56 protein-coding genes and 1 pseudogene (2 of these 57 only partly in view) are annotated in these 57,671 nt (G+C 41.6%); 12 read left to right on the top strand and 45 right to left on the bottom strand.

What is annotated here, in order from left to right; translation table 11 throughout:
- From HHO41_RS01325 to hprK, 18 genes are all read right to left on the bottom strand, one after another.
- On the bottom strand, positions 1 to 327 hold the beginning of the coding sequence (locus tag HHO41_RS01325) for a gluconeogenesis factor YvcK family protein (RefSeq protein WP_282434252.1). The gene continues 642 nt to the left of window position 1, outside the view; only the first 327 of its 969 coding nucleotides appear in the window; its start codon is at positions 325 to 327; its stop codon lies beyond the left edge, outside the window.
- A complete protein-coding gene (gene rapZ, locus HHO41_RS01320; RefSeq protein ID WP_169095009.1) occupies positions 324 to 1,217 on the bottom strand; it encodes an RNase adapter RapZ in 894 nt (297 codons plus the stop codon). The genes HHO41_RS01325 and rapZ overlap by 4 nt, the downstream gene beginning before the upstream one ends.
- A gap of 21 nt (positions 1,218 to 1,238) precedes the next feature.
- The gene (locus HHO41_RS01315; RefSeq protein ID WP_169095008.1) at positions 1,239 to 1,697 is read right to left on the bottom strand and encodes an 8-oxo-dGTP diphosphatase; all 459 of its coding nucleotides are present in this window, start codon (positions 1,695 to 1,697) and stop codon (positions 1,239 to 1,241) included.
- Positions 1,698 to 2,281: 584 nt separating this feature from the next.
- Entirely contained in the window at positions 2,282 to 3,232 is a 951-nt protein-coding gene (gene trxB, locus HHO41_RS01310; RefSeq protein ID WP_169095007.1) for a thioredoxin-disulfide reductase, read from the bottom strand.
- A 103-nt stretch (positions 3,233 to 3,335) separates the two neighbouring features.
- Positions 3,336 to 4,838: a tetratricopeptide repeat protein gene (locus HHO41_RS01305; RefSeq protein WP_169095006.1), complete on the bottom strand. Its 1,503-nt coding sequence runs from the start codon at positions 4,836 to 4,838 to the stop codon at positions 3,336 to 3,338.
- A 158-nt stretch (positions 4,839 to 4,996) separates the two neighbouring features.
- Complete coding sequence (gene hisIE / locus HHO41_RS01300) at positions 4,997 to 5,626, bottom strand: bifunctional phosphoribosyl-AMP cyclohydrolase/phosphoribosyl-ATP diphosphatase HisIE (protein ID WP_169095005.1); 630 nt, start codon at positions 5,624 to 5,626, stop codon at positions 4,997 to 4,999.
- Complete coding sequence (gene hisF, locus HHO41_RS01295) at positions 5,623 to 6,381, bottom strand: imidazole glycerol phosphate synthase subunit HisF (RefSeq protein WP_169095004.1); 759 nt, start codon at positions 6,379 to 6,381, stop codon at positions 5,623 to 5,625. Before hisF ends, hisIE begins: the two co-directional genes overlap by 4 nt.
- Positions 6,381 to 7,112 carry a 1-(5-phosphoribosyl)-5-[(5-phosphoribosylamino)methylideneamino]imidazole-4-carboxamide isomerase gene (gene hisA / locus HHO41_RS01290; protein WP_169095003.1) on the bottom strand — a complete coding sequence of 244 codons (732 nt, stop codon included), beginning with the start codon at positions 7,110 to 7,112 and terminating at the stop codon, positions 6,381 to 6,383. The genes hisF and hisA overlap by 1 nt, the downstream gene beginning before the upstream one ends.
- Positions 7,112 to 7,747: an imidazole glycerol phosphate synthase subunit HisH gene (hisH, locus tag HHO41_RS01285; RefSeq protein ID WP_169095002.1), complete on the bottom strand. Its 636-nt coding sequence runs from the start codon at positions 7,745 to 7,747 to the stop codon at positions 7,112 to 7,114. The genes hisA and hisH overlap by 1 nt, the downstream gene beginning before the upstream one ends.
- Entirely contained in the window at positions 7,748 to 8,338 is a 591-nt protein-coding gene (gene hisB, locus HHO41_RS01280) for an imidazoleglycerol-phosphate dehydratase HisB (RefSeq protein WP_169095001.1), read from the bottom strand.
- 188 nt (positions 8,339 to 8,526) lie between these two features.
- Positions 8,527 to 9,795 (bottom strand): histidinol dehydrogenase, encoded by a 1,269-nt coding sequence (gene hisD / locus HHO41_RS01275; RefSeq protein ID WP_169095000.1) that lies wholly within the window; start codon positions 9,793 to 9,795, stop codon positions 8,527 to 8,529.
- A gap of 26 nt (positions 9,796 to 9,821) precedes the next feature.
- The gene (gene hisG / locus HHO41_RS01270; RefSeq protein ID WP_169095247.1) at positions 9,822 to 10,439 is read right to left on the bottom strand and encodes an ATP phosphoribosyltransferase; all 618 of its coding nucleotides are present in this window, start codon (positions 10,437 to 10,439) and stop codon (positions 9,822 to 9,824) included.
- Positions 10,440 to 10,447: 8 nt separating this feature from the next.
- Positions 10,448 to 11,626, bottom strand: coding sequence for an ATP phosphoribosyltransferase regulatory subunit (locus HHO41_RS01265; RefSeq protein ID WP_248278315.1), 1,179 nt, complete (start codon positions 11,624 to 11,626; stop codon positions 10,448 to 10,450).
- A gap of 428 nt (positions 11,627 to 12,054) precedes the next feature.
- Positions 12,055 to 12,531 (bottom strand): acyltransferase, encoded by a 477-nt coding sequence (locus HHO41_RS01260; RefSeq protein WP_169094999.1) that lies wholly within the window; start codon positions 12,529 to 12,531, stop codon positions 12,055 to 12,057.
- Between the two features lie 3 nt (positions 12,532 to 12,534).
- The gene (ppaX, locus tag HHO41_RS01255; protein ID WP_169094998.1) at positions 12,535 to 13,179 is read right to left on the bottom strand and encodes a pyrophosphatase PpaX; all 645 of its coding nucleotides are present in this window, start codon (positions 13,177 to 13,179) and stop codon (positions 12,535 to 12,537) included.
- On the bottom strand, positions 13,169 to 14,119 hold the full coding sequence (locus tag HHO41_RS01250) for a nucleoside recognition domain-containing protein (RefSeq protein WP_169094997.1): 951 nt from the start codon (positions 14,117 to 14,119) through the stop codon (positions 13,169 to 13,171). Before HHO41_RS01250 ends, ppaX begins: the two co-directional genes overlap by 11 nt.
- 18 nt (positions 14,120 to 14,137) lie before the next feature.
- Positions 14,138 to 14,956: a prolipoprotein diacylglyceryl transferase gene (lgt, locus tag HHO41_RS01245; protein ID WP_169094996.1), complete on the bottom strand. Its 819-nt coding sequence runs from the start codon at positions 14,954 to 14,956 to the stop codon at positions 14,138 to 14,140.
- Positions 14,957 to 14,992: 36 nt separating this feature from the next.
- Positions 14,993 to 15,928, bottom strand: a complete 936-nt coding sequence (hprK, locus tag HHO41_RS01240) for an HPr(Ser) kinase/phosphatase (protein ID WP_169094995.1) — start codon at positions 15,926 to 15,928, stop codon at positions 14,993 to 14,995.
- A 214-nt stretch (positions 15,929 to 16,142) separates the two neighbouring features.
- Between hprK and HHO41_RS01235 the strand changes: the two genes are divergently transcribed.
- A complete protein-coding gene (locus HHO41_RS01235; protein WP_169094994.1) occupies positions 16,143 to 16,979 on the top strand; it encodes an N-acetylmuramoyl-L-alanine amidase in 837 nt (278 codons plus the stop codon).
- A gap of 104 nt (positions 16,980 to 17,083) precedes the next feature.
- Here the strand turns inward: HHO41_RS01235 and HHO41_RS01230 are convergent, their stop codons facing one another.
- From HHO41_RS01230 to HHO41_RS01215, 4 genes are all read right to left on the bottom strand, one after another.
- Positions 17,084 to 18,214, bottom strand: coding sequence for a DUF4097 family beta strand repeat-containing protein (locus HHO41_RS01230; protein ID WP_169094993.1), 1,131 nt, complete (start codon positions 18,212 to 18,214; stop codon positions 17,084 to 17,086).
- A 199-nt stretch (positions 18,215 to 18,413) separates the two neighbouring features.
- The gene (gene uvrA / locus HHO41_RS01225; protein WP_169094992.1) at positions 18,414 to 21,293 is read right to left on the bottom strand and encodes an excinuclease ABC subunit UvrA; all 2,880 of its coding nucleotides are present in this window, start codon (positions 21,291 to 21,293) and stop codon (positions 18,414 to 18,416) included.
- Positions 21,294 to 21,302: 9 nt separating this feature from the next.
- Positions 21,303 to 23,282 carry an excinuclease ABC subunit UvrB gene (gene uvrB, locus HHO41_RS01220; RefSeq protein ID WP_169094991.1) on the bottom strand — a complete coding sequence of 660 codons (1,980 nt, stop codon included), beginning with the start codon at positions 23,280 to 23,282 and terminating at the stop codon, positions 21,303 to 21,305.
- 181 nt (positions 23,283 to 23,463) lie between these two features.
- A complete protein-coding gene (locus HHO41_RS01215) occupies positions 23,464 to 23,697 on the bottom strand; it encodes a CsbA family protein (protein ID WP_169095245.1) in 234 nt (77 codons plus the stop codon).
- 225 nt (positions 23,698 to 23,922) lie between these two features.
- Between HHO41_RS01215 and HHO41_RS01210 the strand changes: the two genes are divergently transcribed.
- Both HHO41_RS01210 and HHO41_RS01205 read left to right on the top strand, forming a co-directional pair.
- The gene (locus tag HHO41_RS01210) at positions 23,923 to 24,675 is read left to right on the top strand and encodes an alpha/beta hydrolase (RefSeq protein ID WP_169094990.1); all 753 of its coding nucleotides are present in this window, start codon (positions 23,923 to 23,925) and stop codon (positions 24,673 to 24,675) included.
- A gap of 69 nt (positions 24,676 to 24,744) precedes the next feature.
- Positions 24,745 to 24,897 (top strand): hypothetical protein, encoded by a 153-nt coding sequence (locus HHO41_RS01205; protein ID WP_169094989.1) that lies wholly within the window; start codon positions 24,745 to 24,747, stop codon positions 24,895 to 24,897.
- A gap of 61 nt (positions 24,898 to 24,958) precedes the next feature.
- Here HHO41_RS01205 and HHO41_RS01200 read toward each other — a convergent pair whose 3' ends face one another.
- From HHO41_RS01200 to HHO41_RS01180, 5 genes are all read right to left on the bottom strand, one after another.
- Positions 24,959 to 25,456, bottom strand: coding sequence for a QcrA and Rieske domain-containing protein (locus tag HHO41_RS01200; protein ID WP_169094988.1), 498 nt, complete (start codon positions 25,454 to 25,456; stop codon positions 24,959 to 24,961).
- Positions 25,457 to 25,604: 148 nt separating this feature from the next.
- A complete protein-coding gene (locus tag HHO41_RS01195) occupies positions 25,605 to 27,836 on the bottom strand; it encodes a heavy metal translocating P-type ATPase (RefSeq protein WP_169094987.1) in 2,232 nt (743 codons plus the stop codon).
- 81 nt (positions 27,837 to 27,917) lie between these two features.
- A complete protein-coding gene (gene copZ, locus HHO41_RS01190; protein WP_169094986.1) occupies positions 27,918 to 28,124 on the bottom strand; it encodes a copper chaperone CopZ in 207 nt (68 codons plus the stop codon).
- Between the two features lie 16 nt (positions 28,125 to 28,140).
- On the bottom strand, positions 28,141 to 28,458 hold the full coding sequence (locus tag HHO41_RS01185) for a metal-sensitive transcriptional regulator (RefSeq protein ID WP_169095244.1): 318 nt from the start codon (positions 28,456 to 28,458) through the stop codon (positions 28,141 to 28,143).
- Between the two features lie 238 nt (positions 28,459 to 28,696).
- A complete protein-coding gene (locus tag HHO41_RS01180) occupies positions 28,697 to 30,016 on the bottom strand; it encodes an MFS transporter (protein ID WP_169094985.1) in 1,320 nt (439 codons plus the stop codon).
- Between the two features lie 348 nt (positions 30,017 to 30,364).
- On the opposite strand from HHO41_RS01180, the gene HHO41_RS22270 reads away from it, so the two are divergent.
- The 6 genes from HHO41_RS22270 to HHO41_RS01145 all read left to right on the top strand — a co-directional run bounded on the left by HHO41_RS22270 (position 30,365) and on the right by HHO41_RS01145 (position 37,410).
- The gene (locus HHO41_RS22270) at positions 30,365 to 30,766 is read left to right on the top strand and encodes a PCYCGC motif-containing (lipo)protein (protein ID WP_282434254.1); all 402 of its coding nucleotides are present in this window, start codon (positions 30,365 to 30,367) and stop codon (positions 30,764 to 30,766) included.
- Positions 30,767 to 31,017: 251 nt separating this feature from the next.
- Positions 31,018 to 31,749 carry an urease accessory protein UreH domain-containing protein gene (locus tag HHO41_RS01165; RefSeq protein ID WP_169094982.1) on the top strand — a complete coding sequence of 244 codons (732 nt, stop codon included), beginning with the start codon at positions 31,018 to 31,020 and terminating at the stop codon, positions 31,747 to 31,749.
- A 102-nt stretch (positions 31,750 to 31,851) separates the two neighbouring features.
- On the top strand, positions 31,852 to 32,538 hold the full coding sequence (locus HHO41_RS01160; RefSeq protein ID WP_169094981.1) for a response regulator transcription factor: 687 nt from the start codon (positions 31,852 to 31,854) through the stop codon (positions 32,536 to 32,538).
- Positions 32,538 to 33,902: a sensor histidine kinase gene (locus tag HHO41_RS01155; RefSeq protein ID WP_169094980.1), complete on the top strand. Its 1,365-nt coding sequence runs from the start codon at positions 32,538 to 32,540 to the stop codon at positions 33,900 to 33,902. The genes HHO41_RS01160 and HHO41_RS01155 overlap by 1 nt, the downstream gene beginning before the upstream one ends.
- A 135-nt stretch (positions 33,903 to 34,037) precedes the next feature.
- A complete protein-coding gene (locus tag HHO41_RS01150) occupies positions 34,038 to 34,751 on the top strand; it encodes a hypothetical protein (RefSeq protein WP_169094979.1) in 714 nt (237 codons plus the stop codon).
- Between the two features lie 193 nt (positions 34,752 to 34,944).
- Positions 34,945 to 37,410 (top strand): heavy metal translocating P-type ATPase, encoded by a 2,466-nt coding sequence (locus HHO41_RS01145; RefSeq protein ID WP_169094978.1) that lies wholly within the window; start codon positions 34,945 to 34,947, stop codon positions 37,408 to 37,410.
- Positions 37,411 to 37,973: 563 nt separating this feature from the next.
- On the opposite strand, the gene HHO41_RS01140 is transcribed toward HHO41_RS01145, so the two are convergent.
- The 4 genes and pseudogenes from HHO41_RS01140 to HHO41_RS01125 form a co-directional block, all read right to left on the bottom strand.
- Complete coding sequence (locus HHO41_RS01140) at positions 37,974 to 39,776, bottom strand: urease accessory protein UreH domain-containing protein (protein WP_169094977.1); 1,803 nt, start codon at positions 39,774 to 39,776, stop codon at positions 37,974 to 37,976.
- A gap of 154 nt (positions 39,777 to 39,930) precedes the next feature.
- Complete coding sequence (locus HHO41_RS01135; RefSeq protein WP_169094976.1) at positions 39,931 to 40,860, bottom strand: cation diffusion facilitator family transporter; 930 nt, start codon at positions 40,858 to 40,860, stop codon at positions 39,931 to 39,933.
- Positions 40,861 to 41,046: 186 nt separating this feature from the next.
- Positions 41,047 to 41,361, bottom strand: a pseudogene (locus HHO41_RS01130) (redoxin domain-containing protein); the annotation flags it as partial.
- A 15-nt stretch (positions 41,362 to 41,376) separates the two neighbouring features.
- Positions 41,377 to 41,541, bottom strand: coding sequence for a hypothetical protein (locus HHO41_RS01125; RefSeq protein ID WP_169094975.1), 165 nt, complete (start codon positions 41,539 to 41,541; stop codon positions 41,377 to 41,379).
- A 174-nt stretch (positions 41,542 to 41,715) separates the two neighbouring features.
- Here HHO41_RS01125 and HHO41_RS01120 point away from each other — a divergent pair, with 174 nt between their 5' ends.
- The 3 genes from HHO41_RS01120 to HHO41_RS01110 all read left to right on the top strand — a co-directional run bounded on the left by HHO41_RS01120 (position 41,716) and on the right by HHO41_RS01110 (position 43,699).
- Positions 41,716 to 41,985, top strand: coding sequence for a hypothetical protein (locus HHO41_RS01120; RefSeq protein ID WP_169094974.1), 270 nt, complete (start codon positions 41,716 to 41,718; stop codon positions 41,983 to 41,985).
- A 156-nt stretch (positions 41,986 to 42,141) separates the two neighbouring features.
- Complete coding sequence (locus tag HHO41_RS01115; protein ID WP_169095242.1) at positions 42,142 to 43,077, top strand: cation diffusion facilitator family transporter; 936 nt, start codon at positions 42,142 to 42,144, stop codon at positions 43,075 to 43,077.
- A 112-nt stretch (positions 43,078 to 43,189) separates the two neighbouring features.
- Positions 43,190 to 43,699: a DoxX family membrane protein gene (locus tag HHO41_RS01110; RefSeq protein ID WP_169094973.1), complete on the top strand. Its 510-nt coding sequence runs from the start codon at positions 43,190 to 43,192 to the stop codon at positions 43,697 to 43,699.
- A gap of 225 nt (positions 43,700 to 43,924) precedes the next feature.
- On the opposite strand, the gene HHO41_RS01105 is transcribed toward HHO41_RS01110, so the two are convergent.
- The 14 genes from HHO41_RS01105 to HHO41_RS01040 all read right to left on the bottom strand — a co-directional run.
- A complete protein-coding gene (locus tag HHO41_RS01105; RefSeq protein WP_169094972.1) occupies positions 43,925 to 45,121 on the bottom strand; it encodes a PDZ domain-containing protein in 1,197 nt (398 codons plus the stop codon).
- Positions 45,122 to 45,359: 238 nt separating this feature from the next.
- Positions 45,360 to 46,112, bottom strand: a complete 753-nt coding sequence (locus HHO41_RS01100) for an SDR family NAD(P)-dependent oxidoreductase (protein ID WP_169094971.1) — start codon at positions 46,110 to 46,112, stop codon at positions 45,360 to 45,362.
- A 5-nt stretch (positions 46,113 to 46,117) separates the two neighbouring features.
- Positions 46,118 to 46,897 carry an enoyl-CoA hydratase/isomerase family protein gene (locus HHO41_RS01095; protein WP_169094970.1) on the bottom strand — a complete coding sequence of 260 codons (780 nt, stop codon included), beginning with the start codon at positions 46,895 to 46,897 and terminating at the stop codon, positions 46,118 to 46,120.
- 15 nt (positions 46,898 to 46,912) lie between these two features.
- Positions 46,913 to 48,061, bottom strand: a complete 1,149-nt coding sequence (locus HHO41_RS01090; protein WP_169094969.1) for an acyl-CoA dehydrogenase family protein — start codon at positions 48,059 to 48,061, stop codon at positions 46,913 to 46,915.
- A 51-nt stretch (positions 48,062 to 48,112) separates the two neighbouring features.
- A complete protein-coding gene (locus HHO41_RS01085; protein ID WP_169095241.1) occupies positions 48,113 to 48,982 on the bottom strand; it encodes a 3-hydroxyacyl-CoA dehydrogenase in 870 nt (289 codons plus the stop codon).
- Positions 48,983 to 49,003: 21 nt separating this feature from the next.
- A complete protein-coding gene (locus HHO41_RS01080; RefSeq protein ID WP_169094968.1) occupies positions 49,004 to 50,197 on the bottom strand; it encodes a thiolase family protein in 1,194 nt (397 codons plus the stop codon).
- 93 nt (positions 50,198 to 50,290) lie between these two features.
- Positions 50,291 to 51,037 carry an SDR family NAD(P)-dependent oxidoreductase gene (locus HHO41_RS01075; protein ID WP_169094967.1) on the bottom strand — a complete coding sequence of 249 codons (747 nt, stop codon included), beginning with the start codon at positions 51,035 to 51,037 and terminating at the stop codon, positions 50,291 to 50,293.
- A gap of 21 nt (positions 51,038 to 51,058) precedes the next feature.
- Positions 51,059 to 52,696: an AMP-binding protein gene (locus HHO41_RS01070; RefSeq protein ID WP_169094966.1), complete on the bottom strand. Its 1,638-nt coding sequence runs from the start codon at positions 52,694 to 52,696 to the stop codon at positions 51,059 to 51,061.
- A 20-nt stretch (positions 52,697 to 52,716) separates the two neighbouring features.
- Positions 52,717 to 53,538: a 1,4-dihydroxy-2-naphthoyl-CoA synthase gene (gene menB / locus HHO41_RS01065; RefSeq protein ID WP_169094965.1), complete on the bottom strand. Its 822-nt coding sequence runs from the start codon at positions 53,536 to 53,538 to the stop codon at positions 52,717 to 52,719.
- A 42-nt stretch (positions 53,539 to 53,580) separates the two neighbouring features.
- Positions 53,581 to 54,735 (bottom strand): acyl-CoA dehydrogenase family protein, encoded by a 1,155-nt coding sequence (locus tag HHO41_RS01060; RefSeq protein WP_169094964.1) that lies wholly within the window; start codon positions 54,733 to 54,735, stop codon positions 53,581 to 53,583.
- Between the two features lie 450 nt (positions 54,736 to 55,185).
- Positions 55,186 to 56,499 (bottom strand): sigma 54-interacting transcriptional regulator, encoded by a 1,314-nt coding sequence (locus tag HHO41_RS01055; RefSeq protein ID WP_169094963.1) that lies wholly within the window; start codon positions 56,497 to 56,499, stop codon positions 55,186 to 55,188.
- Between the two features lie 5 nt (positions 56,500 to 56,504).
- On the bottom strand, positions 56,505 to 56,924 hold the full coding sequence (locus HHO41_RS01050; protein WP_169094962.1) for a hotdog family protein: 420 nt from the start codon (positions 56,922 to 56,924) through the stop codon (positions 56,505 to 56,507).
- Positions 56,925 to 56,950: 26 nt separating this feature from the next.
- A complete protein-coding gene (locus HHO41_RS01045; protein WP_169095240.1) occupies positions 56,951 to 57,262 on the bottom strand; it encodes a DUF3870 domain-containing protein in 312 nt (103 codons plus the stop codon).
- Positions 57,263 to 57,332: 70 nt separating this feature from the next.
- Positions 57,333 to 57,671: the end of an acyl-CoA dehydrogenase family protein gene (locus HHO41_RS01040; protein WP_169095239.1), read on the bottom strand. 870 nt of this gene lie beyond the right edge of the window; 339 of the gene's 1,209 nt are visible here — the last part of the coding sequence; its start codon lies beyond the right edge, outside the window; it ends in the stop codon at positions 57,333 to 57,335.

The raw sequence follows: 57,671 nt of genomic DNA, 5'->3' as shown, positions 1-57,671 counted from the left end.
AACGAAATTGCCAGTAATCGAGGTCATCGCTGCTAAGATTAAATTCCCAAGTGAATGACCCGACAGCTCATTTTTCGTTTTGAAACGATGCTGAAACATTTCTTCAACCAAGGGCTCAACTTCAGACAATGCAGCTAATACATTGCGAACATCACCAGGTGGTGGTATTTGCAAATCGTCACGCAATCTTCCTGAGCTACCCCCATCATCAGCAACAGTCACAATGGCCGTTATATCAACAGGATATTTTTTCAAACCCCTTAATAGAACAGACAAACCTGTTCCTCCGCCAATGATGACAATTCTAGGTTGGCGATTCATGGTCATGTCAATTTTTCCTTCCTTTTATCAATGTCACGGTGACTGATCCTGGTCTGATAATCCTTTTCAAAGAAATGGCCAATGTATTCCGCTAATGTAACAGAACGATGTTGTCCGCCAGTACATCCAATCGCAATAACTAACTGAGCCTTACCTTCCCTTTTATAATGTGGCAACATAAATGCGAGAAGCTCGGTCACCTTTTCTAAAAACTTGTGCGTTTCATTCCATTTTAATACGTAACCCGATACGTCTTCATCAAGTCCTGTTTTAGGACGCATCGATTCAATATAGTGCGGATTAGGTAAAAAACGAACATCAAATACTAAATCAGCATCAATCGGAATTCCATGTTTAAATCCAAATGACATCACGTTCACTGTGAATATCGTCTGTTTGTTAACGGAGAATTCTGTTGAGATTTTTTCACGCAAGTCCTTAGGCTTCATTTGTGAGGTATTATAAACAATTTGAGCTCTGCCTTTTAATTCCTCAAGCAATTCCCTTTCAAGCTTTATACCTTCCAATGGCAGACCTGACTGAGCCAGAGGATGAAAACGCCTTGTTTCCTTGTAACGTCGTACTAAGGTTGCATCATCTGCATCTAGGTATAGGATTTGTGGAGTCATCCAATCTGTTTCACTAAGGTCATCCAATGCTTTAAAAAGCGAGTCAAAGAATTCTCTTCCTCTTAAGTCCATAACAAGTGCGACTTTATTCATTTTATTTCCTGATTCCTTCATCAGTTCGAGGAATTTAGGTAATAATGTAGGCGGTAAATTATCAACACAGAAAAAGCCAAGGTCTTCAAAGCTCTGGATAGCAACCGTCTTTCCTGCACCTGACATACCAGTAATGATGACCATCTGGGTTTCGTTAGTCGAACCAGTACTCATCTTCATCCCTCCATAACTGATTTAGCTCGGATCTAGCCGATAGGCCAATAAGTTAAAATCCGGCGTATATGTAAATGTTCCATATATGATTCCTTTTCCGTGAATCATATATTCGATGATATGGTGATCGCCTTCAGCCATTGGCAAGCTGCTAATTTGGTCAAGCCCATGCCAAGCAATTTTCCCCTCATCTGATTCATGGAGTGTTGGTCCTTCTGCATCAGTAGCAATGAAAGTAAACATCATCCATTCTGAGATAACCTTGTCACCATCTACCATGATAAACGTGAATATCCCTTTTATCTTTGGGTTTTTAAGATATATGCCAGTTTCTTCACGATATTCACGTATGCAAGAGTCCTTTACCGATTCACCCGGCTCCATTTTTCCACCTGGGGCAACCCACCATCCACGGCGTGGTTTTTGCAATAATAGGACTTTATTTTCCTTCATTAAAACGCAATTTGTGACCCTTTGCATAAATGACACCTCTATCTTACACACTTTGTCCGTTCTAAAAAGCTAGACATACATGGTTTATTATATCTTGATTCATTTTATTATACTATTATTAGGATTCTCTAACAATGATGGGACACTGAGGAATTGTTCTTAATTACTACATCACAAGTTGAGCTCTCTCTATAAGATTAAATGGTTAAAAAAATTGGCACAGGTTTCCCTGTGCCGAAAGTTTATTAATAATAAAAGGGGGTCAATTACTTACTGTTTATTGTACTTTAATTTTATTTCAAAGTTGTTACAGTTGAATTAAATAAAAGTTAATAAACAGATCATCACTTTGATTTGTCTAGTTTTTTTGCAAGATATGATTGGAGTGCTAAAAGTTTAACCGCCAAAATTGGCAATTTATCCGCCGTTTCTTAGCTTTTATCCGAGGAATTCGGCTATTTATCCACCGTTTCTTGGCGTTTATCCGACGAATTTGCCCATTTATCCGCTTTTCGACTAAATTCGACAAATCCAAACCAAACCCGTCTCATCCCGGGTACTCATGAAAAAACCACGCTGGATTCACATCAGCGTGGTTTGAGTCGTCAAAATTATGCGTTTGCCTTTAATTTTTCTTGTAGCTCTTCAACATAGTGTTGGACTGCTTGTGCAGCAATACTACCATCACCTGTTGCCGTAACGATTTGACGCAATGTTTTTTCACGAATGTCTCCAGCTGCAAAAATACCAGGGACCTTTGTTTCCATTTGATCGTTCGTCACGATGTAGCCATTTTCATTTGTAATACCTAAGCTTTCAAACGGCTTTGAAAGAGGTAACATCCCTACGTAAATAAACACGCCATCTGCTGGAAGCTCTTGCTCTTCCCCAGTTTTGGTTGATACCAAGGTAATACTTCCTACCTTGCCATCCTTTTCGTTAATTTGCTTCACAGTGTGGCTCCAAATAAATTCTACCTTTTCATTATCAAAAGCACGCTGTTGCAGAATCTTTTGGGCGCGAAGCTCATCACGACGGTGAACAATCGTTACCTTAGATGCAAAGCGTGTTAAGTATACGCCTTCTTCGACTGCAGAGTCTCCGCCACCGATAACAAATAATTGTTTATTTTTAAAGAATGCTCCATCACAAACAGCACAATAAGATACACCACGTCCGCCTAGTTCCTTTTCACCTGGTGCGCCAAGCTTCTTGTATTCTGCCCCGGTTGTAATGATAATGGCCCGTGCTTTGTATTCCTTTGAACCAGCAATGATGGTTTTATACTCATGGCCATCAATGATTTCTTTAATATCGCCGTATGCATATTCAGCACCGAATTTTTTGGCATGATCGAACATTTTCGTTGAAAGCTCAGGGCCTAAAATGGAATCAAAGCCAGGATAGTTTTCAACTTCCTCAGTGTTGGCCATTTGCCCACCAGGAACACCACGTTCAATCATTAATGTAGACAGGTTTGCACGTGAAGTATAAACAGCAGCTGTCATCCCCGCAGGGCCTGCACCTGCAATAATCACATCATAAATTTTCTCTTCTGACACGTCTTAGTTCTCCTCCTTAAAATACACTATCCAAGAGAGTCTATCCTTAATTAGTATCTACCCTAATCCTATAAAAACATCCTCAGATAGTCCAAAAATCTGCTCAATCCAGTATTTTTTTCACTGCTTTTACATACTTTTGTATAGTTGAGGTGGAGAGTTGGTATTTGTCAGCCAATGCAGCTTGGGTAATTTTTTCTTCACGAAGCTGATACCAAAAATACTCCACTGCTGCTGCCCAGGCATATTGATTTTTTAAAAGAAAACCTTTATCTGTTATCATTTTCAAATAAATCGTAAACCACAATAAATACAAGCCAGATTCCACTGAGCCAATTGGCTGATGATATTTATACAACAATTCAGCTGTTTCGTGAGCAGGAAAAATATCCTCATCTTCTAGTGGATCTTTAATAAATGCTAAATAGTCACGTTCTAAGCTTGAGAATTTTTTATTGTTTTTTTGTAGCAGGGACGTGAGGATTGTTTCCTTCTGCTGCGATACGGAAATTAGGAATATAGCAAACAGCCTTTCCTCGACATAATCACTATCCAATTTTTTCATAATGGACGGAATATGCTCCTCAAAACCAGTATACTTCTCTTTATCTTCGCTCCAAGGTTCAAAGCCCTCTTTTTCCGGATTTAACTCAAGCACCTTTTTCCAAACCTGTTGGGCGCTCTGCTCATGTCCGGTAAAATAGGCAGCATATGCGAGCCAATAGTAATATGCCCCTTCCCCATCATAGCCCTGCTTTTGAAGCTTTCTAAGCCATGTATAGGCAATATCATATTCTTTAACAAGCGCAAATGTTGTACCTAATTTATACTGATGATCAATCGATAATGGCTTGATTTTCCCCAAAACAGCCTTCAGCCTATTTACTTCATCGCTGTCCTTTTGATAGTAAGCAAATACAAGGCGATTACACATTGCGTGCAAATTACCTGGATTCTTTTCTTGAACATCATTGAGGATGTCAAATGCTTTTGTCGGTTCACCAAGGTAAAAATAAGCGAGTGCGAGGTTGTTATAAGCCGACCAATACTCGGGGTAATTTTCAATGATAGAATTTAGCACCTCAATCGCCTTTGGAAAATGTCCGGACTCCAATAAGCTACGTGCATGCTCCTGCTGTACAATCAAGTCATCATGCTCATAAAAATCATCATCTTCAACTTCATCCGCCTCTAGAGTGAGCAGTTGAAGTAAATCCTCGGTATCCTCAGCGAACTCGCCGTTTGGCTCAAGCTCCAAATACATTTTGGCATGATGATGCGCATCCTTAAATAAGCCTAAATGGGCATAATTATTTGCTAAGAAATAATGGCACTCGAATAGCTCCTCGTCTAATTCGTCAAGAATAGCGTGAAGAAGACGATTGGATTGCTGGTATTCACCCATTTCGGTATATAAAACAGCTAGTTGGCAGGTAATCATCGGCTCACCTGGTTCTAGCTGCAGCGCACGGAGGAAGTATTTTTTTGCCTTATGGAAATCCCGACGATTGTATGCTTTAACGCCTTTTGTAAAATAATACTCAGCCGTTGGGACAAATGAGAGTATTTTTGCTTTTTGTTTAGTTGCTTTAGAGTCTTTACTCATGAAAGCCTCCTGTAAATATTGATTTTCAACTAATGTAGTATATCATAGGTAAACGGTACTAGAGAAGTGGAAGCCTGAATAAAGAAATCGACATGTAAATTTTAACAAAATTTTAGGCCGGCAGTTTGGAACTGCCGGCCTCATTTCATACAAACCTATTATTTATGGCGTGTATCTAATACCTTTAAAATTTCCACAAATGGCAAGTCTTGTTCACGCAATAATACAAGCAAGTGATAGAGTAAATCGGATGCTTCCCACTTTAATTCCTCATGGCTACGGTTTTTGGCAGCGATGATAACTTCAGCTGCTTCCTCACCGACCTTTTTCAGAATTTTATCAACGCCTTTTTCAAACAAATATGTAGTGTAGGCACCCTCTGGACGGTTTACTTCACGATCTTTAATAACTTTTTCAAGCGTCATTAAGATTTGGTAATCGGATAAAAAGGGTCCTACTTCAGCTTCGCTAGCATAAAGACTTTCCACAAAACAGCTATCAGTACCATTGTGGCACGCTGGACCTGCCGGCTCAACAAGCACTAATAAGGCATCCTTGTCGCAATCATACTTGATTTCATGGATTTTCTGAGTATTTCCGCTTGTTTCACCTTTGTGCCAAAGCTCCTGGCGTGAACGGCTGTAAAACCATGTTTCACCAGTTTCTAATGATTTTTCTAAAGATTCTTTGTTCATATAAGCAAGTGTGAGGACTTCCTTTGTCGCGATATCTTGAACGATGGCGGCAACTAACCCCTTCTCATCAAACTTAATGTTTTCAATATTCATCGCACAACCACTCCTCTTTCTCTTAAAAAGCCTTTAACCTCAGCGACGGAGGTTTCTTTATAATGGAAAATTGACGCTGCTAATGCCGCATCCGCCTTTCCTTGTTTAAACGCTGCTTCAAAGTGCTCTGCGTTACCTGCTCCGCCAGAGGCAATAACTGGTACATGAACAGCTTCACTGACTGCTTTCGTTAAAGCAAGATCAAAGCCAGCCTTTTCACCATCGCAATCCATGCTCGTTAGCAAAATTTCACCAGCACCTCGACTGACTGCTTCCTTCGCCCAAGCAATCACTTCCCACTCGGTCGCATTGCGTCCACCATGAGTAAACACGCGCCATGAGCCAAGCTCATTATCATATTTGGCATCAATTGCCACAACGATACATTGGGAGCCGAAGAAACTTGCGCCTTCATTGATTAAATCTGGATTTAATAGTGCTGCTGTATTTAATGATACCTTATCAGCACCAGCTCGTAAAATGCGCTTCATATCCTCTAATGAATTGATTCCACCACCAACAGTAAACGGTATCGCTAGTTCAGATGCCACTGCTTTAACCACTTCAGTCATCGTTTTACGACCTTCATGAGATGCTGAAATATCTAGAAAAACTAATTCATCAGCGCCTTGCTCATCATAAAATCGAGCTAGTTCGACCGGATCGCCTGCATCACGAAGCTGAACAAATTGAATTCCTTTCACCACTCGTCCTTCTTTTACATCAAGACATGGAATGATTCGCTTTGTAAGCATTAGGCTTTCACCTCTTCCAACGCCTCTCGAACTGTAAATCGGCCTTCGTAAATCGCCTTACCAACAATCGCACCAGACACTCCTTTAGTTGACTCCGCTTTTAACACCGTTAAATCAGCCAAAGAACTGACTCCGCCTGAAGCAATGACACTTTTTCCAGTTTCAATTGCCATTTGCACAACCGCTTCAACGTTTGGCCCTGATAGCATGCCGTCTGTCGCAATGTCTGTGAAAATAAACGTCTCAGCTCCGGCATCCGCAAACCGTTTTCCAAGTTCGACAGCCTTCATTTCTGAAGTATTCAACCAGCCATGTGTCGCCACATAACCGTTTTTTGCATCAATACCTACGGCAATATGACGACCGTATTTGCGAATCATCTCGATGGCAAAATCAGGATTGGATACAGCAATGCTCCCAATAATCACTCGCTCAACGCCGCGCTCCAAGTAATGCGCAATATCTGCCTCCGTACGAATTCCGCCGCCGATTTGGACCTTTGCCGCTAATTTTTGCGCGGCTTCAATCACAAATGTATCATTAACGCGCTTACCATCCTTGGCACCATCAAGGTCAACCATATGAATCCAAGCTGCACCTGCTTCGGCAAATTGCTGAGCCATCGCAAAAGGTGAATCTCCGTACACTGTTTCTTTTCCATAATCACCTTGGAGAAGACGAACGCATTTGCCGCCTCTCATATCTATTGCTGGATAAATTGTAAAGCTCATTACACCTGACTCCTTTCAAAGACCAACTCGGTAAAGTTCCGTAACAGCTCCATACCCAGCTTGCTGCTCTTTTCTGGATGGAACTGCATTCCATAAACATTGGCACGACCAACAACTGCCGGAACTTTCACATCGTACTCAGCCTCAGCAATGACGACATCTTTATTTTCAGTTACAACATAATAGGAATGAACAAAATAAACATGATCTTGAGCAAGATCTTTTAAAATCGGAGCAGAATGCAAATAAGTCAGCTTATTCCAACCCATATGCGGCACCTTGTATGCCTCGCCATCTTTTGTATGACCAGCAAATCGAATAACCCGACCTGGTAAAATTCCAAGCCCTTTTGTTAAACCATTTTCTTCACTTTCATCGAATAACAGCTGCATACCAAGGCAAATCCCTAGTAAAGGTTTACCACTGTTGACATAGCTATGAATCATTTCTGAGAGTCCTGTTTCATTTAAGCGTTCCATCGCATCTCGAAATGCACCAACTCCCGGTAACAAAAGCCCATCAGCTGCCATTAATTCTTCTTTATTTTCCGAGATAAAATAAGGAACGTTTAGGCGTTCAAGTGCCTTTGAAACACTGAACAGATTGCCCATTCCATAATCAATAATCCCAATCATCTACAACATTCCTTTCGTCGATGGGAGGACACCAATCCGTTTCGGATCAATGGATGCCGCCTCATCTAAAGCACGTCCAAGCGCTTTAAAAATCGCTTCGATAATATGATGAGTATTGTGACCATAATGAACAATAATATGAAGATTCATTCGAGCTTCAAGTGCAAGTTTCCAAAGGAATTCATGGACTAATTCGGTATCAAAGGTACCAACCTTTTGACTAGGGAACTCAGCGCGCATTTCTAGATGCGGACGATTGCTTAGGTCGATTACGACTTGTGCAAGTGCTTCATCCATTGGAACAAAAGCATTCCCGTAACGCTTGATGCCCCGTTTATCTCCTAATGCTTCGCGGAGTGCTTGTCCTAGGCAAATCCCGACATCTTCTGATGTATGATGATCATCGATTTCGATATCGCCTTTAGCATCGATGGTTAAGTCAAAGTTTCCGTGCTTTGTGAAAAGGTCAAGCATATGGTTAAGAAACGGTACGCTCGTTTCAATGTTTGATTGCCCTTCACCATCAATTGCAAATTGCAATTTAATATCTGTTTCATTTGTTTTGCGAACAACTCCTGCCGTTCTTTCCATTATTGACCCTCCAATATGGTAATTATTATTGTTAATCGCTAAGTTAATTTCCGCTTCAGGTGCTCGCTTTCCGCGGGGCGTGCGGTGAGCCTCCTCGGTGCTTTGCACCTGCGGGGTCTCACCTGTCCCGCTGCTCCCGCAGGAGTCTCGCACCTTCCGCTCCAATTAACTCGAAAACAAAAATTTCCTTATTTTTTAAACCGCGCTTCGATGGCTCTGGCGTGGGCTTCTAGGCCTTCGATTCTGGCAAACTCGGCAATTTTTGCTGCGTTTTCGTTGAAAGCCGCTTCACTGTATACAATCACACTAGATTTCTTTTGGAAATCTTCGACATTTAATGGGCTCGAAAAACGAGCTGTCCCGTTCGTTGGCAGAACGTGGTTTGGTCCGGCAAAATAGTCACCAACTGGCTCTGAACTATAACGTCCGATAAAAATTGCCCCGGCATGACGAATTTGACCAAGTAATTCCATCGCATTTTCGCATACAACCTCTAAGTGTTCCGGTGCTAGCCTGTTAATAGTCGCCACTGCTTCTTCCATCGTTTCAGTTACATAAATTGTTCCGTAATGATCAATCGACGCTTGAGCGATTTCGCGACGTGGCAGGTCAGCCAGCTGTGCTTCTACTTCTTTCGAAACTGCCTCAGCAAGCTCCATGGATGGTGTAACGAGCACACTGCAAGCACGCATGTCGTGTTCCGCTTGTGAAAGTAGGTCAGCAGCAACTTCATGGGCACGTGCTGTATCATCAGCCAAAACAGCAATTTCACTTGGACCGGCAATCATATCAATATCAACATCACCAAATACTTCGCGCTTTGCTAATGCTACAAAAATATTCCCTGGTCCAGTAATCTTATCGACCGGCTTAATTGTTTCCGTTCCATAAGCTAATGCTGCGATTGCCTGAGCGCCGCCTACCTTATAAAATTCCTTAGCACCAGCAACATGAGCTGCAACTAAGACAGCAGCTGGAATCGCACCATTTTTACCAGGAGGAGAAACAACAACAATTCGTTCTACCCCAGCTGTTTGTGCTGGAATAACGTTCATTAACACTGATGATGGATAGGCTGCTGTACCACCTGGAACATATAAGCCAACCGAATCAAGCGGTGTTACTTTTTGACCAAGAATGGTTCCGTTTTTCTCCGTTGTCATCCATGAAGGGCGCAGCTGCTTTTCGTGAAATGAGCGGATATTCGCTGCTGCTTCCTTAATAATCGCAAGCTGACTTTCAGAAATTTGCTGATAAGCTGCTTGAATTTCGGCTTCGCTTACTAAAATGCTAGTTAAAGAGATACCATCAAACTTCTCTGTGTATTGCTTAAGGGCGTAATCACCATTAACGCGTACATCGTTAATAATCGCTTTAACTGTATTGCGCTGTTCTTCCGTTCCAGCGTCAACGGATCTTTTTATGGAAATATCTTCACTTACTCGTAAAATTTTCACTAAAAATCAACCCCTCTCCCTATTAACTAATCAATAACCTCACTTAACCGCTCGACTAGCTCACCAATTCGTTGATCTTTAATTTGATAACTCACTGGATTTACAATCAGTCTCGAAGTGATGCCTACAATCTGTTCATATTCAACCAAGCCATTTTCGACTAATGTTCGACCTGTCGAAACGATGTCCACAATTCGGTCTGCTAAACCAATAATTGGAGCTAATTCGATTGAACCATTTAACTTTATAATCTCAACCTGTTCACCCTGTTGACGGAAATATGCAGCAGCAACCTTCGGATATTTTGTGGCAATTTTCGGTGCAACATTGCTCATCGTTGTATTTGGTAACCCCGCTACTGCTAAATAACACTTACTAATCTTCAAATCTAATAATTCATATACATCTCGGTCCTCTTCGAGCATTACATCCTTGCCAGCTATGCCTAAATCCGCCACGCCATGCTCGACATAAGTTGGTACATCCATTGGTTTTGCCAGAATAAATCGAAAATTCTCTTCAGGGACATCGATAATCAGCTTTCTAGAATCCTCAAACTCAGGAGGTAGATTAAAGCCTGCTTTACGAAGTAAATCTGATGCTTCTTCAAAAATCCGTCCCTTAGGCATCGCAATGGTTAACATCGATTTTGTCATTCTTGAGACCCCCTTTCTTGTTTTCCGAGTAAAAAGATGGTCTCTAGGAATTTATTCGTTAATGAATCAATATTTTTTACTCCGCTAATATCTTGTAAAACGATTTTTTTACCTAGATCACGCTTTTGTTTTGCTAATTGGAAAGCTTCCTTGCGACGTTCATCACTAAAAACGATACAAATAATTGGGTCTGGCTCTTCTAGCTGCCCAAGCGCCTCAAGTAAACGATCTACACGAACCGCAAAGCCAGTCGCACCGGTATCTTTGCCAAACTTTTCGAGCAACTGATTGTAACGGCCTCCGCTACCTAATGGGAAGCCAACCTTACCCGCATATAATTCAAATAAGATTCCAGTATAATAGCTCATATGATTAATAAGCGTGAAATCAAACTTTACGTGCTCGGCTACGCCATAGTCGGAAATAATTTCCCATAATTGACGAAGCTGTTCAATTGCTTCATGCCCAGCCTCGTTTTCTATTAAACCGTAGGCTTTTTCAATCACTTCAGTTCCGCCACGTAGCTGAAGCAAATCATATAACCGCTGCTTATCGATAGATGAAAGCGGTAAAGCTTTGACATGCTCACGATAGCCAACATAGTTTTTCTCATATAAAAATTTCGTTAGTGTTTTTACCCGTTCTTCAGTTCCTAAAATTTGTAGGAACAGCTCTTTTACGAATCCAATATGACCAACCGAAATCTTGAAATCCGCCAAACCTGCAGCTTTGATGGAAGAGGCCATTAAGGCAATCACTTCAGCATCTGCACTTAAGGTATTATCAGCGATAAGTTCGACACCAATTTGTTCAAATTCTGCTGGTCTACCACCTTCACGTTGCTGAGCTCGAAATAGATTGGCTGAGCTGGCTAGACGCAATGGTAAATCCTTCAGTAGCTTTGATACAGCAACACGTGCAATTGGTGTTGTCATATCAGGACGAAGCACAAGCGTATGACCTTGTTGATCCAATAGTTTAAATAGCATTTGGTCAAGAATAGCCGAGGCCGATCCGACTGTGTCAAAATACTCAAGTGTTGGTGTTTCTATAAACTGATAACCCCAACGTTTCATTTCCTCTTCTAGTTTCCGCTTAATACGTTGCTTTGTTTCGTATAATTCTGGTAGCGTATCTCTCATTCCAAGCGGCTTTTCAAACATAAATAAACTCATAAGCTCACCCTTTTATATCGACATTATCTTTAGCTGTTTTAAACTTGCCTGTTGATTTCCGCTCCAGGCACTTCGCTTTCCGCGGGCGGTAGCGGGGAGCCTCCTCGGCGCTTTGCGCCTGCGGGGTCTCCCCTGCCCCGTACTCCCGCAGGAGTCTTCGTGCCTTCCGCTTCAATCAACATATGTTTAAATCAATCAACTTTGTCCATTAAAACAGCCAAATTTTAATTAGCATTCATAAATTTCAGAAATCCTTTAGTTCGCTAATGTATTAGCACGATGAAGTTATATGTAGTTTAACCCTCATGACAAAAATCGTCAAGACCAGATAAAAGAAAAAGTGCCTATCCCCAAACGATTCACCGCGCCACAGCATTAGGGGACAGTCCCCCAATGCTGTGGCGCGGTGAAGTAAGGGGACAAGCACCCTATTTTATTCTTTGCATTGGATTGCCGCCAACGAATGCTCCTTTTGGTACATCTTTATGGACAAGAGAGCCTGCAGCAACTATCGCACCATCACCAATTGTTACTCCTGGCAAAATGGTCGAGTTGGCACCAATCATCACTTCATTTCCGATCACGACCGGACCGAGACGATATTCTTTAATTAAGTATTCATGAGCTAAAATCGTCGTATTAAAACCAATAATGGTATTATCACCGACGCTTATCATTTCCGGAAACATCACATCTGGAAAGACCATGAGCGCAAACGCTGTTTGTTTACCCACCTTCATTCGTAAAAACGTACGGTACAGCCAATTCTTTACGCTTAGAAAAGGTGTGTAGCGCGCGATTTGAATGACAATAAAGTTTTTGGCCACCTTCCAAAACGAAACGGTTTTGTAGATTTGCCATAATGAATTGGCTCCTTCAACAGGATAACGCTTCGTGTTTCTCATCCATTACACCTCTAAAATCGTTAACAGGTCAGTCATTTTCTCAAGGATATAATCCGGCTTATATTGTTCGAGTGTTTCACGTCCCTTTAAGGACCAAGCAACACCAGCAGTCTTTGTTCCGGCATTTTGACCACCAAGAATATCGTGATAGTTATCACCAACCATGAGCGCTTCTTCAGGCGTTGCATCTAACAACTTTAACGCCTTTAAAATTGGCTCTGGGTCAGGCTTGATTTTATTAACATGATCAATGGCAATGACGACTTCAAAAAACGGTGTAAGCTTTGCGAGGTTCAACCCCATTTGGGCAACATCCAATTTTTTTGTCGTTACAACGCCTAGCTTGTAGCCCTTTTCCTTTAATATCTTCACTGTATCATAAACACCTTCAAATTCCTTCACTAACAAATCGTGATTTACTTTATTGAAGGTTCGGTAAGCCAAAATCATTTCCTCTGTTTTTTCAGGGTTCAGCTTATCAAAGACTTCATGGAGTGATGGTCCCATAAATGGTAGAACATCCTCTCGCTTAAATTGATTGGGAAAATACTGATCCAATGTATGTAAATAAGAAGAAATTATTAAATCATTTGTATCGATTAAAGTTCCGTCAAGATCAAACAAGACGGTCTTGATGCTATTGTTCATAAATGACTGCTTCCTTTCCTTTTGCAAGTTCTGCCCGTTTCAAAATCGTCGAAACAACTAGGGTTAAGATGATGGCTGTCCCTAACCGAATGAACAATAACGGTAACACCGGAATTCCAAGCGGCATAAAGATAAGGGTGTCTTCAATGACAGCATGACAAGCCATCAAAAATACAAAGGCAAGCGTGATATCCTTTTTACTCACCCCATCCTCCTTAACTGCTTGTACTACGACGCCTGCACCGTAAGCCAAGCCCAATAACAAACCTGCTGCTAACGCTGTTGACGTGTTTTCCTTCATGCCAAGTCGCCGTGTTACTGGGGCAAACCACTTCGAAAACACCGCTAACCATTTCAAATCTTTAAATATTTGAATCACAATCATCAACGGAATAACAATCAGTGCCAATTGCACGATTCCCATTCCAGCTGTTTTAAAACCATCAAACATAACAGCGCCAAACCCGCTTACAGTATCGCTATTTACTGAAGCAAAACCATAATTGGCTAGCTCATTTCCACCGTGCCAAATTAAATTGATGAACAATCCGGATAGCAACGCAAGTCCAAACCTGACGGCAAACACAACCCAAAGCCTAACACCAACCGTTAAAGCAACACTGGTTTCGATAAGCATATTATGGGAAAAAGATAGCATAACAGCGATTGTAAATACTTCTTTTACCGTTAAATCTAATGATAAAATGGCTCCGATTGACGCATATAAATTTAAAAAGTTCCCTAATACAAGCGGTATTGCAGCATCCCCAGATAATCCTAGAAATCCCATCATCGGGGCAATCAAATCAATTACCCATGGAAGAATAGGGGTATGCTTTAAAATTGACACAATGAGGGTAACCGGAAAAATGATCTTCCCAAACTTCCAGGTGGTGGCTAGACCAACATAGAACCCCTTTTTGACCGATGTCAGTATCACTCCAGTTCTCCCCCGTCCTTACTGGCGATTCTCCAAATAACGTATATTGGCTAAGCCACTTTTTCGTCTGTAAATAAACAGTGCTACAGCTAGAACAATCAATCCAATTGAAATGGTTTGCGCCATTCGTAAATTCTCTGTCAGCATCAAGCTGTCTGTTCTCAGTCCCTCAACAAAGAAGCGCCCAATAGAATACCAAAACATATAGGAAAGGAAAATTTCCCCACGCCCCAAATTCACTTTTCGAAGTGCAATCAGTAGGATGACTCCGACAAAGTCCCAAAGTGATTCGTATAGAAAGGTAGGATGATAATAAATTCCATTAATATACATTTGATCAATGATAAATGTCGGTAAATGGAGATTCTCAAGAAAGGCCCGCGTAACCTCGCCTCCGTGCGCCTCTTGGTTCATGAAATTCCCCCACCGACCAATAGCTTGACCTAGAATAATGCTTGGAGCAGCGATGTCTGCAATTTTCCAAAACGAAAGCTGCTTGCTTTTTGCAAAAAAGTAAGTCGTTAACACGGATCCAATTAGAGCTCCGTGTATCGCAATTCCACCATTCCAAATTTTAATCATTTCCCCGGGATGGTTCTGATAAAAGTCCCATTGAAAAATAACGTAATAAATTCTTGCGCTAATGATGGCAATCGGAATGGCCCAAACCATTAAATCCGGAAAGGTATCTTTTGGCAAACCACGGCGATCTGCCTCACGAATTGCTAACCATAGGGCAAGTGCTAGTCCACTTCCAATAATCACTCCGTACCAATGTACAGCAAACGGCCCGAGCGAAAACGCGATGGGATCCAGCGGTTGTATATTTTTTTCCATGCTCATTTCTCCTTAGTCCTCAGTTAGTCTTTATTTTTAATAATCCTCGTGGTCACTGTCTTCAATCGCATCAGTTAGACGATGAGTAAATTGTTCAGCAGCATTAACGCCCATTCTCTTGAGCCTAAAATTCATTGCTGCTACTTCAATAATGACAGCAAGATTTCGCCCAGGTCGGACAGGAACTGTTAATTTTGTGATATCTGTATCAATAATTCTAAATTTCTCTTCATCTAAGCCGAGACGGTCATATTGTTTGTTTTGATCCCAAAGTTCGAGATTAATGACGAGTGTAATCCGTTTATGACTGCGGACTGAGCCCGCGCCAAAAAGCGTCATGACATTGATAATGCCTAGTCCACGAATTTCGAGCAAATGCTCAATCAACTCAGGAGCATGTCCAACTAGTGTATCTTGGTCTTCCTGACGGATTTCAACACAGTCATCAGCAACAAGGCGATGGCCCCGCTTTACTAATTCAAGTGCGGTTTCACTTTTACCAACACCACTCTTACCGGTAATAAGCACTCCAATCCCGTACACATCCACTAATACACCGTGTACAGCAGTTGTAGGAGCTAGTTTACTTTCCAAAAAATTGGTCAATCGGCTTGAGAATCTTGTTGTTTTCATGGATGCTCTCATCACCGGCACCGATTCACGCTCAGATGCTTCTATCAGTTCATGTGGAATCGGTAATCCCCGTGTAACAATAATGCCCGGTGTAATATCCGTACACAATTGATCCATTCGATATGCTTGATCGGCTTCGTTTAGTTTTCCAAAAAAAGATAATTCGGTTTTTCCTAATAACTGAATTCGCTCTGCCGGATAATGATCAAAATAACCAGCTATTTCAATTCCAGGACGGGATATATCACTAGTCGTAATCGGACGGTTTATGCCTTCTTCTCCACTGATCAGTTCTAAATTAAACTTCTCAATGATATCTTTGGTGCGAACATTTGGCAATTAAAGGCTCCTCCTTTAAAAAAGTTTCAGGATAATCATATAGTCTATATTTTAGCACTTTTTTGCAAAGAACCAAATGAACTCGTGTTTTTCTTAGATAATTGTCTAAATTTAATATTTCGAAAGTTTTTAGATCCATTTCGGGTCTCTAAACATATATTAATCACGAAGAAATATTTCTTAAATAAATTGACCATAGGAAAGGAGTGGTTTGATGAAAATCATGTTAGACGCTGGGCATGGATTCGATACACCTGGTAAACGCAGTCCCGATGGCATGCGTGAGTATGAATTTAATCGTGCCGCTGCTAATTACGCGAAGGAACTGCTTGATGGTTATCAAAATGTAACAGTCTATTTTGCCCACTCTGACCAAACTGACATCCCATTACAACAAAGAACAAACAACGCAAATAATTTGCGAGTAGATATTTATGTTTCAATTCATGCAAATGCAGCCAGTAGCACATGGAGTAGTGCCGGTGGAATTGAAACCTTTATTTATACAACTAGACCTCCTGGAGCCGTATCCCTCGCAACAAAAATTCAAAATCAACTAATCAATAAAACAGGTTTGCGTAACCGTGGTGTTAAGACTGCCGATTTCCATGTTCTAAGAGAAACAAATATGGACGCCGTGCTTGTTGAGTGCGGTTTTATGTCAAATCCCGATGAGATAAAGCTTCTCCGTTCTGAGGGCTATCGCCGAACATGTGCAGAGGGCATTATCGCTGCACTTGCTGAACAATTTGGCCTTGTAAAAAAACCAACAGCCACACCGGCTCCTCAACCAACGCCAATTCCGACACCGGCACCAGCACCTACACCGACTTCAGGATTATACAAGGTCCAGGTAGGAGCATTTAAACAGAGGGATAACGCCGAAGGTATGGCAGCTCGTTTAAAAAATGATAGTTTCCAAAATTTTATTGTCACTGACAACGGTTTATTCAAGGTTCAAACCGGGGCATTCCGCAATAAACAAAATGCCGACGAATTAGCGCAAACTCTTCGGAACAAGGGCTATCAACCTTACGTTTTTCGTGCGTAGAATAATGTTTACTTTGTTTACATCATTTACCAGTTAACTTATAAACATATATATGCAGAAAAGCTGGCAATCGCTTGGGTGCCAGCTTTTTCTGCTACATCTGATTATTTTTCTATTACATTCTTTCTAACTGATATCGATCCAGTTTTTGTCTCAGCTTCAAGCTTGATGATATTCTGTGATGGTGCAACCGGTTTAAAATGTAGACTTTTTTGCACCATATCACTTTTCTCAGACACGATTTGGATACCATCCAATTCTACAGCAAAGGAACCAAGGTTTGATTTTAATTCTCCAGTAACGGCCACGCCTTGAGGGATTGCAAGGTCAATGCTGCCAGAAACTGTTTTGGCCTCAATATCTTCAGTGTTTGTACCGGTCAGCTTGCAGCCGATATTACCGTTAAATGATTGCAATTCTAATCGAGAGTAATCCCCTTCTAATTGAATAGCCCCATTTAAAGTTTCCGCTTCAAGCTCAGTGATTTTGCTGTCACGAATTTTCACTTTACCATTAGCTGTTTCTACTTCCATTTTTTCTGCGATTATTCCATTCGCACCAATTCTACCATTAGCCGTCTTGGCCTTGATTGATTTTACATTTAAGTTTTCAAAGCGAATGGGACCATTGAATAGTCGAATTCGAGCGTTTTCGTAATCCGACTTTGGTAAATAAATCATCGCTTCAACCTTCATCCATTTCGGCTGGGCAGAAAATCTTAAAGTTCCAATATCTACATTGAAGAGAATATCCCGCAAAAAGCTTGCTCGGGCCTCATCTAGGGATTCACCACGATAGATTTTTGCTTTACACTCGATTCGAACATCATTTTGATCCCAAGGTATAAATTGAACAGAACCATTAGCGATATCGACATCGATATTTTTTAATTGAACATCGCCTTGATGGAAGATGTGGGAAAGTTCGTAGCCTTGACCAAAATTAAAATCAAGATCAAAATCCTTAATTTTTTTAAAGGCAGAATCAACAAAATCGACAATTACATCCTTTAAAGATTGAAATTTGTTTTGAAAAGAATCGTTATCCTGCTTATTCTCTTCTTGTTTTCCTTCGTCAAATTTAACCACTGTTGATAATTCATTAACCAGTTCTTCTTGCTTCTTTTCAATTTTTTGCTGTGATTCTTCGAGTTCATTGAGTAGCGATAGAGCTTCTTCTGCAGAGAGCTTGCCTTCCTCGACCATTTTTAATATCCGAATTCTTTCCTCTTGCATTTCATATCCCTCCATCCAAGTTTTTTCAATTACCCTTAACCCTTGAACGCAACGTTACTTCACCTTATTATTTACGCAAAACAATTGGTGAAGTTTCATAAACTTTTACGATGATGAAAAAATAAGGATCTAACAGAAGATAATCACTGTCAGATCCTTAGTTGTTTATTATGAATTTTCGTGTAAACCGCTTCCGAAATTATGATAGATTACCTAGCGCTTCTTTTTCGGCAATTTGATTTGCCATCCGAGCACGATCTCTGTCAAGGATTGGCTTTAAATATTTACCTGTGTATGAAAGCGGTACTTCCGCCACCTGTTCAGGCGTACCGGTTGCAACAATCGTTCCACCTTTATCGCCACCTTCAGGCCCTAAATCTATTAGGTAATCTGCTGTTTTTATCACATCTAGATTATGTTCAATTACTAAAACTGTATCTCCGTTTTCAACGAGGCGTCTTAGAACTTCAAGTAGACGAGCAATATCATCCACGTGCAAGCCTGTTGTTGGTTCATCTAAAATATAAAGTGTTCGGCCATTTGAACGACGATGTAGCTCTGAGGCAAGCTTAACCCGCTGGGCCTCACCACCTGATAGCGTAGTTGCTGGCTGTCCAAGTGTAATATAGCCTAAGCCGACATCATAAATGGTCTGCAGCTTTCGCTTGATTTTCGGCAAGTTTTCAAAAAAGGATAGCGCATCCTCAACTGTCATCTCTAGTATATCAGAAATGTTTTTTCCTTTGTATTTAACTTCCAATGTTTCGCGATTATAACGCTTTCCATGACAGACTTCACATGGAACATATACATCAGGGAGGAAGTGCATTTCGATTTTGATAATTCCATCACCACGACAGGCTTCACAACGTCCACCCTTAACATTAAAACTAAAACGCCCCTTCTTGTAGCCACGTACCTTCGCTTCGTTTGTGGCTGAAAACACATCGCGAACATCATCAAAAACACCGGTATAGGTGGCAGGGTTCGATCTTGGTGTTCGTCCAATTGGAGACTGATCGATATCAATGACCTTTTCTAATAAATCAATACCTCTAATTTCCTTGTGCTCACCTGGCCTTATTTTGGCATGATGGAGCTTTTGGGCTAATGATTTATGAAGAATTTCATTAATCAGCGTACTTTTCCCAGAACCAGAGACACCCGTTACGGCGATAAACATTCCGAGTGGGATTTTCACATTGAGATTGTTCAAATTGTTTTCTTTAGCCCCTCTTATTTCGAGAAAGCGATCATCCGGCTTGCGACGTTCAATTGGAAGAGGAATAAATTTTTTTCCAGATAAATATTGACCGGTAATCGAATTCGGATCAGCCATCACTTCCTGAGGAGTTCCTTGGGAGATAATCATCCCACCATGTACACCGGCACCAGGTCCAACATCAATTAAATGATCAGCTGCGAGCATCGTATCCTCGTCATGCTCGACAACGATTAAGGTGTTTCCGATGTCACGCATATTCTTTAAGGTACCGATTAGCCGGTCATTATCGCGCTGATGTAACCCAATCGAAGGCTCATCAAGGATATAGAGGACACCCGTTAAGCGTGAACCAATTTGTGTGGCCAGACGAATCCGTTGCGCCTCCCCACCAGATAACGTACCTGCCGCTCGGCTAAGTGTTAAATAGTCAAGTCCTACATTTATGAGGAATCCAATTCTTTCCTTAATTTCTCGCAATATTTGATGCGCGATTTTCTGTTCTTTTTCCGTTAAATCAACTGACTCGAAGAATTGGTGTGCTTCTGTTACAGATAAAGAGGTAATTTCACCTACATGCCGACCAGAAACTAATACCGCCATTGCTTCTCGCTTTAAGCGATAACCCTTACAGGTTGGACAAGCATGCTCTGCCATGTATTTTTCCATTTGCTCCCGAATAAAATCTGAGTTCGTTTCTTTGTAACGCCGCTCGACATTACGAACAACACCCTCAAATTCAATATAGCCTTCACGCATTTGTCCAAAGTCGTTTTCGTAATGAAAAAAGATTTTTTCACCCTTTGAGCCATAGAGAATTTTCTCTAATAAATGCTCCGGAATATCCTTCACCGGTACATTCATATCGACACCAAAATGATCACAGGCAGCCTTTAAGAGCTGTGGGTAATATTGTGAACTGATAGATTCCCATGGTGCAATCGCGTTCTCTTTTAAAGTAAGATCGCGATTTGGGATTACCAAATCAATATCAATTTCAAGTTTCGCACCAAGTCCATCACAATCCGGACAAGCACCGAAGGGACTATTAAATGAAAACATCCTTGGCTCTAGTTCACCGATAGAGAAACCACATTGTGGGCAGGAATGATTTTCACTGAACAGAAGTTCTTCTTCACCGATGACATCAATAAATACTCTGCCAGCGCCAAGCTGTAACGCTGCTTCGAGCGAATCGGCCAACCGCGTTGAAATTCCTTCTTTAATTACGATACGGTCAACTACGACCTCAATCGAATGTTTTTTATTTTTATCTAGTTCAATATCATCACCGAGATCGTACATTTCTCCATCGATACGCACACGAACATAGCCTTGCTTTTTAATATCTTCAAGCGTCTTAACATGAGCGCCTTTGCGTCCTGAGACAACCGGGGCAAGAATTTGCATTTTAGTCCGTTCCGGATAGTCGAGAATGCGGTCAACCATCTGTTCTACTGTCTGGGAGGTAATCTCAATTTTATGAATCGGGCATGTTGGCCGTCCAACTCTAGCGTATAACAGGCGCAAATAATCATAAATTTCGGTCACTGTCCCTACAGTTGAGCGGGGATTTCTGCTCGTTGTTTTTTGGTCAATCGAAATCGCCGGAGATAGTCCTTCAATTGTATCTACATCGGGTTTATCCATTTGGCCGAGGAATTGGCGGGCATACGCTGATAATGATTCAACATAACGGCGCTGTCCTTCTGCATAAATCGTATCAAAAGCCAACGAGGACTTTCCTGACCCGGAAAGTCCCGTGAGAACTACTAATTTATCTCTCGGAATGGTGACATCAATATTTTTTAAATTATGAGCTCTGGCCCCTTTTACGATTAATTTATCCATTACCATTTATTTACGTCATCCTTCCGCTTTTAACTCAAAAATTAAATCACGAAGCTCGGTGGCACGCTCAAAATTAAGCGCCTTAGCTGCTTCCTTCATTTCCTTTTCTAAATCAGCAATGACCTTGTCGCGTTCTTTCTTGGTCAGTTTGCTCAGTGCTGCTTGAGGTTTGTTGACTTCCTCTTCATCGGTAGTATGGGTGGCTCTTATGGATTCACGAATATCCTTTTGGATCGTTTGCGGCGTAATCCCATGTTTTTGATTATATTCCTCTTGAATCTGACGGCGCCGTTTCGTTTCATTAAGGGCCATCTCCATCGAATTAGTGATTCTGTCGGCATACATAATCACGTGTCCGCTTGCATTCCGCGCCGCACGACCAATCGTCTGGATTAACGAACGTTCTGAACGCAAGAAACCTTCCTTATCTGCATCCAAAATCGCAACAAGTGATACTTCCGGAATATCCAAACCTTCCCTGAGCAAGTTGATACCTACGAGCACATCATATTTTCCTAGCCTTAGCTCACGGATAATTTCAATTCGCTCAAGCGTTTTCACCTCGGAATGAAGGTACTGAACCTTTATGCCAATTTCCTTTAAATAATCAGTCAAGTCCTCGGACATTTTTTTCGTTAAGGTTGTCACTAGAACACGCTCATTCTTTTTGACCCGCTCATGGATTTCCGCAATTAAATCGTCAATCTGACCTTCGATTGGACGAACATCAATCGTTGGATCAAGAAGCCCTGTTGGACGGATGATTTGCTCAACAAAATCCGGAGCATGCTCCAATTCATATGGACCAGGTGTAGCTGATACATAGACGATTTGATTGACATGCTTTTCAAACTCGTCAAAGGTTAACGGTCGATTATCAAGAGCTGATGGCAACCGGAAACCATAATCAACTAATACCTGTTTTCTCGCTTTATCACCATTAAACATTCCGCGTATTTGCGGAAGAGTAACATGTGATTCATCGATTACGATGAGAAAATCTTCTGGAAAATAATCAAGCAGGGTATATGGAGTTGAACCAGGCGGTCGCAACGTTAAGTGTCTTGAATAATTTTCAATCCCTGAACAGAAACCCATTTCACGCATCATTTCCAAATCGTAGCGAGTTCGCTGCTCTATGCGCTGAGCTTCCAAGAGTTTATTATTTTCTCGTAGCTCCTTTAAGCGAACTTCGAGTTCTTCTTCAATATTTTTAATCGCAATTTGCATTTTTTCTTCGCGGGTAACGAAGTGTGATGCTGGAAAAATGGCGACATGGTCGCGTTCAGCAATGATTTCACCCGTTAGTGCATCGACTTCGCGAATTCGATCGATTTCGTCACCAAAAAATTCAACGCGGATGCAATGTTCATCCCGTGATGCTGGAAAAATTTCCACGACATCCCCTCGAACCCGGAATCTCCCCCGTTGAAAATCTAAGTCATTGCGGTCATATTGAATATCAACTAGCTTTCTGAGCAGTTGATTTCGATCAAGCTCCATCCCAGTTCGCAAAGACACGACTAAATCGCGGTATTCCTCTGGTGACCCTAAGCCATATATACACGAAACACTGGCAATAATGACGACATCCTTGCGTTCAAACAGCGAAGAAGTTGCCGAGTGTCTCAGCTTATCGATTTCTTCATTAATACTGGCATCCTTCTCAATGAAGGTATCAGTAGATGGTACATAAGCTTCCGGCTGGAAGTAATCATAATAACTGACAAAGTACTCGACGGCATTATTAGGAAAGAAATCTTTAAATTCACTATAAAGCTGTCCAGCTAATGTTTTATTATGAGCAATAATCAAGGTTGGTTTATTGACCTCTTTAATTACGTTGGAAATAGTAAAAGTTTTTCCAGTCCCTGTTGCCCCTAGCAATGTTTGTTCGCGTTTATTTTCGCGAATTCCTTGGACAATTTTCTTGATCGCTTCAGGCTGGTCACCTTGCGGGGTGTATTTTGAAACAAGTTCAAACTGGTCTTTCACGATTTAAAACCTCCCTTGAGTACTATTCACATTCTACCACATTTATAGTAAAACAAACCAATAATACGCGAACAAATATTCGTAAATTTTACAATTAGGAAATCTTATTGACTTTCACTCTCAAAAAATCGTTAAATGGGTCAGAAAAAAACCACAGCTAAATAGCTGCGGTAGTGGATGATTATGTCTTTTTTCTATTTTTTTGGATCATAAGTGAGCTGTACCAAAATCCGACTGTTAGCGAAAAGGCGTCCACAATGATTAGCCACCATGTATCCGTGTAGCCCTTATAAACTGAAGCTGCAATTAATGCAACTGATAGGATTAAGCCAATCACATGGTTATAAGTGACCCGTGATAATAATACAACAACAATTCCTGGCAATAATAGCGCAGACAAATACTTTACCACCATTGCAACACCTTCTTTCACTACAACAACTCTCTAGTAATAATAGAATAACCCCTAAAACCAGTAATTGCAAAGGCTTTGATGTTAGTGCCGCACACAATTCCTACTTTTCTTATATGAATTATGAATTTAGTATTGTATTCAACCTTTATTGCAGTTATAATAAAAAACAAGAAAATTCGAACCTTACTTGAGACAATCTCAATTATTATAGGAAGTGGTGTGAAAATGAGTATTACAAAAGCTAAGATCATGAATGGCGCAGAGTCATTTTTCCTTAAAGGGAATAAAATAGGAATTGTTTTATCACATGGTTTCGTCGGTACTCCACAAAGCGTTCGTGAGGTCGGGGAATTATTGAATCAATATGGTTACACAGTATTAGCACCACGATTAACTGGACATGGAACCACCATTTCCGATTTTGAAACAGCCAAACATACAGAGTGGCTTAAGGATCTTGAAAATGCTTATTTAACATTAAAAGAAACATGCGAGGAAGTCTTTATTATCGGACAATCAATGGGCGGAGCACTTAGCCTTCAACTGGCAGCAATAAATCCTGAAATTAAAGGTGTTGTCACCATCAATGCAGCACTTCACGTACCAGCATATGATAAATACGCAAACGCCAGTGTGCCTCGGTTTATTCCAGAGGATGCACCAGATATCAAAGATCCGACTGCTGAAGAAATCACCTATGATTCTGTCCCGTTAAGTGCAGTACACGAATTACAAAAGGTATTAAGGCAGACGATTGATAGACTTGGAGATGTGCACAATCCTGTATTGGCTTTAGTATCAGAGGACGATCATGTTGTTCCACCTTCTGATAGTAAACAAATTGTAAAGGAGGTTTCATCGCACACGAAGGCACGGATTTTATTAAAAAATTCCTACCATGTTGCTTCACTTGACTACGATAAAAAATTGATAGCCTATTATTCTCATGTTTTTATAACAAAAATGATAAATAATTAATGCCCTTTGCTAATAAACATATAACGTTCGGTAAATTTCTGATTATGACTAAAGGAGTCTGAAAGCAGAGTGAAACTGTTACAAGAGCGATTTTACTTATTTATTAGCCTATTGGTTACAGCATTGGTGTTTGCGTTCATTATTAGCAATTTTCCGTTTTCCGAAGAGGCTCCGGAGCCTACTCCGGTTGCAGATGCGAGCTTACATAGCGATGAGGAGTAGAAAAGCATTTGGCGAATAGAATAAAGCCGTTACCATATTTTTAAAAGGTAACGGCTTTTTCTTATGCTTCACGTTTCATTGAATTTAATACAGCAATATAAACATCGCCATCTTGAATAATCGATTCAAACGTATCCAATGGCCTAGGAGGTGGTCCTTCAACATTTACACCAAATTCATCATATTGTCCGCCATGACATTTGCAATTAAAGCGAACTCCCTTTTCCTGCATGGCTATTTCTGCATCGCCAGCTGTACAGCCAAGATGGGTACAAATTGGTGACATGATTAATAATGAGCCGTCTTTTTGTTTATTCAAATAAACAAAGCCTGCAACATCCTGTTCAGTCCATGCATCCTTCAGAGTAACTTGATATTCAACTTTTTTCGGAAATTCTCCCTGCTCTAACTCCTTTAATGGACCGAGGTTAGCCATGGAGCTTGTATCAACGACTTTCTCCTTTGATTCGCAAGCAGTCAAGCCTAGAGGCAATAGTGAAACAGCAAAAATCCCTGCCGTTCCCTTCAAAGATTTACTAATAAATTCTCGTCTTTGCATCTATCATCATACCTCCTTGTCAAACCAACAATACCATAATAATTTGGAAAAAAATAGGAGGATTATCCGATTTTTTTATAAGTAGGACAAAAAACTCATTGATAAAAACGAAGGTGATTTGTTCACAACTTTGATTTCAAATAACTAACTATAGCTTCACCTTTTGCAGTCGCAAAGCGTTAAGCACAACCGAAACCGAGCTGAACGCCATCGCTGCTCCGGCTAGCCATGGAGCTAAAAAGCCAAGTGCTGCAACAGGTATACCGAGTGTATTATAGCCAAATGCCCAGAACAGATTTTGCTTGATGTTTTGGATTGTTTTTTTGCTCATATAGATGGCATCCGCAATGCTATTTAAGTCACCACGAATTAACGTGATATCGGCAGCTTCCATCGCTACATCTGTACCAGTCCCAATCGCCATGCCGATGTCAGCTACTGCTAGTGCTGGTGCATCATTTATACCATCACCGACCATCGCCACTTTCTTACCTTTAGCTTGAAGCTTCTTCACCTCGTCAGCCTTACCCTCTGGCAATACCTCAGCAATTACGTGATCAATACCAACTTGAGCAGCGATTGATTTTGCAGTTTGCTGATTATCACCCGTAATCATGATAACTTCTAGACCCATATCTTTTAAGCGCTGAATTGCTTCCTTTGAAGTTTCCTTAATTGTATCAGCAACTGCAACTATGCCAGCATACTTTCCATCAATGGCTACTAGCATCGCCGTTTTCCCTTCTTTTTCTAACGCATCCATCTGATCAAGGGCTGTACTGATTTCAATATTTTTCACCAGCATTAATTTACGCGTCCCGACGAGAACGATTTTACCAGCAACAGTTGCTCTAATACCATAGCCCGGGATTGCTTCAAATCCAAAAACATCGTATAGGCCCATCCCTTTGTCTTTAATACCTTGGACAATCGCCTGGGCAAGTGGATGCTCTGATTGCTTCTCGGCAGAACCGACGATAGCTAAGAACTCCGCTTCCGTATAAGAATGATCCGCAAGAATCACATCCGTCAATACCGGTGTTCCGTTTGTGACTGTTCCGGTTTTGTCTAAAATAACACTAGAAATACGGTACGTCATTTCGAGGTGCTCGCCACCCTTAAACAATATCCCAAACTCAGCCGCTCGACCGGAGCCAGCCATAATCGAGGTCGGTGTCGCAAGTCCCAGTGCGCAAGGACAAGCGATAACGAGCACAGCGATTAATTTTTCAAGCGCCTCGGCAAAATCGAAAGGGGCTACCCAGAAGTACCAAATCAAGAAGGTCACTACGGCGATCCCTACTACGATCGGTACAAACACTCCAGAAATTTGATCAGCAAGGCGTTGAATCGGAGCCTTCGAGCCTTGTGCTTCTTCAACAACCTTAATGATTTGAGCTAAAGCTGTGTCTTTTCCGACCTTGGTCGCTTCAATTTTTAAAAATCCATTCTTATTGATCGTTGCACCGATAACCGAATCGCCAACGGTTTTGTCAACCGGCACACTTTCCCCAGTCAGCATTGACTCATCAATGGCTGACTGTCCCTCGGTAATTTTTCCATCAACAGGAATCTTTTCACCAGGTCTAACGTGGACGATATCGCCGACAACAACCTCCTCAAGTGGAATTTCCGTTTCCATACCATCCCTCTCGACAACAGCATTTTTCGCCTGTAGTCCCATTAATTTCTTAATTGCCTCAGAGGAACGGCCCTTTGCTTTTGCTTCAAACAGTTTTCCTAAAATAATCAATGTAATCAGAACTGCACTAGTTTCATAGTAAAGCTCAACAGTATGAGCCATTCCGTTCAGCGAAAGTATCGACAAGTATAAGCTGTAAAAATAAGCGGCCGAAGTACCAAGTGCGACGAGAACATCCATATTGGCACTACCGTTTTTCAATGCTTTATAGGCACCAACATAAAACTGTTTACCGATAATAAATTGAACCGGAGTCGCAAGAGTAAGTTGGAACCAAGGATTCATAAACAAATCAGGAACATAAATCCACGAAGTAAATTCAAAATGACCGACCATTGCCCATAACAATGGTAACGATAAAATTACCGAAACTAGGAATTTTCTTGTTTGTTTGTTTATTTCACGCTCGCGGTGATCGACTGCTTCCTGATTTTTGGCTTCCTCTTTAAGCTCCGCACCGTAGCCAAGTGCTTCCACCTTTTTGATAATGTCAGCTTTCGTTAGTGCAGCTGGGTTGTACTCTACACTAGCTTTTTCCAAAGCGAGATTGACATTCGCTTTGACGACACCATCAAGCTTATTCAATCCTTTTTCTATCCGGGCTGAACAAGCCGCACAAGTCATCCCGGTAATTTCAAATTCCGATTTTAAGCTTGGTTCATTGAGGTTTTCGCTCATTACTCATCGTCCCCCATACCCCACTTGGGTATATTTTTATCCCGATAAAAGCGCGCTATTTCTAGCACGCCTAATGAATTACTACTCAACATCATAACCTTGATCATCGATTGTTTCTTTAATAGCATCAAGTGTAACAACTTCTGGATTGAATTGAACGTTAACAGTTCCTGCTTTTAGGTCAACCTTTACTGTTTGCACGCCGTTAAGTTCACCAACACTACCTTCAACAGCTTTCACACAATGATCGCAAGACATTCCTGCAACTTTTAAAGTAATATTTTCCATGATGTCATACCCCTCACTATTTTTTCATTAGTCTTTGGATGGTAGTAAGTAGCTCGTCAATTATTTCAGAATCACCCGCATGAATCCTTTCAACGACACAGCTTCGCAAATGCCCTTCAAGCAATAGCTTGGCGACACTGTTCAAAGCCGCTTGCGTTGCGGCAATCTGGGTAATCACGTCATCACAATAAGTATCCTTCTCGATTAGTCCCTTTATTCCGCGAATTTGGCCCTCGACCCGATTTAATCTCGTGATGAGGTTTTTCTTCGTTGACTCGGAATGATGACTTTTACGCTCAGCATCGGAATGACAATTGGATGAACAATCGTTCATATCCACTACTTCACTTTCAGCAGCCTGGCTCGATTCGCCCATCATTTGTATGATGTCTTCAATAATGCTTGCTTCTTGTTGTTTGTTTTTCTTAGGATTTGATTGATCCACAACTTACCTACCTCCCTTACAAATAAATTACCATACCCCCCTGTAGTATGTAAAGCGATTAATTACTATTATTAAAAAAATAAAAATTTGTTCAAGAGGTTTATATACGGGGCAAGGATTTGTTGGATCATGTTGGTCTCCGCTTTCGAAATAAGCTTTCGGGCTCCCAATTGTTAAACGGATGAGAAGGATGCTGAACTGGAGAGGTTCTTACCTTTGGAGCATGCTTTGGGCCATCTGGATTTTGTGCAGCGGTTTGTAATTGCTGGTTGAGCGGCTTCGAGTTTTTTAAAAATAAGACAGCAACCAGTGCCAATATAGTGCCACTGCTAAAATAAAGCAACCATGGTAGATACCCCATTGTGGTACCAACTTCAAGCAGGCGACCACCTGCGAACTTGCCCCCAGCCTCCCCAAGTCCAGACACGACATTGGCCATGGCAAAGAATATTCCGATTAAATCAGCACGTGACAACTGGGAAACCGTACTATCAATCGTTGGCAAAATTAACATCTCACCAAAAATAAAAATGGCTGCACTCAGAACTAAATGAATGAAGGCGCTGGCAAAATAAAGTGAGCCAATCCCGATTCCAATAATGAAAATACCTAATCCTAGCGCCGTAAACGGATGAAGCCGCTTAATAATCCAATTCGTCACGAGCCCTTGTGCAAAAATAACGATGATGCTATTAATCGTCCATACCAAAGCAACATCCTCTGGGTTTGGCAAAATCACTGCAGCTCGTAGCGGAAGTGCAAGTGAGAGTTGAGCATAAAGGGCCCAAATAAAAACACTGACGCTGCCAAACACGATAAATGGTTTATTTTTAAAAACATCTAAATAAGACCCCTTTGGAAGCTCTGGACAGGGTGAATTTCCGCAATTATTCGGAACAAACAGCCAGCTTTGTACGGCAAGGACGGCGAAAATAATCCCAGCCATCCAAAATATCGTGCTAGACGTACTGGTTAAAAAGAAAAACACAATGAGTCCTGAAACAGCGATGCCGACATTAGCGGCAATGCCCCGCAATGAAAATGCCGTCGTTTGATTTTCTTTAGAGGCAAGGGCAGCAATCGCCGCTTTCGTCGATGGTGCATACAAACCATTGCCAGTTCCGATGACAATAGCCATTAATAGAAGCAAGGCATAGGTCTTGAACATCCCAAAACCAATATAGCCAGCGGCAACTAGCAGTGAGCCTAAGCTAATAATTGCCTTTCTACCAATTCTGTCAGCTAGAAAACCACCAAATAAACTGCCAAACTGAAACGAAATCGCGATAGCAGCCAACACAGTTCCGATTTGGACAAGCGATAGCCCGACATGTGCCTGAAGAATAATCGGCAATATCGGGGTAACCATATAGGTTCCTAGATGAAATAATAGTACTCCAATCATGAGCATTAACATTGGTCGATCTAGTTTTAAAAGTTCATTCATGGCCTTCCTCCCAAGCTGGATTCATTGTTTTTATTGTTTGCTAATGATTGGCCATTACACTGGGAAAATTTTATCAAATAGTGATTTTGAAGATGTTCATTGAGGTATGCGAGGTTTCAAAAGACACAAATATGTTAATTTTTCCATTTAAATCTTCATATCATCTTCAAATCTGACTGATATTATTACTATAGTTCCGTTGGAAACCATCCTTCGGTGATGTCATGAAACCGTACCATTTTTATCGTTTCTATTATCTTTATATTGTTATAATAGAAAAACAAACTAGAGATAGGAGGATGCACAGTGAAAAAATATTTTTTCGCAGTCCTGTTAGGTGCCGTTGTTATGGTCCTATTATCTGGCTGTGGTTCTAAAGAAGAGTTAGCTTTAGACTCAAAACACAAGGAACTGCCTGATTTTGTACAAAATGCAAAGGCAGAAGTCCAAGAAGCATATATTATGGCTGCGACATATCCGCAGGCATTAGCATCTGTACCTTGTTACTGTGGCTGCTATGAACAGGATGGTCACATTAGCAATCTTGACTGCTTTGTTGATGGAATGGATAAAAATAACGCCGTTACCGGTTGGGATTCGATGGGTGTCGCCTGAGACATTTGCGTAGTGATCGCCCGTGAGGCGACTGAAATGTATCAAGACGGCAAAGATCTTAAGGAAATTAATAAAACAATTACGGAAAAATACGAATCATACGGTACACCAACGCCAACACCTGTTCCTAAGTAAATTTTTTGGATTTTAGGACAACGAGAAGGATATTGCTTCTTGCATTGGATGTAATGTTTGATAGTTTAAATACTACTATTAAAAGGATGGATTGCTGGTATGGGATACCCTGCCAAAATCTGTCCTTTTTTTAAAAATTCATACCATCAACATATTATCCAATTATAATGGATTGGATATGGAGAATTTCCGTCTGTGGGTTTTACTTTTACTGCCCGCTTTGGCGGGATAAACTAATTGGAGGAACCTTTATGTATGGAATTCTTTCAGATATTAGCAGGATTTTAAGCAGTCCATTCCTCAATATTGTGAATGAACTGAACCAAATTCCGATATTGGCCAGTCTGGTGCTGGGATTGATTGGTGCCCTGGCACCATGTCAGTTAACTGGAAACATTGGTGCAATCACCTTTTACGGAAATCGGAGCTTGCAATCGCGGAGCCAATGGATTGAAATTGGCTTTTTTGTACTTGGTAAAATCGTTGTATTCTCTGGATTGGGACTGGCTGTTTGGTTACTTGGTCGAGAGTTTCAAGATGTTTTGCCTAACTACTTTTCAGTTTTCCGAAAGCTGATGGGACCACTCTTTATCCTAATTGGACTTGTGCTGTTTGGATTTGTGAAAATGAGATGGCTCGATTCTGTATCGAGGTTGATTCCGTTGCGGAAGAAAGAGGGTAAGCTTGGTTCGTTTTTAATGGGCGTTAGCTTTTCGATAGCGTTTTGTCCGACGATGTTTACGCTATTTTTCTTCTCATTAATGCCGATTGTTTTGACCTCCTCTTACGGAGTGGTGCTACCTTCTCTGTTTGCGGTTGGAACATCGTTGCCAGTCTTGGTGTTCGCTGGAATCATCACGTTTATCGGCCTCGATGGGGCTTTGCTAAAAAAGAGCCGCAAAATCGGAAACACCATTCAAAAAGCAGCTGCAATCCTATTTATCATTATTGGTATACTAGACACCATAACATATTGGATGTAAAAAATGAGGTGCCCAAATGAGGTGCCAGGCACCACCCGAATTTTGTCGAATAAAACTAGTTTGGTGCCTGTCACCACCCGAATTTTGTCGAGGTGATTGAGTTTGAAGAATATTTTAATTGTGGAAGATGAAGTGAATGTTGCAACAGTGTTAAAGGGCTATTTGGAGAAGGAAGGGTATCAAGTTTATACAGCTACTTCAGGTTTGGCAGGGCTTGATCTATTTAAAGCTCACGATTTCCAGCTGATTCTACTCGATTTAATGCTGCCCGATATTAGCGGTGAAGAGGTGTGTAAAATCATCCGGCAAAGTTCAAATGTCCATATCTTTATGCTTACGGCCAAAGGTGCGCTCGAAAATCGAATTGAGGGCCTAAATATCGGTGCGGATGAATATTTGATAAAACCATTTAGTCCGCGCGAGCTCACCGCCAGAGTTAATGCATTGTTTCGGAGACTCAATAGCAGCGATGATTCCTCCCAATATTTATTCAACGATGGGGATTTGTTAATTGATTATGATAAAAGAATCGTGAAGCTTCAAGGTGAAATTGTTCCATTAACGCCAAATGAATTTGATATCCTGTATACGCTCGTCGCCAATAAAGGGAAGGTCCTATCGCGCGAACAATTAATAGACAAAATCTTTGGTGCTGATTTTGGCGGCTATGACCGTACAATTGATGTACACATCAAAAACATCCGCAAAAAAATCGAAGAGGATACAAAAAGTCCAAAATATGTTGTAACCGTCATGAAGGTTGGCTATAAATTTGGTGGTGAGCAATAATGCAAACGATCCGTAAACGATTAAGTCTGATGTTTGTCAGCTGTTCAATCGTATCGATTTTACTCGTCACCTTGTTTGTTAACGTGACAGTTACCCGAAAATTCGATGCCTATATGAAGGATATTCAGGACAAGCGCTACCAGCGGATTGTCACCTATGTCCATGAGGAGTACAAACAGGACGGTAAATGGCTTGAAAGCACCGGTAAAGAATTGATGCACGAGGCCTACATGGGCAATTATTGCATCACCGTAAAGGACGCAAATCATAAAGTCATTTGGGGTATGGATTCTCATGACTTAAAAAATCGAGACCATTTGAAATCAATGTTTACTCAGGACAATGGTGTTTACACGACAAAGTCATTTGAAATCAGAGACGAGGATAAAGTCGTTGGTTATGTGGAGATTGGCCAGTATTCCTCCGTGCTTTTATCAAAGGAGGATATTGATTTTAAAAGCTCCATTAATAAAGGAATCATAGCCGGTGGCTTCTTCACCCTCATTTTGACGATTCTTTTAAGTCTTTATTTTTCCAAACAATTCTCGAATCCGATCAAGGACGTTGCCAATATGTCCGTCACGCTGTCAAAGGGAAATTTTGATATTAAATCAAGCTCAGAAAGTAATATTGAAGAATTAGAGAATCTCAGAAACAGCATCAATATCCTTGCTGAAAAGTTGAAGGTTCAGGATTCACTTCGCAAAAAATTAGTATCCGATATTTCCCATGAAATCAGAACGCCGTTAAATGTCCTGCAAAACAATTTAGAGGCAATGATAGACGGAGTCTTTCCCGTCACCACCGAGCGCTTGAACAATTTAAATGAAGAAGTCATTCGCTTTGGTCGACTCATTAACAATTTGAATGTCTTGAAAGAATTTGAGTCGGAAAGTATAAAGATTCATTTGGAAAAAATCAAGCTCGATGAATTTCTTAGCGATATATGTAAGGACTTCTATCTTGCTGCTGAGGCGAAGCAAATTAAAATAGAATACTACATTGCACCTGAACAAAGCTATCTGATTAACGGCGACCGTGACAAGCTAAAACAAGTATTTATTAATCTATTATCAAACGGTCTGAAATTCACAAATCCAAACGGTCTCATTACGTTAAAGCTTTTTAGTGATAATCAACATTATTTAGTTGAAGTGAAGGATAATGGAATTGGCATTAATAAAGAAGACCTTCCATTCATTTTCGAGCGGTTATATCGTGGTGATAAAAGCCGAAATCAAATTGAAGGAACCGGTATTGGGCTAACTATTGTCAAAAACATCTTAGACCTCCACAACGCCAATATCGCCGTTGATAGCACGGAAGGCCAAGGCACTACCGTAACCGTCAAGTTTGAAAAGTAACGCATGAGGCACACTCATGCTTTATTTTTTTAACTGTGACTAAAATTTGAACTTAATCCGTTCTTCATATTGTCTACATAAGATTTCTTTATGCTAATAGAGAAATCATAACAGACACTAAAGGAGCACGATTACATGAAGAAGACAATCGCAACAGCGCTTATCTCAACTGCATTATTAGTTGCCTTTACGGGCTGCAGTCGACCAGTTACAGGAGATAAAGATGCCGACAAAGCACTAGATTCATTTAATAAAATTGTTAAAGCTTATCCGGATAAAAAAGGCTTCCATGATGCCCTAAAACACTGGGGCTTTCAGCTGCCAAGCGGTGAAAAATTTGAATGGAGCAAGGATATGTCCGCAAATAAAGCCGACTTTGCCATGGTTATGCTAGCAGATCCACTCATTGAGGCGGGCCTTGATGTTGACAAGCTTGATAAAAACGAATGGCTGTTTGAACCTGCAGGAAAAGATGACAAAGGCAAAGACCTGCCAAACCGTTTAATTAAGCCTTACAACGTTTCAGACAAAAAACAAGCATCTAACGGTTCTGAAGACTCCATGCGCCGTTTGTTAAAAGCCGATACAAAAATGGTTAGTTATCATAAAGACCAAAAACATTATGCCTTAACGCTTGGCGAAGGCTATCAAGTGCAATGGACTGAAGAGCTTGGAATCAACGATGCGGACATGATTTTCGTTCTTAAAGCTGAACCGCTTGTAAAAGCAGGTTTAGATGTGGACAAGCTTGAAGGTAGCGGCTGGACCTTCCAAGAAGCAACTAAAGATGACATGGGAATGGGTGCTAGCCCAGACCGTATCGTCAAAATCTATGATATCAAGGCATAATTTAATTTTCTAATACCCCCCTTTTAATTAACCACCTCTATCAACGGGGTGGTTATCTCTACTGAAATTAGTAATAACACAATACTGGTTCATTTTTATGATGTGTTAAAGCTTAGTGTTGATTTTTCGCAAGTTGATTGGAGCGGAAATCAACATTCATTTTTAAAAAACAACCAGACTGAGGTGAATAACAGTGGAAAAAAGTTTAAAAATTGGCGGCATGACATGTGCTGCGTGTGCAAAGCGAATCGAAAAAGTGACTAGTAAGCTAGACGGCGTCACTGAATCAAGCGTCAACTATGCCACTGAAAAATTGAGCATTAGCTTTGATGAAACAAAAGTGAGCTTGGCCGACATTCAAGCAAAAATAGAAAAAGCTGGTTATGAGGCACTAATTGAAGCGACGACAAAATCGCTAAAAATCGAGGGAATGACCTGTGCAGCATGCGCCAAGCGGATTGAAAAAGTAACCGGCAAGCTTGACGGAGTCGTTGAATCAACCGTCAATTATGCTACTGAAAAAATAACAATTAGCTTTGAACCTTCCAAGGTTAGAGTCTCTGATATTAAAAAAGCAATTGAAAAAGCTGGCTACAAGGCACTTGAAGAAGAAGTTACTGTCGACAGCGATAAAGAGCGGAAAGAGCACGAAATCAAAGTGCTGTGGCGAAAGTTTATCATTTCAGCTATTTTCACAGTCCCATTGCTGTTTATATCAATGGGCCATATGGTTAAAGATCAATTTGGATTAGAATATAAGCTACCTGAGCTAATCGATCCGATGATTAATCCGTTGTATTTTGGATTGGCTCAATTGCTGTTAGTCATTCCAGTATTGATTGCAGGATATAAATTTTTCACAGTCGGCTATTCTTCACTTTTTCAAAGAAGCCCGAATATGGATTCATTGATTGCCATCGGAACATCTGCCGCTTTCCTATATGGCTTGTTTGCCATTTATCAAATCAATAGTGGCAATATTGATTACGCCTATGATCTTTATTTTGAAGCTGCAGGCGTGATTATCACCTTGATTATGCTCGGTAAGTATTTAGAAGCCGTGACGAAGGGCAAAACGTCAGAAGCGATTAAGAAGCTGATGGGCCTAGCGCCGAAAACAGCGATTATTTTACGAAATGATCAGGAAATTGAAATCTCCATCGATGAAGTTGAGGTTGGCGATATTATCATTGTTAAACCTGGTGAAAAGATGCCAGTTGACGGTGTTGTGATCGAAGGAATGACCTCAGTTGATGAATCTATGCTCACAGGTGAAAGTATCCCAGTTGAGAAGAATATCGGTGATAAAATCATTGGCGCAAGTATTAATAAAAATGGTGCGATAAAGTACCAGGCAACAAGGGTTGGTAAAGATACAGCCTTAGCGCAAATCATTAAGCTCGTGGAAGACGCGCAAGGCACGAAAGCACCAATTGCGAAAATGGCTGACATTATTTCCGGTTACTTTGTTCCAGTTGTCATTTCTATTGCAACTCTCGCTGCGCTAGCATGGTATTTCTTTGCTGGTGAAACCGGCGTATTCTCGCTAACAATCTTTATTTCCGTATTAGTAATTGCTTGTCCTTGTGCATTAGGTTTGGCAACACCTACGGCTATCATGGTTGGTACCGGTAAGGGCGCCGAGCATGGCGTGTTGATTAAGAGCGGTGTTGCGTTAGAGACTGCTCATAAAATTAATACGATTGTATTTGATAAAACAGGAACGATTACCGAGGGTAAACCAAAGGTTACTGATGTCGTTGTAGTTGATAAAAGTTTTAGCGAAGATTATTTATTAGCGATTTCCGCTTCCGCTGAAAAAGGTTCAGAACACCCACTTGGTGAAGCGATTGTAAAAGGCGCAGAAGAGCGCGGGTTAGAGTTTAAGAAATTAGATTTGTTTAAGGCGATACCAGGTCATGGTATTGAAGTATCAATTGATGGAAAAACCGTTCTATTAGGTAATCGCAAGTTGATGGTAGATTGCGGGATTTCACTAGCTGAGCTTGAATCTCTGTCAGATCGATTGGCTAGCGAAGGCAAAACACCAATGTATGTAGCATTTGACGGTGCGATGACTGGAATTATCGCTGTGGCCGATACCGTGAAGGAAAATAGTAAGAAAGCAATTGAGCAGCTTCATAAAATGGGCATTGAGGTGGCGATGCTAACAGGTGATAATCGTCGCACCGCTGAGGCAATTGCCCGTCAGGTCGGAATTGACCGCGTCTTAGCTGAAGTACTTCCACAGGATAAAGCTAATGAAGTGAAGAAAATTCAAAGTGAAGGTCGCAAAGTAGCGATGGTTGGGGACGGAATTAATGATGCCCCGGCGCTAGCCCAAGCGGATATTGGAATTGCAATCGGCTCTGGTACAGATGTAGCGATGGAGTCAGCTGATATCGTCTTAATGCGCAGTGACTTGATGGATGTTCCAACAGCGATTCAATTAAGTAAGAAGACAATTTCAAATATTAAGCAGAACTTGTTCTGGGCGTTTGGTTACAACACTTTAGGCATCCCGGTAGCGATGGGCGTGCTGTACTTGTTCGGTGGTCCATTGTTAAATCCAATCATTGCTGCGGCAGCGATGAGCTTTAGTTCAGTTTCAGTCTTGCTAAATGCATTGCGTTTGAAAGGATTTAAGCCAGCACGATAATTGTAGAGTAGTTATTATAGCTTAGATTTATATGAAACTAGGATGATCAATTTGACCTTCAGAGATTTTGGGGGAGATTGATTATCCTAGTCTTTTTTATTTGGGAAGTGGGATGTGTAGATGATTGAAGAATTGATGAGTTCTTTTTGGTGGGAATATTCTTGGGTTTTGAACTTATGAAGCCTTTATGAGTTCATTCTGATTGGATTACTCTTGGGTTTTGAACTTATGAAGCCTTTATGAGTTCATTTTGATTGAATTTCACTTGGGTTTTGAACTTATGAAGCCTTTATGAGTTCATTCTGATTGGATTGCTCTTGGCTTTTGAACTTATGAAGCCTTTATGAGTTCATTTTGATTGAATTTCACTTGGGTTTTGAACTTAAGAAGCCTCTATGAGTTCATTTTGATTGGGTTTCATCCCCACTGCAGCAGACTTACTACAAAAATGAACAACATAACCTCCCTCCTGAATCCCCCAGACTACACTCCAAAAAACAACAAAATAAAGCGCCAGCGATGATGCCCTCAAGCATCACCACCAGCGCCCTATGCTGCCACAATTATTTACCTAAATACTTGCTTCTCATCGCCTCTAGATCGACTGCATTCAAATCGTTCACTGTCTCTAAGACACCTAGCAACTGTTCATCCTTGTAGAATCCATAAGTATGTGTACCATCACTAGTAAACTCAACATTGACAATACCTTTTTGACCAGAAAACTTTTGCATGATTTGCTGGTTTTCCATATCAACAATTGTGAATTCTCCGTCTGGATTATCAAACTCAGTCAAATCAAACGAGAATTTGGTTAAAACATCTGTTTTTGCGACCATAATTAATGGCTCAAACTCATAGCCAATCCCTTTTACAGTAACAATTTGCTCACTACCAGAACCAACCAATTCTGCTTTTTTCACTAAACGCTCTGTAGCAACCTTCGCTAAATCATCACCATAAATACTAGGCTTTGTTTCAGTCGTTGCGCCTCCGTTAGAAGTCCCGGTAGATGCATCATCACTTGAAGCTGTGCTTTCTGATGCTGATACTTTTCCCAAATCATCAACAACCTTAATGTTTCCGCGAATCATCCCCATCCAGCAACTGAAAGGTAGATCCTTATCCTCTGGAGTAAATTCAATTGTATTTAAGCCACTTTGCAGCTTTTGCTGAATATTTAAATCTGGAATCACAATTGTATTGTTACAACCTGAAAGCTCTTTACCATCAACGATCCATTTAACTGGCATGTCTTTTTGAACATAAATTGTATTAGGATTATATCCGCTATAGGAAGCTGTCATATTAACATACTGAACGCCATCTTTAATCGTTGCTTTTACTCCATTAGCTGAAGCAACGTTCTCTGTTCCAATTCCACCGATTTTCCCCATCAACGCCATCGGGCTCATATTCATTCCTGCAAGGGCCAAGCCGCGATTACCCATGATAATTCCGAGTACGATGATTAAAATCCCACTAAACTTAAGCAATTGTTTTGTATAGCCTTTACTTAACAGACCTGACACAGCACCAAATGCCAACATCAACGGTACAGTTCCTAAGGAGAACATGAACATCGATAGTGCCCCGGCAACTGCCGAACCAGTTCCTAATGCAAAAATCTGCATGGTTTGTAGCGGGCCACATGGCATTAAACCATTGAATAATCCAACCAAAAACGGAGCCTTTGGTCTCGCTTGCATTTTACAAACAGCAGCCGGTAATTTTATTTGGAATTTCCGAAACCAGCTGAAGCCCGCCATATTGAACCCCATCATGACCATGAAGACGCCAGCAAAAATTTGCAGACCAGCTTGTGCTGTTATGGACAGAGAAAACACTGAACCGATTGCTCCAACAATTCCTCCTAGAATCGTATACGACACAACTCTACCCATGTTATAAAATAATGCTGGCTTCATAGCTTCAAATTTGCTTGTTTTCGTTGCTTTATTCAAGCTTTGAGACAGCATGATACCACCGCACATACCGACGCAATGAATCGAGGTTAACACTCCCACCATAAACAAAACCGCATAGGATGCATTTGTCAATTTTGCATCCATATCAAAGCCGCTTGTATTCATACCAAGTAAAGCAACTGCAGCAACGACTACTAAAATACCGATAAATTTGTAGTCCTTGCCCCCATCAGTGGTATATCCAACTTTGTTAATTGCTGCTTTAATTTCAGCCACACTTACAACTTCATCATCGTATTCCAACTCAGCAAATTGCCCACTGAAGTTCGCCTTTATTTTTGTGATGCCAGGTAATTTATTTACGGTCCGTTCCACCCTTTTTTCACAAGAAGTACAGGTCATATCATAAACTTTTATTTTTTCCCTTCTCATACTCATCGAGTTCACTACCTTTTCGTGTATTAAGAATAGAAAAAGTATATGAAATAGTTGTGTTGATGATATGAAGAAAATAGCTTAGAAAGTGAACAATATTCAACAAAAAAGAGGAGAAAATCTTCATCCATTTTCTCCTCTTGCTTCATTCAAAATATTAATTACAAGATCCATGAGGGCTAGCGCAGCCTTGGGCTGATTGCTCGACTTGAATCGTGCTATGTTCAATTCCAAACTCATCATGAAGCAACGATTGAGCCTTCGCCAAAACTGAATCATGGCTGCTTTTTTCATCAATAGAAATATGACAAGTTAGCATCGGCATACCAGATGTAATCGACCAAACATGCAAATCATGAACATCATTGACGTTTGGAATCGTCATTAAAGCCTGTTTAACCTTTTCACATTTAATGTTTGTTGGAGTACCCTCCATTAATATATGCAGAGATTCCTTCGTCACATTCCAACCACTGAATAAAATTAGCACTGCAACAATGATACTGGCAATCGGGTCAGCGATTCCCCAGCCGAAAAAGTAAATGACAAGGGCAGCTGCAATCGCTCCGACAGACCCAAGCATATCACCGATCACATGCAAAAATGCGCTGCGAACATTTAAATTTTCATCCTTATCGCCGCTCATTAAAATAAAGGCAGCACCAATATTTACTAATAATCCAATCACCGAAATGGTCAGCATCCCTAAGCTTTGAATTTCTGGTGGATTCAAAAAGCGCTGATAGGCTTCAACAAAAATATAGATTGAAATGATTAATAATGTTATCCCATTCAATCCAGCCGCAATAATCTCAAAGCGCTTATAGCCATAGGTCTTGTTAATTGTTGCCTTACGCTGGCCAATTTTAATAGCAAAAAAGCTTAACCCTAGAGCAACTGCATCACTAAGCATATGTCCCGCATCGGACAGTAAAGCTAAGCTATTCGTCATCACTCCACCTATTACTTCAACGACCATAAACGTTGCAATTAAGACAAAGGCCCAAAATAAGGCACGTTGGTTACTCGTGTGATGGTGATGATGACCATGCTCGTGGGAGTGACCGTGGTGATGATGATGCCCCATAGTCATTACCTCCTTAAAAAAATGCTAAATACTGAAAATTGATAACTCTTTAACCTTATGTTATTCAAACAACCGTTTGATTGTCAATCACCTTTTACGGAAATATCAAATATTTATTTTTTGCATATTAAAAGCCGGACATTGTTCAATAAGCGAACAACATCCGGCATATGAAAAATTCAGTCATTATTTAGTAATCTGTTCTGCAGCAAAAGAAATAATCCCTTCTGCCTCATTTCCAAATGGGTCAACGACTTCTGAATGAAGTACATTGCCAGCTTTATCAAGTACTGCGAAGCCACGTAAGGATTTTGGTGCACTCTTATCGACCATTTCTGCTTTTCTAATTAATTCTAAATCTTCATCAGAAACGAGCGGATAATCAAGGTCAAGCTCTTCCTTCAATTTTTTATGATCCTTTACTGAAGCAACACTAACCGCGTAAACATTCCCAGGAAATTTCTTAAAGAGTTCCTTTTTATTTTGCAGCTCGACCAGCTGCGATTTACAGTAGTCTCAAGTGTTTCCAGTAAAGAAGAAAACTAATGCCGGCTGATCCATATTTTCAAATGTGATATCTTTGCCTTTGTCATCTTGAAGTGTGATCGGACCATCATTGCCACAACCGGTTATAAATAAACCGATCATTAATAGTAGCCCTATCATGATTGTTTTGCGCATTGTTATCCTCCTTTTATGTATTCCTTTTTAGTATAGAATTTGCGAACAGGTTTTTTTTATGTAATTTCTGAAAGTTATGTTGCAATATAAGTCGCTTCATTATTTTGTAATAAATAATTTGCTTATCAAGCACGGTTTTTCACTTATAATTAACCTACGGAGGTTGATTAACATATGAAAAAAATCATTATTTCGATATTATTTGTCTCGACCCTATTTGGACTGGGTGGAGCAGTTTTGGCCAATACAATAGATGTAGAAAAACGAGTTCAAATCGAAACAAATGTGGCTCAAATGGTCGAAAGTTGCAAGGAATTTATGGGCTTTGAAACTGAAAATGGAGAGCAACCGAGAAAAACATGCAATATGGAAGGAACAAATCAACAAATTTTAAACCAAGAAGATCCCTGTCTGACTGAGGGGCAAGAAAAAGTTATTGATTAATTTCTCCAAAACCGCTAATTGTTGGCGGTTTTTTTATTTTAATTAAAAAAGGGAATACTAACGAAAATTCTTTTTGGAGGATTAACTCACGTGGAGCATACTGCACATCAAGATAACCTTATTGCGCTTATTAAGCGAGGAAATAAATCATCAGCAATGGCTATGGCCGGTAATACGGTAATTGCCGCTACAAAAGGCGTCGCAGCTGCAATGAGTGGAAGTGGTGCCATGTTCGCTTCCGCCATGCATTCATTAGCAGATGCTGTCAATCAAGGCTTTGTGTTTATCGGCAGTATTTTATCAGAAAAAAAACCAACTGCTCGCTTTCCAACAGGATTTGGGCGAGTAATCAATCTCTTTTGTATGATCGCTGTTATTGTCGTCACGATTATGGCCTATGAAACCATTTTAGAAGGCTTCCACTTAATTCAGCATCCAGCTAATGTTCATGGGGGACTTTTGCTGAATATCGCCGTCCTGTTGGTCAATTTAGCGATTGATGGCGCCATCCTAGTAAAAGCGATGAAGGAAATCAATGCCGAAACTACATCTGGCGCTACAGGCATCGGTATTTTTTTGGGATCCTTTAAAAATGTTCGTAGAGCTGCCCCAGCAACAAGATTAGTGTTTTATGAAGATCTAGTCGCCGTTTCCGGTGCACTGCTTGCCTTAGTCGCTGTTGTCGTCACTGCGCTTACAAACTTTAATGCACTTGATGGCCTAACCACAATTTTAATTGGCTTACTGATGTTTGGAGTTGGCTTTCGCGTTGGATTTGATAATATGGTTGGTTTAATTGGGGTCGCTGCGCCAAAGGATATCGAAGAGAAAATTGTCAAAATGATTTTTAGTGATAAGGATGTCACTGATATTAATAAAATCAGAATTACCCAGGAGGGGCGCTACTATCATGTCGAAAGCTATATCGAGCTCACACCTGGCCTTTCCTTGGCAGATGCAGATGACATTAAATTCCGAATTCGCGATCATTTAATTACTGATCCAGATATTGCCGATGTAACCATTGGAATTATTGAGGACAATGGTGTGAAGGATTGGCCACCGTTACTACGAGAAGATGTGGTGAAATAGTGATTTTCGATTCTCTAAATTATATTTAGAGGTGTGCATAAAAAACAAGCCAGAATCAAATAGTAAGAAATGATAAAACAATTCTATAAATTGAAAGGAAGGGAAATAACGTATGGTTAATTTTTTGCGAGAACACATAGTTGCCTCAATTATATTAGCTGTAATTCGTATATATTTAGGCTATAACTGGTTAACTGCTGGATGGGGAAAATTAACTGGAGGTTTTGATGCTTCTGGCTTTTTAAAAAATGCCGTCGCAAATCCTGTAAAAGGCCCGGATGGAAGTGTCGTTTATCCATGGTACGTTAGCTTTTTAGAAAATTTTGCTCTCCCTAATGTTGGCATTTTTAATACGATTGTTCCACTAGGAGAGTTCTTGATTGGCCTTGGCTTACTGCTAGGTTGCTTAACAACAGCTGCAGCATTTTTCGCCTTGGTGATGAACTTCTCGTTTTTCTTAGCTGGAACTGTTTCTCACAACCCATCAGATATATTCTTTGGCTCAATTCTGTTATTTTCTGGTTACAATGCAGGACGGTTTGGCTTAGACCGCTGGGTGATTCCGTTCATTCGTAGAACGCTCTTTAGAAGAGGCGACGATGTAGCACCACGAACAACTTAGGAAATGCAGCAGAATCTCGCACATGAGCGATTGGCACTAACCTCCAGATCCTGATAATCTGGAGGTTTTTTGCAAAAAAAGAACAACGAGAAGCTTGGTTCTCATTGTTCTTTGGTAGTGAATAGTTTAATGTATGCAGCTCAGCATAAAATCGTGTCGAATTTTGCGATTTATTTTACAAAGAAACAGTGGATTTCTGAAACAATCAATCCAACCAACATTTACTTAATCTCCGATAGCTGCTTGGAAATCGTCACGCTTTTCTTCTTGAACAAAAAGAATACCTAACTTGTAATGATCACCTTCGTATAGCGCTCTTGACACAAAACGAACCTCACCGTTAACATCTAGCACCTCGAGCTTACAATGAGCCCGATTCCGCTGCAGAGCTTCATAAAATGCTTTTTCATCGGTTACTGTCTGTCCGTTTACTTTTGTTATGACCTCACCAACCTTAAGCCCCATTTTACTAGCAGGTGAGTCAAGTAAGATTCCCAAAATTCTCATGCCTTGATTCTGTTTCGCAAAATAAAACGGTAAATCTCGCTCATTAAAACGTTGCAACCAAGTTAATGCTTCACGTCCGATTAGAGACACGGCTACAACCGCAAGGGCCGCCATCGGCAGGAAATAACTACCAATCGCAAGGATCGCCGTAATGATACCGAGATAGAGCACCTGCATTCCATAACCACGAACAGCCACCGAAGGCACCTTCGCTTGCACCTGCTGGTGAACTCCAACCGCAAACGGTACTAGTAATAATGAGTAGTTCTCACCGCCTGCAGTGAAGGTTGGCCACCAGTCAAACGGAAGCTGTAGCACATCACCTGGAATGAGTATAAACGCAGGTAGTAGCCAAATCCGTTTTAATTCATGAGCACCAACCGTGGCACCTCGCTTCCCGTCAATTAGCATCGGTGACGTGCCCTTTTTTCCGTTCCCAATAATCAGGAATCCCTCGGCTATGATCAATAAAGCTAAAGAAATAGCAATCGCTGAATATGTATGCGCTTCTTGTTGAATTTCACCAAAAAACGGTAACTTCCCATTTTGCCAATCAAGGATTGCAAACATGATCGCTGCAATTCCTACCGTATAGGCCGGAGATAAGAATCGTACCTTAGTCGAAACCATCACGATGACCGTAACCATTGCCGTAAGTACCACCATTTCAACCGGGATTGCTACCCCAACGATCACAAATAATATGGACAGACAGAGACCCATTATGAGCCCTTGCGGGAGAAGTTGGCGCAATTCAAAGTAGGCATTTTCAACACGGACATGGAAATGACGGCGCTCCCGCTTCACTCGACTTACACCCATCCATGCTGCTAGTAAAAATAATAAATAAAAGACCGGATTCAAAAATAGCTTTCCCGTCCCAAACAGTAACTCAATTAGCCAATCATTTACCACTCATGCCACCTGCCCTGCTAGTTTCCGAATCTATTACTATTAATTCTAGCAAAAATCAAGCATAAAACATATTACTAGTTTCTTGAAAAAACCGACAGATTTTGGACAATCCTTTGTGGATTAGGGTGTTATGGCCTGTTTAGAAAATTTATCGACGGGTTTTTCAGAATTTGTCGATTGGAGTTTTCTTTGTAAAGTAATGTTAAAAGGAGAAGCCAAAATTGAGCTCCTCCGCTTTTTATCCAAGCATACTATGTCCGCCATTGACCGAGAATACTTGACCGGTAATCCAATCTGCCCCATCTGATAATAAAAATAAAATCATGCTCGTAACATCATCAGGTTTACCCAATCGGTTTAATGGATATTGCTTCACAATTTTACCAATCGTAGCTTCGTCAAATGTCACCTCCCCTTGATCAATTAACCCGAGCGCCACAGTGTTGCATTGTATATTGCTTCTGCCAACATCGTTTGCGAGTGACTTTAAAAAGCTAATCGCACCGTTCCGCGCAGCAGCGGAAATAATGAGATGGCGGTCACCAGTCCTAGCCGAATCGCCTACTATATTAATAAACTTCCCGAGCTGTTTTGTGATCATATCCGGCACAAACGTATGCGCCAAATTCACCACCCCATAAAAGCAAGCATCTACTTCTGGCTTCCATTCATCAGGTTCATATTGAAAAAATGGCTTCATTTTTGCGTATCCGGCATTGTTGACAATAAAATCAACACCGCCAAGTTCGGCATCAATCACTTCTTTCATCACCTTTACCTCTGCTAAACTAGCAATATCAGCACGGACCAGGCACACTTTTACCCCAAGCTCCTTAATCTCCGCAGCTGTTTGCGTGGCTTCCTCGGCAGAACCACGGTAATGCAGGGCGATGTTTGCCCCAACACGTGCTGATGCCAAGGCAATCGCTCGACCAATTCGTTTAGCTGCACCAGTTACGAGTAAAGTTTTCCCCTGCAAATGAAGGTCCATCTAGCTTACCTCCCTGAAAAAGAAGGCTGTCTTTTTTCAAGAAATGCATTCGTCCCTTCGACCTTATCATTTGTTCCGTATAAAACCGCTTGGGCAAGGTTTTCAATTAATAAACCGGTATCGAGATCTGCATCAAAGCCACGGTTTACAACGAGCTTGGCGATTTGCACAGCTAGCGGTCCTTTGGCAATAATCTTCTCTGCTTTTTCGCACGTCGTTTCCCAAAGGTCTTCCAGCGGTACCACGTCAGACACTAGCCCGATCGCTTTCGCTTCACTTGCCGAAATAAATTCACCGGTTAAAATCATATTCATCGCCCGGCCCTTGCCAATCAGTCGTGCGAGGCGCTGCGTCCCACCAGCTCCCGGAATCACCGCTAAATTTAATTCCGGCAAACCAAACTTAGCATTTTCGGAAGCAATTCTAATATCACAAGCCATCGCCAGCTCCGAACCACCACCGAGGGCGAACCCGTTTATGGCTGCAATTGTCGCCTTCTTGCAATTTTCAATGCGACGGTAAACAGCAGACATACTGTGAGTATTGAACACCTCAGTTGCCTTCCGATTCGTCAGTTGATTAATATCAGCACCTGCTGCAAAAGCTTTTTCGCCAACGCCAGTAAACACAATCACCCCAATTTCCGGAGCATTTTCAAGTTCCTCTAGCGCAGCATGGATTTCGATAACAGTTTCATTATTTAACGCATTCCGTACCTCAGGGCGATTAATTTTGATCACACCGATTTGTCCTTCTTTTTCCAGTAATAGATTTTCGTAAGTCATCAGAGCATTCCTCCATTATTGGTATTTTTTGTGCAATTGAGCGGCAATAATATTCTTCTGAATTTCTGATGTGCCTTCATATATTCTTGTAATGCGCGCATCACGGTAGAAGCGTTCGATTGGATATTCCGATATGTAACCAATTCCACCATGGATTTGCACAGCCTTATCAGCGACGCGATTATAAGTCTCTGAGCCTAGCAACTTAACCATCGCCGCTTCCTTGATGACATTCATGCCTTGATCCGTCATCCAAGCAACCTTGTAGGTTAACGCCCGCAGCGCTTCAATTTCCATTGCCATCTCCGCCAAATAATGCTGGATAATTTGCTGTTCAAAAATCGGTTTATCAAATTGAATCCGCATATGGGCAAAATCAAGTGACAGCTCAAGCAGTTTATCAGCAGAACCAAGATTTCGGGCCGCCATCGCGGACCTACCATTTGCTAAAATTTTCAAAGCATTGACATAGCCCTGACCTTCCTCACCTAAAATATTTTCAACCGGAACCTCGCAATCCTCAAAGAAAATCTCCGACGTGTGGGAACCGTGAAGGCCCATTTTCTTTTCCTTTTTACCGATTGTAAAGCCAGGTGTACCTCTTTCAACGATAAATGATGTAATGCCTTTTGCGCCTTTTGACGGGTCGGTAACAGCCATAACCGTAAATACACCCGCAATATCAGCGTTAGTGATATAGTGTTTGGAGCCATTTAAAATAAAACGATCGCCTTTATGTACAGCCGTTGTTTTCAGATTCGTCGCATGCGAACCTGCACTTGGCTCGGTTAAGGCAAACGCCCCAATCATTTCTCCACTCGCCATGCTTGGCAGGTATTTTTGCTTTTGCGCTTCATTCCCCATTTCAACAATACCGACGCTGCCAATCCCGGTGTGGCCGCCAATGACAGTCGTATAACCATTATGAGTGCGGCCAACTTCTTCAAGAACAGCACACTTTCCGACCATACCGATGCCGAGGCCACCGTATTCTTCCGGAATGCTAAGAGCAAACAGCCCCATCTGTTTTGATTTTTCCATAATGCTTTCAGGAATTTCGTCAGTTTCCTCAATGACATTCGCTTGTGGCTCAACCTCATTTTCAATAAACTCACGAATCCCTTGCTGTAAATATTGAATATCCTTCGGTAATTCAAAATTCATTTCCATCACAACCCTTTCTTTTTTTAAAAAATAAAGCCTGTTTCTCGCATTCTATTTAGTTGGTGTTAATTCTTCCTGTCTATAGTTGTAGAAGCCCTGACCTGACTTTCGGCCCAGGCGGCCTGATTTTACATACTTCACTAAAAGAGGTGATGGGCGATATTTCTCGCCAAGCGCATGATAAAGATATTCCATATTACGGAGACGGCTGTCTAAGCCTACTAAATCAGCCATTTCCAGCGGACCCATCGGATGGTTTAAGCCAAGCTTAATCGCTTTGTCGATGTCCTCCGCAGAAGCAACGCCTTCCATCAGCATGTTCATCGCTTCATTGCCAATGATGCAGTTCATCCGACTTGTAACAAAACCTGGGAATTCATTGACTTCCACCGTTTCCTTAGCCATTTTTTCGGCAACAGCTTTGACGGTTGCGACGGTTTCATCCGATGTATCCAAGCCACGGATGATTTCAATTAATTTCATTCGATGGACAGGGTTAAAGAAATGCATTGCAATAAATTGATCAGGCTTCTTAGTAGCCGCTCCGATTTCAGTCGGACTCATCGTCGAAGTGTTCGTTGCTAGAATTGCATGGTCTGGAGCATATTGCTCAATTTTCTTAAACGTTTCGATTTTTAGCTCCATGATTTCTAAAATCGCTTCGATGACGAGATCGGTTTTATTAACAGCAACTTGTAAATCTGTAGTATAGATTAAGTTTTGCTGAACAAGATTACGTTGCCGAGACGTGATATAACCTTTATCAACACTGCTGTTTAAAAGAGTGACGATATACTGCTTTGCTTTTTCGAGCGCCTGCAGCGAAATATCCTGCAAAGTAACCGCAAATCCGGAAAGTGCGGCTGTGTAAGCAATTCCACGTCCCATTGTTCCACTTCCAATTACAGCGATATGTTTGATCATATTCGTTGTACCTCCTTATTAAATTTGGACATTTTCAACGATGGTAGTAATGCCCTGGCCGCCGCCGATGCACAATGTAACTAATCCATATTTCTCACCACGACGTTCCATTTCATGAACAAGTTTGGTCATGAGGATCGCTCCTGTTGCTCCTAATGGATGACCGAGAGCGATGGCACCTCCATTGACGTTAATTTTTTCTAAATCAAGCTGTAATTCTTTAATGACTGCGAGGGATTGAGCAGCGAAAGCTTCATTTATCTCAATTAAGCCAATGTCAGCGATTGTAAGTCCGGCTCGTTTAAGCGCGAGTTTTGTTGATGGAACTGGCCCGATTCCCATCATGTCGGGTGCGACACCAGAAACGGCTTGTGCAATGATTTTCACTTTTGGTGTTAAATTGTATTTCTGAACTGCTTCCTCTGATGCGACAAGGACAGCCGCTGCCCCATCATTACGACCACTACTGTTACCAGCCGTGACCGTACCGTTTTCTTTGAAAACTGGTTTTAAGCTATTGAGTTTTTCTAAAGTGGATAGGCGCGGATGCTCATCGGTTACGAATTTGATGATGTTTTTGCGCTCCTTGATTTCGTAAGGGACGATTTCTTGTTCGAAACGACCGCTTGAGATAGCTTGATGAGCTAATTCCTGGCTTCTTAATGAAAACTCATCCTGTTCCCTTCGTGTGATGCGGTATTGTTCCGCCAGATTTTCAGCGGTCAATCCCATCGTGAGGTTTCCGTATTCTTCGATTGGTTGAGAGCGTTGCTGGCTTTCCGTATTTGAGTCGACGAGAACATTATTTCCTGTGCCAAGTCCGTAACGTGCATTACGAATATAAAACGGTGCTAAACTCATCGATTCCACGCCACCCGCAATGATGAAATCAGCGTTTTCACTGATGATTTGCTGGGCAGCATTGTTGATTGCTTGAAGCGCTGAACCACATTGGCGTTGGACGGTATAGCCTGGAACTTCGATCGGAAGTCCGGCTCGCAAGGCAGCTAAGCGGCCAATGTTTGATGCATCGGAGCTTTGTTTTGTTTGTCCTAAAATGACTTCGTCGATGGCTGATTTCTCGATTCCAGTACGTTCGACGATTTCTTTAATCACTTTAGCGGCGAGGAAATCAGGTTGAATCTCCTTAAGGGCGCCACCCATTTTTCCTATCGCTGTTCTGACGGTATCAATGATATATACGGGTTTCATGTTAGTTTGAACCTCCTTATGGAGATTGGGAGGGGAAGTAGATAATGCTAAGTTGCCCTCCCAATCTAGTATTCTTTAATATTTTTGGTACTCTTACACCATCGCCAAGCCGCCATTAACGGATAACGTTTGGCCGGTGATGTACTCAGCTTCGTCTGACGCCAGGAACGCAACCGCATTGGCGATATCGCTTGGTTGGGCTAAGCGTCGGAATGGAATTGCCTTTTCAAGCGCAGCTGCGATGCCTTCGTTGTAGGAACCAATTTCTTGGAATAGTGGCGTATCGGCTGGCCCAGGCGAAATGCAGTTGATGTTTAATTTATGGCGCGCCATTTCACGAGCAAGTGTTTTCGTGAAGGCAATGACACCACCCTTGGCAGCTGAATAAACAGCTTCACCGCTGGAACCAACCCGGCCGGAATCAGAGGCAATATTGATGACCTTGCCATAACCGTTGTCAATCATATGAGGCAGAACCTCTTTGCACGTATGAATTTGACCCATTAAATTGATGTCGACGATTGTTTTCCACGTGCTTGGTTCACTTTTCAAAAATGGCTCAATTTTATCCCAACCGGCATTATTGACGAGAATATCAATTTTCCCAAACTGTCTAATCGCTGTGGCAACTGCCTCATGGACGCTTTCAAGTTTCGTGACGTCACAATAAACAGCAACCGCTTCAGCACCACTCTCTTCTAAAATCGATACCGTTTCCTGGGCATTATTGATATTGACATCTGTGACAACAATTTTCATCGATTTTGAAGCTAGTTTTCTCGCAATCTCTCGGCCAATTCCGCGGCCTGCCCCTGTAACAAATGCAACACGTTGAGTCATTTTTATCCCTCCAGTAAGTATTTATTTTTGCTCAGTAATAAGCTGATTCATCATTTCGCGAAGACGATACTTTTGAATTTTTCCACTTGGGGTTCTTGGGAAATCGTCAACAACTTCTAGGTGCTCTGGCCAATATTGCTTGGCTACCCCTTTTTCCGTTAAAAAATACTGCAGCGCTTTTATTGTGATGGGTGTATTTCCATGCTTCATGCTGACAACGGCACATGCTTTTTCCTGAAGGCGCGGATCCGGAACCGCAATGACCTGAACGACCGAAATATCTGGATGCTCATAAAGGACATTTTCTATATAGGCAACCGGGATGTTTTCACCTCCGCGGATGATGATGTCTTTATTGCGGCCGGAAATGCGAATATAGCCATCCTCATCCATCACGGCACGGTCACCGGTGACAAACCAACCACCCCGGTGCTCGTCGAGCGTGTCATCAATCCGCTTCAAGTAGCCAACGAATTGAGCAGGCCCCCTTGCGAGCAGATCACCTTCGAGATTCGGGGCACAGCGCTCACCGTTAAAATCAACCACCTTTACTTCCATTCCAGGAAATGGAACGCCGTCCGTACTTGTTAATTTTTCCTCAGCATCTTCAAGCTTTGTTAACGTAACCAAGCCATTTTCGGTTTGGCCCCAGCCTGATAAAATTTTGAAGGAGACCTTTTCGGCCGCTTCTTTCACAAGCGTACGTGGAATCGGGGCCCCAAGCGCCACAAAAGCTCGTAATGAATCAATGTTGCGATCCTCAATGCTTTCGAGACGAACAGTATCTTGCAAAAACGGTGTAGCTCCAGCGGTGAAGGTAATTCCTTCTTTTTCGATCAACTCGATAAATTCATGCGGATTCCAAATATCCTGGTACACCGCAGTTCCGGCATAGTGAGTTGGGAGGCGAACCCCATAGCCAAACCCTGTTTGATGGGCAAACGTCGAGGCCATGAACATGACATCTTCATCGGTTAAGCGTAGCCTGTCAATCCAGTAATTTGTTGAAACACAAAGCGTATTATGGGTGTGCATGACGCCCTTCGGATGACCAGTTGTTCCTGAGGTAAAAATAATTTCCGTCACATCGTTTGGATCATGCGTGATTTCATCTAATATTGCTTTATCTCTGCGTTCTTCCCAAGGCTCATCAATTAGCGATGCGAACGCCTTCATTCCACTCGGAACTTTATCTCCGACAACATAAACATGCTCAAGTGTTGGCCACTGATGGTTTAGTCGTCTAATCATGTTGGGATAATGAAAGCCGCGAAATTCATCAGGGATGACCATCATTTTTGATTCAGCCGTGCTAACCATATAGCCGATTTCACGGTCGCGATAAATCGGAATCAGCGGATTGCTGATCGCTCCTATTCTCGTTACCGCATAATGAAGAATCACAAATTCATTCCAATTTGGCAGTTGAAACGAGATGACATCTCCTTTGCCCAAGCCCTGTTCTAAGAGACCCAGTGCGACACGATCGACCAAATTACCGAGCTCGCGGTATGTATAGCGACTCCTTTTATCGATGATCGCAACTTTGTCAGGATTTTTTGCAATCGCATCATTTAAGTAATCTAGGATGGTTCGATTTGGCCAAATAGATTGATATTTCTCCACATATTCTTGACTCAAAATCGTATCCAGCTTCACTAATTATCAGCCTCCTATTTTTACTTTCTAAACTTCTTGAAATCTACCGGTCTCTTTTCTAAGAACGCGTTCATGCCCTCATGCGATTCATCAGTGTTGTAAAATAATGCTAAGCTGCCCATCGAAAGCTGGGAAATCCCCTGAATATTAGCGCTATCTGCATTAAATGAGTACTTAAGAAATTTAAGTGCTGTCGGACTCTTTTGCAGGATTTTTTCTGCCCATTCCTCTGCCGCTTGCTGAAGCTCAGCACCTGGAACAACTTTGTTGATGAGACCCATTTCCTTTCCTTCTTGTGCTGTGTATTGCTCGCAAAGATACCAAATTTCTCTAGCTTTCTTTTCCCCAACGATTCTCGCCAGATAGGCTGAACCATAGCCTGCGTCATAGCTGCCTACCTTCGGACCACTTTGGCCAAATTTCGCAGTGTCTGCTGCAATCGTTAAGTCGCAAAGCACATGGAGGACGTGCCCACCGCCAATTGCGTAACCATTTACTGCAGCAATGACCGGCTTTGGAATATTGCGAATCGTTTGGTGCAATGTTTCAATTTCTAGTCCAATACCACCTCCTAAACCGCCGTTATAGTCGTAGCCACCTTCATCTCCTTTCTCCTTTTGGTCACCGCCAGTGCAGAATGCCTTTTCTCCGGCTCCTGTAAAAATGACGACGCCGATTTTGTTATCATCCCAGGCATCGCGGAAGGACCAAATTAGTTCCTTGATTGTGCGGCCGCGAAACGCATTGTACACCTGCGGGCGGTTGATGGTGATTTTGGCAATTCCGTTTACTTTTTCATAAAGAACGTCTTTTAATTCTGTTTTGACATCAGTTAATTCCATTTTTTTGACCTCCGTTTATTATGATTTTTATAAAAATAAAAATTAATAAGAGCGATATTCTTTACCGATGATGTCTTTAGCGATGACCATCATGTTGGCTTGGGCTGTTCCGTCACCGATTTCGAGTCCGATAACATCGCGAAGGCGCTGCTCATGAGGCATTTCCTTCGTGTAGGCATAGTGTCCGTTAAACAACAAGCATTCGTGGATTGCCTCCTGACTGTATTTTGGACCCAACCATTTCACTGAAGCAGACTCCTTGGTGTGTGGTAAACCTTGATCACGGAGCCATAAGCCTCGATATGCTTGCCATTTAATCATTTCCAGCTGTGTGTAGTGCGTTACTAGTGGGAATTGCACGCCTTGATAGGTTGCAAGTGGTCTGCCAAACGAATGTCGCATTTTTACGTGCTCAATCGTTTCATCGATACTTTGCATTGCAGCCCCGACACATTGCAGCCCGATTAATAAGCGGCTGAGGTCGAAACCATTCATGACTTGAGCAAAGCCTTTATTTTCAAGGCCAATCATGTTCACTTCCGGTACCTCAACATCATTTAAATAAATCGAACCACGGCTGATCGGGATATTGCCCATATCCTCATATCCCTTGCATTCAACCCCAGGTAAATCAGCCGGAACGATGAAGGCACTTATGCCGCGATTACCTAGCTCAGGATTCGTTTTTGCAAAAATGATAAAAGCATCTCCGACCGTTGCAACACTAATACCGGACTTCTCACCATTGAGCACGTACACATCGCCCTTATGTACTGCTGTTGTCTTAATTCCTCCTGCATCTGTCCCTGCAGATGGTTCAGTAATGGCGATTCCGACGATTTTTTCACCACTTGCGATTTGTGGAAGCCATTGCTGTTTCAGCTCCTCACGCGCGTGCTGACTGATGATTTCACCAATCAACCCATTCAGCATGACAGCATATGTGAGGTTGAAATCTCCGCGTCCAATTTCCTCGGCTGCTACGCCCGTCGTCACACAATCGGCGCCGCTCCCACCGTATTCAACTGGAATCCTGAGACCGCTGACACCCAATTCGCCAAGCTTTCTCCACAAATGCCTTGGAGTAATCCCTTCCCGGTCCCATTTTGTATAATTGGGAAGGAGCTCCTCCTTCGCAAATTCCTTTAACATCCTCCGAAAATAATCCTGTTCTTCAGTAAAAGAAAAATTTAACATCGCCATTCCTCCCTTCGCTTATTTACTATTGCAAGATGCGTGCCAACTTGAAAATGCCGCTTAACGAGCGCTCAGTAGGCTCTCATTCTCGCAAACTTGCAAAAAATTCGCAGAGCTGCGAATCAATTTTGCAAAGTGGCGATAGCTTCGGGCTGCAAGAATGCCTCTTTTCTGATTAGTGCACTTTTTTCGTGGTGGGCTGAAAACTAGGGTGCTTATCCATCCTGTTAGTGCCCTATTTTTATGGAGGGACACTAAATTAGGGCACTTATCCACCCCATTAGTGCCCTATTTTTATGGGGAGTCCCAAACTTAGGGCACTTATCCACCCCATTAGTGCCCACGAGGACCAAGCTTTTGGCAACAGAAAATTCCCTTTAATCCCCCAAAAACACAAAAAGGGCTATCCAAAAAGGAGCACATGCTCACTTATCAGATAACCCTTATACATTATTTCAAATTGTATTTAGCAATTTTGCGATAGAGGCTGGCGATATGTATTTTTAACAATTGCGCAGCCTCGGTTCGATCCTCACCCGCTTGTTTGAGCGCACGTTGAATCGCATTTATTTCCGCACTTCGCACTTCTTCCTCCAGGCTCTGTAGCGGTTTTGCGCCACTATTATTTTCCTTGCTTTGCTGAGATCCAGCTTCAAATGAAGTAAAGTGCAGCGTGTCCATCAGCAGCGTATCACCATCAACGATATTCATGCCCCGCTCGATATAGGCCTTTAATTCACGGACATTCCCTGGCCAATCATAGCTGAGCAGCCATTCCGCAAGTTTTGGATCGATGCTTTTCACCTCAACACCGAGCAGTTCATTAAAATAATCAATAAAATAATGAGCTAACTTAAGAATATCCTCGCGACGTTCCCGCAACGACGGAATCGTTAAATCAAACACATAAAGCCGATAAAATAAATCTTGTCTGAATTTACCTTCCGCAACTAGCGTTCTAAGGTCTCGGTTTGTCGCCGCGATAATTCTGATATCGACGGTTTTGCTCGATGTGCCTCCAAGTCGTTCGATTTCTCGCTCCTGAAGAACACGCAACAGTTTGCCCTGAGCTTGATATGGTAGCTCTGATATTTCATCCAGAAACAGTGTACCGTATTGCGCGAGCTCAATTTTTCCTGGCTTTCCCTCTTTTTTCGCACCACTGAAGGCACCCGCTTCATAGCCAAATACTTCTGATTCAAATAATTCCTCAGGAATAGCTGCACAATTGACTGCAATAAATGGATTGTTTTTACGGGTGCTTAAGCTATGAATCGCCTGGGCGAATAATTCCTTGCCTGTACCGCTTTCACCTGTTAGCAGCACGGTAGAATTACTGATGGCGATGCGCGCCGCTAAATCCTTTATTTTAGCCACAGCCGGGCTTGTCCCGATAATTTCTGAAAAGCTGTAGCGGTTGGGCTTTGCAACAACCTTCTTCTTCGACGACTCCATCGAGTTCATAAATGAAATCATTTCATAATGATCGATATCCTCCTGGCGAACGATTACGGTATAACGCTGATTTAGATTTGCTTTCGTCACCCTGATTAAACAAGAAAAACCAAAAATGACTCCAAACAGGACCTTTTTTCGGCGCCTCGTGTAGGAGCCTTGGATGATTTCGGAAAGCGACAGGCCAAGACAATCTTGCTTATTCACTGAAAAATTTTCACAAAAATCCGGGCTTGCATCGATTAGTCGACCGCTGGCGTCGACCTCGAATGAGCCCCAATCCTCATATTGTACCGACGGCTTTCCCACACTCATCACCGCTTTGGAAGCATAGATAGGACCAGTTGTCCTTTAATCACTTCATTGCCAGCTTGGTTAAAACAGGTGACTTTTTGCGTTACCCAATTTCTTTCCAAATTAATATCGATGATAGACAATTCTGCTGTAATGACGTCGCCAACATGGACCGGATGATAGTAGATCAATTCCTTTTGCAGCAAAATACAGGCACAGGCAGGTAGCTTGTCAGTGACTACCTGAGTAATCAAACCTTCTGCCAACAATCCCGGGACAATCGGTTTATTATAGAAATTTTTCCAGCAATCTTCATTGTGACTATAGATTGGATTAAAATCCTTTGTTAGCTCGTTGCAAATATGCACATCTTCTTCAGTAAAGGTTCTTTGCAGTCGGGCAGTTTGTCCGGTATGCAACTCGGTAATAGTGTAGCTCATCGCTCGGAAGCCTCCCTAATCAAAGTTTATTTTGTCGTAACCAATTCAAACTGGGAATAAACATCCTTTATTGCCGCTTGAATGGCTTGGCTCGCTTTGCCACGGTAATATTTTTGGACCTGTTTCAAAAGCTCCTCAATTCCATCACTTAAGCAATAGCCTCTCAGCAGCTGGCGTATGTATTCACGGGCATGTTCCGTTGCCAAAGTACAGGACGCATCGACGATAACCCCATACTTGTGATCAAGCTCCAATGTAATGGTGATTGATTCATAGACATTTCGCGCCGCCATTCCTTGAGGAAGCTTGGCGTGCCCCGCAATTAAGTATGTATTCATCATTAAAATTCTCCTTTTCTATAAAAATGGATGGAACCACTACCGATTTTGGTAGTGGCTCACTTTAATATTATTTGGGTACTGAAATCTGCTCAAATGGCCATGCTGGCAGCATTTTACGCAGTGGTTTGTCGTCTCGATAGCCCAGCGCATATTCAGCTTGCATAATCGTGTGAATTTCTCTTGTTCCTTCATAAATGACCGGTGCTTTGGAATTGCGCAGGAAGCGTTCAACTGGATATTCGTCAGAATAACCGTAAGCTCCATGAATTTGGACCGCATCATTGGCTGCATCGAAGGCTGCGTTACATGAAATCCATTTCGCAAGTGATGTTTCTTGTGTATTGCGTTTGCCTTGATTTTTCAGTGAGCCCGCTTTATAAACAAGCAATTTAGAAATCTCAAGATT

The sequence above is a fragment of the Bacillus sp. DNRA2 genome (assembly GCF_012843265.1).
Classification (GTDB): Bacteria; Bacillota; Bacilli; order Bacillales; family Cytobacillaceae; genus Bacillus_BU.
Note: the sequence above shows the minus strand (reverse complement) of the source record. Positions and strands in the feature narration are given on the sequence as shown.

What these genes read in the sequence shown, in the direction of transcription:
- rapZ (WP_169095009.1), bottom strand. Translation starts at nt 1,217, where the DNA reads ATGAGTACTGGTTCGACTAACGAAACCCAGATGGTCATCATTACTGGT.
- HHO41_RS01315 (WP_169095008.1), bottom strand. Translation starts at nt 1,697, where the DNA reads ATGCAAAGGGTCACAAATTGCGTTTTAATGAAGGAAAATAAAGTCCTA.
- HHO41_RS01305 (WP_169095006.1), bottom strand. Translation starts at nt 4,838, where the DNA reads ATGAGTAAAGACTCTAAAGCAACTAAACAAAAAGCAAAAATACTCTCA.
- hisIE (WP_169095005.1), bottom strand. Translation starts at nt 5,626, where the DNA reads ATGAATATTGAAAACATTAAGTTTGATGAGAAGGGGTTAGTTGCCGCC.
- hisF (WP_169095004.1), bottom strand. Translation starts at nt 6,381, where the DNA reads ATGCTTACAAAGCGAATCATTCCATGTCTTGATGTAAAAGAAGGACGA.
- hisA (WP_169095003.1), bottom strand. Translation starts at nt 7,112, where the DNA reads ATGAGCTTTACAATTTATCCAGCAATAGATATGAGAGGCGGCAAATGC.
- hisH (WP_169095002.1), bottom strand. Translation starts at nt 7,747, where the DNA reads ATGATTGGGATTATTGATTATGGAATGGGCAATCTGTTCAGTGTTTCA.
- hisB (WP_169095001.1), bottom strand. Translation starts at nt 8,338, where the DNA reads ATGGAAAGAACGGCAGGAGTTGTTCGCAAAACAAATGAAACAGATATT.
- hisG (WP_169095247.1), bottom strand. Translation starts at nt 10,439, where the DNA reads ATGTTAACCATTGCGATGCCTAAGGGACGGATTTTTGAAGAAGCATCA.
- HHO41_RS01265 (WP_248278315.1), bottom strand. Translation starts at nt 11,626, where the DNA reads ATGAGTTTATTTATGTTTGAAAAGCCGCTTGGAATGAGAGATACGCTA.
- HHO41_RS01260 (WP_169094999.1), bottom strand. Translation starts at nt 12,531, where the DNA reads ATGAGAAACACGAAGCGTTATCCTGTTGAAGGAGCCAATTCATTATGG.
- ppaX (WP_169094998.1), bottom strand. Translation starts at nt 13,179, where the DNA reads ATGAACAATAGCATCAAGACCGTCTTGTTTGATCTTGACGGAACTTTA.
- lgt (WP_169094996.1), bottom strand. Translation starts at nt 14,956, where the DNA reads ATGGAAAAAAATATACAACCGCTGGATCCCATCGCGTTTTCGCTCGGG.
- HHO41_RS01235 (WP_169094994.1), top strand. Translation starts at nt 16,143, where the DNA reads ATGAAAATCATGTTAGACGCTGGGCATGGATTCGATACACCTGGTAAA.
- HHO41_RS01230 (WP_169094993.1), bottom strand. Translation starts at nt 18,214, where the DNA reads ATGCAAGAGGAAAGAATTCGGATATTAAAAATGGTCGAGGAAGGCAAG.
- uvrA (WP_169094992.1), bottom strand. Translation starts at nt 21,293, where the DNA reads ATGGTAATGGATAAATTAATCGTAAAAGGGGCCAGAGCTCATAATTTA.
- HHO41_RS01215 (WP_169095245.1), bottom strand. Translation starts at nt 23,697, where the DNA reads ATGGTGGTAAAGTATTTGTCTGCGCTATTATTGCCAGGAATTGTTGTT.
- HHO41_RS01210 (WP_169094990.1), top strand. Translation starts at nt 23,923, where the DNA reads ATGAGTATTACAAAAGCTAAGATCATGAATGGCGCAGAGTCATTTTTC.
- HHO41_RS01200 (WP_169094988.1), bottom strand. Translation starts at nt 25,456, where the DNA reads ATGCAAAGACGAGAATTTATTAGTAAATCTTTGAAGGGAACGGCAGGG.
- HHO41_RS01195 (WP_169094987.1), bottom strand. Translation starts at nt 27,836, where the DNA reads ATGAGCGAAAACCTCAATGAACCAAGCTTAAAATCGGAATTTGAAATT.
- copZ (WP_169094986.1), bottom strand. Translation starts at nt 28,124, where the DNA reads ATGGAAAATATTACTTTAAAAGTTGCAGGAATGTCTTGCGATCATTGT.
- HHO41_RS01185 (WP_169095244.1), bottom strand. Translation starts at nt 28,458, where the DNA reads ATGAACGATTGTTCATCCAATTGTCATTCCGATGCTGAGCGTAAAAGT.
- HHO41_RS01180 (WP_169094985.1), bottom strand. Translation starts at nt 30,016, where the DNA reads ATGAATGAACTTTTAAAACTAGATCGACCAATGTTAATGCTCATGATT.
- HHO41_RS01165 (WP_169094982.1), top strand. Translation starts at nt 31,018, where the DNA reads ATGTATGGAATTCTTTCAGATATTAGCAGGATTTTAAGCAGTCCATTC.
- HHO41_RS01155 (WP_169094980.1), top strand. Translation starts at nt 32,538, where the DNA reads ATGCAAACGATCCGTAAACGATTAAGTCTGATGTTTGTCAGCTGTTCA.
- HHO41_RS01150 (WP_169094979.1), top strand. Translation starts at nt 34,038, where the DNA reads ATGAAGAAGACAATCGCAACAGCGCTTATCTCAACTGCATTATTAGTT.
- HHO41_RS01140 (WP_169094977.1), bottom strand. Translation starts at nt 39,776, where the DNA reads ATGAGTATGAGAAGGGAAAAAATAAAAGTTTATGATATGACCTGTACT.
- HHO41_RS01135 (WP_169094976.1), bottom strand. Translation starts at nt 40,860, where the DNA reads ATGGGGCATCATCATCACCACGGTCACTCCCACGAGCATGGTCATCAT.
- HHO41_RS01125 (WP_169094975.1), bottom strand. Translation starts at nt 41,541, where the DNA reads ATGCGCAAAACAATCATGATAGGGCTACTATTAATGATCGGTTTATTT.
- HHO41_RS01120 (WP_169094974.1), top strand. Translation starts at nt 41,716, where the DNA reads ATGAAAAAAATCATTATTTCGATATTATTTGTCTCGACCCTATTTGGA.
- HHO41_RS01115 (WP_169095242.1), top strand. Translation starts at nt 42,142, where the DNA reads ATGGCTATGGCCGGTAATACGGTAATTGCCGCTACAAAAGGCGTCGCA.
- HHO41_RS01110 (WP_169094973.1), top strand. Translation starts at nt 43,190, where the DNA reads ATGGTTAATTTTTTGCGAGAACACATAGTTGCCTCAATTATATTAGCT.
- HHO41_RS01100 (WP_169094971.1), bottom strand. Translation starts at nt 46,112, where the DNA reads ATGGACCTTCATTTGCAGGGGAAAACTTTACTCGTAACTGGTGCAGCT.
- HHO41_RS01095 (WP_169094970.1), bottom strand. Translation starts at nt 46,897, where the DNA reads ATGACTTACGAAAATCTATTACTGGAAAAAGAAGGACAAATCGGTGTG.
- HHO41_RS01090 (WP_169094969.1), bottom strand. Translation starts at nt 48,061, where the DNA reads ATGAATTTTGAATTACCGAAGGATATTCAATATTTACAGCAAGGGATT.
- HHO41_RS01080 (WP_169094968.1), bottom strand. Translation starts at nt 50,197, where the DNA reads ATGAAACCCGTATATATCATTGATACCGTCAGAACAGCGATAGGAAAA.
- HHO41_RS01075 (WP_169094967.1), bottom strand. Translation starts at nt 51,037, where the DNA reads ATGACTCAACGTGTTGCATTTGTTACAGGGGCAGGCCGCGGAATTGGC.
- menB (WP_169094965.1), bottom strand. Translation starts at nt 53,538, where the DNA reads ATGGAATTAACTGATGTCAAAACAGAATTAAAAGACGTTCTTTATGAA.
- HHO41_RS01060 (WP_169094964.1), bottom strand. Translation starts at nt 54,735, where the DNA reads ATGTTAAATTTTTCTTTTACTGAAGAACAGGATTATTTTCGGAGGATG.
- HHO41_RS01050 (WP_169094962.1), bottom strand. Translation starts at nt 56,924, where the DNA reads ATGAGCTACACTATTACCGAGTTGCATACCGGACAAACTGCCCGACTG.
- HHO41_RS01045 (WP_169095240.1), bottom strand. Translation starts at nt 57,262, where the DNA reads ATGAATACATACTTAATTGCGGGGCACGCCAAGCTTCCTCAAGGAATG.